This is a genomic window from Pelistega suis (assembly GCF_013133795.1).
Classification (GTDB): domain Bacteria; phylum Pseudomonadota; class Gammaproteobacteria; order Burkholderiales; family Burkholderiaceae_B; genus Taylorella; species Taylorella suis.
In genome coordinates, this window is record NZ_JABGBN010000005.1 from 1 (window position 1) to 57,671 (window position 57,671).

The 57,671-nt window shown below is 42.0% G+C and carries 61 protein-coding genes and 1 tRNA gene (1 of these 62 running past the window's edge); 35 read left to right on the forward strand and 27 right to left on the reverse strand.

Features of this window, described 5'->3' with window-relative positions; genetic code table 11:
- The first annotated feature begins 688 nt into the window (after positions 1-688).
- The 5 genes from HKX39_RS06885 (at position 689) to HKX39_RS06905 (ending at position 4,923) form a co-directional block, all read left to right on the forward strand.
- The gene (locus HKX39_RS06885) at positions 689-1,078 is read left to right on the forward strand and encodes a DUF4810 domain-containing protein (RefSeq protein WP_171680595.1); all 390 of its coding nucleotides are present in this window, start codon (positions 689-691) and stop codon (positions 1,076-1,078) included.
- A gap of 22 nt (positions 1,079-1,100) precedes the next feature.
- Positions 1,101-1,727, forward strand: coding sequence for a GNA1162 family protein (locus tag HKX39_RS06890; protein WP_171680596.1), 627 nt, complete (start codon positions 1,101-1,103; stop codon positions 1,725-1,727).
- A gap of 21 nt (positions 1,728-1,748) precedes the next feature.
- Entirely contained in the window at positions 1,749-2,411 is a 663-nt protein-coding gene (locus tag HKX39_RS06895; protein WP_171680597.1) for a CsgG/HfaB family protein, read from the forward strand.
- An 82-nt stretch (positions 2,412-2,493) separates the two neighbouring features.
- On the forward strand, positions 2,494-3,099 hold the full coding sequence (locus tag HKX39_RS06900) for a LysE/ArgO family amino acid transporter (protein WP_171680598.1): 606 nt from the start codon (positions 2,494-2,496) through the stop codon (positions 3,097-3,099).
- A gap of 42 nt (positions 3,100-3,141) precedes the next feature.
- Positions 3,142-4,923 carry a DUF4153 domain-containing protein gene (locus HKX39_RS06905; RefSeq protein ID WP_171680599.1) on the forward strand — a complete coding sequence of 594 codons (1,782 nt, stop codon included), beginning with the start codon at positions 3,142-3,144 and terminating at the stop codon, positions 4,921-4,923.
- Positions 4,924-5,055: 132 nt separating this feature from the next.
- On the opposite strand, the gene msrA is transcribed toward HKX39_RS06905, so the two are convergent.
- Positions 5,056-5,577 carry a peptide-methionine (S)-S-oxide reductase MsrA gene (msrA, locus tag HKX39_RS06910; RefSeq protein ID WP_171680600.1) on the reverse strand — a complete coding sequence of 174 codons (522 nt, stop codon included), beginning with the start codon at positions 5,575-5,577 and terminating at the stop codon, positions 5,056-5,058.
- A gap of 54 nt (positions 5,578-5,631) precedes the next feature.
- Here msrA and lgt point away from each other — a divergent pair, with 54 nt between their 5' ends.
- Positions 5,632-6,432: a prolipoprotein diacylglyceryl transferase gene (gene lgt, locus HKX39_RS06915; protein WP_171680601.1), complete on the forward strand. Its 801-nt coding sequence runs from the start codon at positions 5,632-5,634 to the stop codon at positions 6,430-6,432.
- Here lgt and HKX39_RS06920 read toward each other — a convergent pair.
- The 4 genes from HKX39_RS06920 to HKX39_RS06930 form a co-directional block, all read right to left on the reverse strand.
- Positions 6,389-7,114, reverse strand: coding sequence for an SIMPL domain-containing protein (locus tag HKX39_RS06920; RefSeq protein ID WP_171680602.1), 726 nt, complete (start codon positions 7,112-7,114; stop codon positions 6,389-6,391). The two genes, lgt and HKX39_RS06920, sit on opposite strands and share 44 nt — an antisense overlap.
- Positions 7,115-7,368: 254 nt before the next feature.
- On the reverse strand, positions 7,369-7,494 hold the full coding sequence (locus HKX39_RS10760; protein WP_281356455.1) for a hypothetical protein: 126 nt from the start codon (positions 7,492-7,494) through the stop codon (positions 7,369-7,371).
- 30 nt (positions 7,495-7,524) lie between these two features.
- Complete coding sequence (locus HKX39_RS06925; RefSeq protein WP_171680603.1) at positions 7,525-7,833, reverse strand: cell division protein ZapA; 309 nt, start codon at positions 7,831-7,833, stop codon at positions 7,525-7,527.
- 3 nt (positions 7,834-7,836) lie between these two features.
- Positions 7,837-8,229 carry a hypothetical protein gene (locus HKX39_RS06930; RefSeq protein WP_171680604.1) on the reverse strand — a complete coding sequence of 131 codons (393 nt, stop codon included), beginning with the start codon at positions 8,227-8,229 and terminating at the stop codon, positions 7,837-7,839.
- Positions 8,230-8,378: 149 nt separating this feature from the next.
- On the opposite strand from HKX39_RS06930, the gene HKX39_RS06935 reads away from it, so the two are divergent.
- Complete coding sequence (locus HKX39_RS06935) at positions 8,379-9,287, forward strand: NAD(P)-dependent oxidoreductase (RefSeq protein ID WP_171680605.1); 909 nt, start codon at positions 8,379-8,381, stop codon at positions 9,285-9,287.
- A gap of 119 nt (positions 9,288-9,406) precedes the next feature.
- On the opposite strand, the gene mnmE is transcribed toward HKX39_RS06935, so the two are convergent.
- Positions 9,407-10,807, reverse strand: coding sequence for a tRNA uridine-5-carboxymethylaminomethyl(34) synthesis GTPase MnmE (gene mnmE / locus HKX39_RS06940; RefSeq protein WP_343043434.1), 1,401 nt, complete (start codon positions 10,805-10,807; stop codon positions 9,407-9,409).
- Positions 10,808-11,419, reverse strand: a complete 612-nt coding sequence (locus HKX39_RS06945) for an RNA pyrophosphohydrolase (RefSeq protein ID WP_171680607.1) — start codon at positions 11,417-11,419, stop codon at positions 10,808-10,810.
- Positions 11,420-11,482: 63 nt separating this feature from the next.
- Between HKX39_RS06945 and HKX39_RS06950 the strand changes: the two genes are divergently transcribed.
- The 9 genes from HKX39_RS06950 to HKX39_RS06990 all read left to right on the forward strand — a co-directional run bounded on the left by HKX39_RS06950 (position 11,483) and on the right by HKX39_RS06990 (position 19,440).
- Positions 11,483-13,225: a proline--tRNA ligase gene (locus HKX39_RS06950; RefSeq protein WP_171680608.1), complete on the forward strand. Its 1,743-nt coding sequence runs from the start codon at positions 11,483-11,485 to the stop codon at positions 13,223-13,225.
- A 38-nt stretch (positions 13,226-13,263) separates the two neighbouring features.
- Positions 13,264-13,689, forward strand: a complete 426-nt coding sequence (gene ybgC / locus HKX39_RS06955; RefSeq protein WP_171680609.1) for a tol-pal system-associated acyl-CoA thioesterase — start codon at positions 13,264-13,266, stop codon at positions 13,687-13,689.
- A gap of 4 nt (positions 13,690-13,693) precedes the next feature.
- Positions 13,694-14,386: a protein TolQ gene (tolQ, locus tag HKX39_RS06960; protein WP_171680610.1), complete on the forward strand. Its 693-nt coding sequence runs from the start codon at positions 13,694-13,696 to the stop codon at positions 14,384-14,386.
- Between the two features lie 2 nt (positions 14,387-14,388).
- Entirely contained in the window at positions 14,389-14,835 is a 447-nt protein-coding gene (locus HKX39_RS06965) for an ExbD/TolR family protein (protein WP_171680611.1), read from the forward strand.
- Positions 14,836-14,871: 36 nt separating this feature from the next.
- The gene (gene tolA, locus HKX39_RS06970) at positions 14,872-16,014 is read left to right on the forward strand and encodes a cell envelope integrity protein TolA (protein ID WP_171680612.1); all 1,143 of its coding nucleotides are present in this window, start codon (positions 14,872-14,874) and stop codon (positions 16,012-16,014) included.
- A 27-nt stretch (positions 16,015-16,041) separates the two neighbouring features.
- Positions 16,042-17,298 (forward strand): Tol-Pal system beta propeller repeat protein TolB, encoded by a 1,257-nt coding sequence (gene tolB / locus HKX39_RS06975; RefSeq protein ID WP_171680613.1) that lies wholly within the window; start codon positions 16,042-16,044, stop codon positions 17,296-17,298.
- Positions 17,299-17,349: 51 nt separating this feature from the next.
- Positions 17,350-17,823 carry a peptidoglycan-associated lipoprotein Pal gene (gene pal / locus HKX39_RS06980; RefSeq protein WP_171680614.1) on the forward strand — a complete coding sequence of 158 codons (474 nt, stop codon included), beginning with the start codon at positions 17,350-17,352 and terminating at the stop codon, positions 17,821-17,823.
- An 84-nt stretch (positions 17,824-17,907) separates the two neighbouring features.
- Complete coding sequence (gene ybgF, locus HKX39_RS06985; protein ID WP_171680615.1) at positions 17,908-18,573, forward strand: tol-pal system protein YbgF; 666 nt, start codon at positions 17,908-17,910, stop codon at positions 18,571-18,573.
- A 69-nt stretch (positions 18,574-18,642) separates the two neighbouring features.
- Positions 18,643-19,440 carry an alpha/beta fold hydrolase gene (locus tag HKX39_RS06990; RefSeq protein WP_171680616.1) on the forward strand — a complete coding sequence of 266 codons (798 nt, stop codon included), beginning with the start codon at positions 18,643-18,645 and terminating at the stop codon, positions 19,438-19,440.
- On the opposite strand, the gene HKX39_RS06995 is transcribed toward HKX39_RS06990, so the two are convergent.
- Complete coding sequence (locus HKX39_RS06995; RefSeq protein ID WP_171680617.1) at positions 19,430-19,942, reverse strand: copper chaperone PCu(A)C; 513 nt, start codon at positions 19,940-19,942, stop codon at positions 19,430-19,432. The two genes, HKX39_RS06990 and HKX39_RS06995, sit on opposite strands and share 11 nt — an antisense overlap.
- Positions 19,943-20,130: 188 nt before the next feature.
- On the opposite strand from HKX39_RS06995, the gene HKX39_RS07000 reads away from it, so the two are divergent.
- The 11 genes from HKX39_RS07000 (at position 20,131) to pyrF (ending at position 31,641) form a co-directional block, all read left to right on the forward strand.
- Positions 20,131-20,814 (forward strand): response regulator, encoded by a 684-nt coding sequence (locus tag HKX39_RS07000; protein ID WP_171680618.1) that lies wholly within the window; start codon positions 20,131-20,133, stop codon positions 20,812-20,814.
- Positions 20,804-22,228 (forward strand): sensor histidine kinase, encoded by a 1,425-nt coding sequence (locus HKX39_RS07005; RefSeq protein ID WP_171680619.1) that lies wholly within the window; start codon positions 20,804-20,806, stop codon positions 22,226-22,228. The genes HKX39_RS07000 and HKX39_RS07005 overlap by 11 nt, the downstream gene beginning before the upstream one ends.
- Positions 22,229-22,344: 116 nt before the next feature.
- Entirely contained in the window at positions 22,345-23,340 is a 996-nt protein-coding gene (locus tag HKX39_RS07010; RefSeq protein WP_171680620.1) for a Bug family tripartite tricarboxylate transporter substrate binding protein, read from the forward strand.
- Between the two features lie 150 nt (positions 23,341-23,490).
- Positions 23,491-23,934 (forward strand): tripartite tricarboxylate transporter TctB family protein, encoded by a 444-nt coding sequence (locus tag HKX39_RS07015; protein WP_171680621.1) that lies wholly within the window; start codon positions 23,491-23,493, stop codon positions 23,932-23,934.
- Positions 23,931-25,454, forward strand: coding sequence for a tripartite tricarboxylate transporter permease (locus HKX39_RS07020; RefSeq protein WP_171680622.1), 1,524 nt, complete (start codon positions 23,931-23,933; stop codon positions 25,452-25,454). Before HKX39_RS07015 ends, HKX39_RS07020 begins: the two co-directional genes overlap by 4 nt.
- A 46-nt stretch (positions 25,455-25,500) precedes the next feature.
- Entirely contained in the window at positions 25,501-26,541 is a 1,041-nt protein-coding gene (locus HKX39_RS07025) for an AbrB family transcriptional regulator (RefSeq protein ID WP_171680623.1), read from the forward strand.
- 355 nt (positions 26,542-26,896) lie between these two features.
- The gene (locus HKX39_RS07030) at positions 26,897-27,913 is read left to right on the forward strand and encodes an amino acid ABC transporter substrate-binding protein (protein WP_171680624.1); all 1,017 of its coding nucleotides are present in this window, start codon (positions 26,897-26,899) and stop codon (positions 27,911-27,913) included.
- Between the two features lie 331 nt (positions 27,914-28,244).
- Positions 28,245-28,532 (forward strand): co-chaperone GroES, encoded by a 288-nt coding sequence (locus HKX39_RS07035; RefSeq protein ID WP_171680625.1) that lies wholly within the window; start codon positions 28,245-28,247, stop codon positions 28,530-28,532.
- Positions 28,533-28,587: 55 nt separating this feature from the next.
- A complete protein-coding gene (gene groL, locus HKX39_RS07040; RefSeq protein ID WP_171680626.1) occupies positions 28,588-30,231 on the forward strand; it encodes a chaperonin GroEL in 1,644 nt (547 codons plus the stop codon).
- A 163-nt stretch (positions 30,232-30,394) separates the two neighbouring features.
- Entirely contained in the window at positions 30,395-30,787 is a 393-nt protein-coding gene (locus HKX39_RS07045) for a diacylglycerol kinase (protein ID WP_171680627.1), read from the forward strand.
- Positions 30,788-30,792: 5 nt separating this feature from the next.
- Positions 30,793-31,641: an orotidine-5'-phosphate decarboxylase gene (gene pyrF, locus HKX39_RS07050; protein ID WP_171680628.1), complete on the forward strand. Its 849-nt coding sequence runs from the start codon at positions 30,793-30,795 to the stop codon at positions 31,639-31,641.
- Here the strand turns inward: pyrF and HKX39_RS07055 are convergent.
- From HKX39_RS07055 to ribBA, 6 genes are all read right to left on the reverse strand, one after another.
- Positions 31,638-32,165 carry a CinA family protein gene (locus HKX39_RS07055; protein ID WP_171680629.1) on the reverse strand — a complete coding sequence of 176 codons (528 nt, stop codon included), beginning with the start codon at positions 32,163-32,165 and terminating at the stop codon, positions 31,638-31,640. The genes pyrF and HKX39_RS07055 overlap by 4 nt on opposite strands.
- A 5-nt stretch (positions 32,166-32,170) precedes the next feature.
- Positions 32,171-32,671 carry a phosphatidylglycerophosphatase A family protein gene (locus tag HKX39_RS07060; RefSeq protein WP_171680630.1) on the reverse strand — a complete coding sequence of 167 codons (501 nt, stop codon included), beginning with the start codon at positions 32,669-32,671 and terminating at the stop codon, positions 32,171-32,173.
- A gap of 29 nt (positions 32,672-32,700) precedes the next feature.
- A complete protein-coding gene (thiL, locus tag HKX39_RS07065; protein WP_171680631.1) occupies positions 32,701-33,711 on the reverse strand; it encodes a thiamine-phosphate kinase in 1,011 nt (336 codons plus the stop codon).
- Positions 33,712-33,716: 5 nt separating this feature from the next.
- Positions 33,717-34,163, reverse strand: a complete 447-nt coding sequence (gene nusB, locus HKX39_RS07070) for a transcription antitermination factor NusB (RefSeq protein WP_171680632.1) — start codon at positions 34,161-34,163, stop codon at positions 33,717-33,719.
- Between the two features lie 11 nt (positions 34,164-34,174).
- A complete protein-coding gene (gene ribH / locus HKX39_RS07075) occupies positions 34,175-34,666 on the reverse strand; it encodes a 6,7-dimethyl-8-ribityllumazine synthase (protein WP_171680633.1) in 492 nt (163 codons plus the stop codon).
- 119 nt (positions 34,667-34,785) lie between these two features.
- Positions 34,786-35,922 (reverse strand): bifunctional 3,4-dihydroxy-2-butanone-4-phosphate synthase/GTP cyclohydrolase II, encoded by a 1,137-nt coding sequence (ribBA, locus tag HKX39_RS07080; protein ID WP_171680634.1) that lies wholly within the window; start codon positions 35,920-35,922, stop codon positions 34,786-34,788.
- A gap of 216 nt (positions 35,923-36,138) precedes the next feature.
- On the opposite strand from ribBA, the gene HKX39_RS07085 reads away from it, so the two are divergent.
- From HKX39_RS07085 to HKX39_RS07100, 4 genes are all read left to right on the forward strand, one after another.
- Positions 36,139-36,630: a MarR family winged helix-turn-helix transcriptional regulator gene (locus HKX39_RS07085; protein ID WP_171680635.1), complete on the forward strand. Its 492-nt coding sequence runs from the start codon at positions 36,139-36,141 to the stop codon at positions 36,628-36,630.
- 79 nt (positions 36,631-36,709) lie between these two features.
- Complete coding sequence (gene glpD / locus HKX39_RS07090; protein ID WP_171680636.1) at positions 36,710-38,215, forward strand: glycerol-3-phosphate dehydrogenase; 1,506 nt, start codon at positions 36,710-36,712, stop codon at positions 38,213-38,215.
- Between the two features lie 5 nt (positions 38,216-38,220).
- On the forward strand, positions 38,221-39,834 hold the full coding sequence (locus tag HKX39_RS07095; RefSeq protein ID WP_171680637.1) for a CYTH and CHAD domain-containing protein: 1,614 nt from the start codon (positions 38,221-38,223) through the stop codon (positions 39,832-39,834).
- Positions 39,835-39,945: 111 nt separating this feature from the next.
- The gene (locus tag HKX39_RS07100) at positions 39,946-40,677 is read left to right on the forward strand and encodes a DUF3108 domain-containing protein (protein ID WP_171680638.1); all 732 of its coding nucleotides are present in this window, start codon (positions 39,946-39,948) and stop codon (positions 40,675-40,677) included.
- Here HKX39_RS07100 and ftsY read toward each other — a convergent pair whose 3' ends face one another.
- Positions 40,678-42,192 (reverse strand): signal recognition particle-docking protein FtsY, encoded by a 1,515-nt coding sequence (gene ftsY / locus HKX39_RS07105; protein ID WP_171680639.1) that lies wholly within the window; start codon positions 42,190-42,192, stop codon positions 40,678-40,680.
- Positions 42,193-42,319: 127 nt separating this feature from the next.
- Here ftsY and rsmD point away from each other — a divergent pair, with 127 nt between their 5' ends.
- The 3 genes from rsmD to HKX39_RS07120 all read left to right on the forward strand — a co-directional run bounded on the left by rsmD (position 42,320) and on the right by HKX39_RS07120 (position 43,782).
- A complete protein-coding gene (gene rsmD / locus HKX39_RS07110) occupies positions 42,320-42,922 on the forward strand; it encodes a 16S rRNA (guanine(966)-N(2))-methyltransferase RsmD (protein WP_171680716.1) in 603 nt (200 codons plus the stop codon).
- Between the two features lie 96 nt (positions 42,923-43,018).
- Positions 43,019-43,525, forward strand: a complete 507-nt coding sequence (gene coaD, locus HKX39_RS07115) for a pantetheine-phosphate adenylyltransferase (protein ID WP_171680640.1) — start codon at positions 43,019-43,021, stop codon at positions 43,523-43,525.
- Positions 43,526-43,527: 2 nt separating this feature from the next.
- Positions 43,528-43,782, forward strand: coding sequence for a YfhL family 4Fe-4S dicluster ferredoxin (locus tag HKX39_RS07120; protein WP_171680641.1), 255 nt, complete (start codon positions 43,528-43,530; stop codon positions 43,780-43,782).
- Positions 43,783-43,853: 71 nt separating this feature from the next.
- On the opposite strand, the gene HKX39_RS07125 is transcribed toward HKX39_RS07120, so the two are convergent.
- The 12 genes from HKX39_RS07125 to HKX39_RS07180 form a co-directional block, all read right to left on the reverse strand.
- Positions 43,854-44,201, reverse strand: coding sequence for an MOSC N-terminal beta barrel domain-containing protein (locus HKX39_RS07125; RefSeq protein WP_171680642.1), 348 nt, complete (start codon positions 44,199-44,201; stop codon positions 43,854-43,856).
- Positions 44,202-44,210: 9 nt separating this feature from the next.
- The gene (locus tag HKX39_RS07130; RefSeq protein WP_171680643.1) at positions 44,211-46,688 is read right to left on the reverse strand and encodes an AsmA family protein; all 2,478 of its coding nucleotides are present in this window, start codon (positions 46,686-46,688) and stop codon (positions 44,211-44,213) included.
- A 62-nt stretch (positions 46,689-46,750) separates the two neighbouring features.
- Entirely contained in the window at positions 46,751-47,842 is a 1,092-nt protein-coding gene (gene ychF / locus HKX39_RS07135; RefSeq protein ID WP_171680644.1) for a redox-regulated ATPase YchF, read from the reverse strand.
- Between the two features lie 31 nt (positions 47,843-47,873).
- Entirely contained in the window at positions 47,874-48,623 is a 750-nt protein-coding gene (locus HKX39_RS07140) for a CPBP family glutamic-type intramembrane protease (protein WP_171680645.1), read from the reverse strand.
- Complete coding sequence (gene pth, locus HKX39_RS07145) at positions 48,620-49,225, reverse strand: aminoacyl-tRNA hydrolase (RefSeq protein WP_171680646.1); 606 nt, start codon at positions 49,223-49,225, stop codon at positions 48,620-48,622. Before pth ends, HKX39_RS07140 begins: the two co-directional genes overlap by 4 nt.
- Before the next feature lie 92 nt (positions 49,226-49,317).
- The gene (locus HKX39_RS07150; RefSeq protein ID WP_171680647.1) at positions 49,318-49,917 is read right to left on the reverse strand and encodes a 50S ribosomal protein L25/general stress protein Ctc; all 600 of its coding nucleotides are present in this window, start codon (positions 49,915-49,917) and stop codon (positions 49,318-49,320) included.
- A 126-nt stretch (positions 49,918-50,043) separates the two neighbouring features.
- Positions 50,044-50,994, reverse strand: coding sequence for a ribose-phosphate pyrophosphokinase (locus HKX39_RS07155; RefSeq protein WP_171680648.1), 951 nt, complete (start codon positions 50,992-50,994; stop codon positions 50,044-50,046).
- 84 nt (positions 50,995-51,078) lie between these two features.
- Positions 51,079-51,155 (reverse strand) — tRNA-Gln (locus tag HKX39_RS07160).
- A 768-nt stretch (positions 51,156-51,923) separates the two neighbouring features.
- Entirely contained in the window at positions 51,924-52,796 is an 873-nt protein-coding gene (ispE, locus tag HKX39_RS07165; protein ID WP_171680649.1) for a 4-(cytidine 5'-diphospho)-2-C-methyl-D-erythritol kinase, read from the reverse strand.
- 12 nt (positions 52,797-52,808) lie between these two features.
- Positions 52,809-53,390: an outer membrane lipoprotein LolB gene (locus tag HKX39_RS07170; RefSeq protein WP_171680650.1), complete on the reverse strand. Its 582-nt coding sequence runs from the start codon at positions 53,388-53,390 to the stop codon at positions 52,809-52,811.
- The gene (locus HKX39_RS10795; RefSeq protein ID WP_171680651.1) at positions 53,391-55,205 is read right to left on the reverse strand and encodes a tetratricopeptide repeat protein; all 1,815 of its coding nucleotides are present in this window, start codon (positions 55,203-55,205) and stop codon (positions 53,391-53,393) included.
- A gap of 16 nt (positions 55,206-55,221) precedes the next feature.
- Entirely contained in the window at positions 55,222-56,640 is a 1,419-nt protein-coding gene (locus HKX39_RS07180; protein WP_171680652.1) for an FAD-binding oxidoreductase, read from the reverse strand.
- 101 nt (positions 56,641-56,741) lie between these two features.
- Between HKX39_RS07180 and HKX39_RS07185 the strand changes: the two genes are divergently transcribed.
- Positions 56,742-57,671: the 5' portion of a phosphomannomutase/phosphoglucomutase gene (locus HKX39_RS07185; RefSeq protein WP_171680653.1), read on the forward strand. 444 nt of this gene lie beyond the right edge of the window; 930 of the gene's 1,374 nt are visible here — the first part of the coding sequence; its start codon is at positions 56,742-56,744; the stop codon falls past the right edge of the window.

A 57,671-nucleotide genomic window follows, 5' to 3' on the forward strand; every position in this document is an offset into this window, starting at 1 on the left:
CTTATTTCTGTATGTAGTGTAAGCACTTAAAATAATATTTTTAGCTCATCCCGTGATAGGATGACGCCTCTCATTCCAAGCGCCCACACTTATCGGCTGTTAGTTGTTAAAGAACAAAATCGAATTTGACATTTCAAATTCGTCTGACTGTTTTAACGAGAATTAATTGCTTAACTCAATCGTCGTTGCCGTCAGCAGCAAAGAATGTAATTATGAACCAACTTACTACATTCTGTCAAGCATTTTTTAAAAATATTTTTAATTTATTTTTAAAACCAACCAATCAATATCTTATTTACAACATTAACTAGCTTTGCTTGCCCCCCCTATCGCTTCGCTTTAAAAGCATTGCGTTAGCAGGAAAGATTTGAATTATAAACCAATCCCAAAACCTTGGCAAGCTTTTTTAACAAAAACTCAAAAAAACACCCTACCCAAAAAACAACAAACATCAAAAACCAAAACGCAATTCATTGATTTAAAAAGAATTATCTCTTTTACAATATATTTGTGTTAAAAATACAACATCAAAATAATCTTTTTCTTTACCTCCCTCATTTTTTAATTCTTCCTCCTTAGAAAGATTGCTTATCTTTACATTTGTATTTATAGTTATATTCACATTCTGCAATGAAAATTACATTTTATTTCATCTAATATAACTATCTAACAGCGGAGACCACAATATATGCAAATAAAAACGATAAAACTAGCCGTTTTTACGCTTCTTACGCTAACGCTTACAGCTTGCGCAAATAAACCCACTATATATTATTGGGGAAAATATCCATCCACAATACAACAAGCCTTGAGTGATCAAGCAACAGTATCTGTAGATGAGCAAATTTCGCTTATTGAAAAAGATATTCAGAATGCTAACCATACCAACAAACCTCTTCCCCCAAGTATGCATGCTCATTTAGCATTGCTACTAAGCGAAGTTAACAAACTTGATCTCGCAATAAAGCATTTATTAATAGAGAAACAGCTTTTCCCTGAATCAAGTTCTTTCGTTGATGCATTAATAACCAAACTAAAACAACGCTCACCCGCCTCACAAACTCAAACTAAAAACTAATATTGTATAAAGGAGGAATATTATGCGTAAATTTTATACATTCATTCTATTAGCACTTACGTCCTTAATAAGTGCATGCCAAACACCTGTTGATAAATCAGCTTTAATAAATAGCAACCCAAAATCTATTCTTATTTTGCCGATGGTGAACAACTCTACAGAAGTTAAATTCCCAGAAGCATTATTGGCCATTCAATCATCGCAGATTGTGTCTGAAGCAGGTTATTACACTTTCTCTCCTTATATTATTAAAAAATTCTTCGCGGACAATGGATACCATGAAGCACAAGAAATTCATGATATTCCCCTCGAACAACTCAGAAAAATATTTGGTGTTGATGCCGTTCTTTATCCTGTACTAGAAAACTTTGGAACCAAATACAAAGTACTACTATCTTCCTCTGGAGCAACCGTAAGCGGAAAACTTATGGATACGCATACAGGAGAAATTATTTGGAAAGACTCTGCCACAGCCGAAAAAGCCTCTGTCGGTCTTCTTGATGCACTCATCGCCCAAATAGCTGATAGCCTGACAGATACAGCATCCAATTTTTCTATTGTCGCTATCAACGACTTATTAACACCAACCCCTCAAAAAGGCTTAGCACCGGGACACCGTTCTCCAGAAAGAACGTCTACACCAAAGTAATACATTACAGGATTAATACTCATGAAAAAATACTCTCTTCTAGCAACAATCTTATCTACTTCTCTTCTCGCAGGTTGTGCTATCGAAAGTCATCGTACGGTAGAAACTCATAAAGTCGCTTCCTATCAAACAAGCTACCATGGTCCAAAATCGACTATTGCTATTGGTAAATTTACTAATCGCTCACAATATCAGCAAGGCGTATTTTCAAACGGTACTGACCGTTTAGGTAGCCAAGCCAACACTATTCTCCAAACTCATTTGCATCAAACAGGTCGCTTCTCTGTATTAGACAGAAGTAATTTGGACGAAACACAATTCGAAGCCAAGCTTAAAGGTCAACGCCAACAACTCAAAGGCGCCAAATACATCATTACGGGTGATGTTACAGAATTCGGGCGCAAAACAACTGGTGACAAACAACTATTTGGTATTTTAGGCAGTGGTAAAACACAAACGGCCTATGCCAAAGTTAACCTGAACGTTGTCGATACACAAACAGGTGAGGTAATCTACGCATCACAGGGTGCTGGCGAATACAGTCTATCTAGTCGAGAACTTATTGGTTTTGGTAGCACCTCTGGCTATGACTCAACATTGAATGGCAAAGTACTTGAATTAGCGATTCGTGATGCCGTCAATCATCTAGTTACAGGCATCGAGCAAGGTCACTGGCATCCGTAATCTATCTGCTTTTTTTTCTAAATATCCCCTTCATGCTTTTTTAAGATTACAATGAAGGGGTTTATTTTTACTTTTTTTACAAATGACTGCCGCTTTTATCGCTGGTTTTTTACTCTGCTTATCGCTCATTGTTGCCATCGGCTCTCAAAACGCTTTTGTTTTAAAACAAGGTCTAAAAGAAGAGCATATTTTCTGGATATGCTTACAATGCGCATTCTCTGATGCCTTAATCATTGCCATAGGTGTTTTTGGTTTTGGCTCGATTATCGAAAACTTTCCTTGGGCTTTAGTGGCTATTAAATATATCGGATCGGCTTTCCTGATTGTTTACGGTTTGATGCACCTACGTTCCGCCATTAAAGGAGGGCAATCACTTATCACCGAAGCGGATGCACAAAAATCTTCCTTAAAAAAGGTGCTACTGATTACCGCTGCACTCACCTTTCTTAATCCACACGTCTATATTGATACCGTATTTATTATTGGTTCTCTAGCGACCAAATATGCCGATACCAAAATATATTTCTATTTAGGCAATATTTTGGCTTCCTTTTTATTTTTCTTCTCTCTCGGCTACGGAGCTCGTTTATTACAGCCTATTTTCCGTAAGCCTCGTGCTTGGCAAATTCTAGACTTTATTATTTTTATTGTCATGGTCAGTATTGCCATTTCTTTATTGCTAGAATAATTCAATATTTTTATACATCTTTATATCCTTAGGGGATACAACATGCCGTTTTTCGCCAATTTCAGAGCCCTTTTTATACGCTACCCTCTGGAATGCTTTTTTATCCTAACTCTCTCAATACCAACCCTCTTTCTCTCTCTCGATACATTTGAACACTATTATCACCCCTGGTTAGTCGCACCGATTGCCTTTGTTACCCTCTATCGCTTACATACCCTCCACCGTATCGCCTATTATCTGAGTGCCCTCATTCTTCCTGTTATTATGGCGTGGATAACTATCCAGCAAATTAACTTATGGAATCACATCGCTTTTTATGCCAGCTATCTTATTGCATTATTGGTCTTCCTCTCGAAAGACTGGCGTAAAGAAAACCAGTACTATGTTCAACAGTTTCTCAATACCCTTATTAACCTCAGTTGGGCAGGTATTGCGGCGCTGATTCTCTATACAGCATGCATGATTATCATCTTTAGTGCTGACACACTCTTACTCAATGCAGAAAATTCCCTTGAGGAAATCAACCGTCGTATTGCGCTATTTTCTACTTTTGCCGTCTTTCCGCTCTTTTTTCTCTATTTCGAAGATAAAGGTGAGGCTACTCTCTCGCTCAACCGTTTTGCTGAAACTATTATTCGTTTTATTTTCAATCCTGCCATTCTGATTTATACAGCGATTATCTATATCTATATAGGTCGGATTCTCATCACGGGGGAAATGCCTTCTAATAGTGTGGTGCATTTAGTATGGCCCTATTTGCTCACCGGTTTGGTAATTCAAGCATTAAACTGCTTAACTCCTAATGCCTACCCTAAAGTTCTCTCGCTATTTCGCTACCTCGTCTTAGCCCCGATTGCGCTAGTCTGGGTAGCATTAAGTATTCGTCTTTATCACTATGGACTCACGCCTACACGCATCGTCTTATGCGCCACGATTGGTTTAACTACACTCTACTACGTACTCAATCTTTTTCAGGACAAAGTGCAGTATCGTCATTTTGCTAGCCTTGCCATTGCGATGTTGGTCTTTTTAGGCTTTATCTATCCTCCCTCAAAAATGGCGCAACAAAACCAACTCGCGCGTTTTGAAAAAAGTGTAAAAGCATTAAATCTCGTTGATGACAACAACCAACCCGTGACAAATTTTGCAGAGACACTCCAAAAAATCATCCATGGTAGTCCTGAAGCCACACAACTGGTTATGGCAAAACATGCACTAGACTATCTAGAATATGGCGATGCAGATAAGAAGAGTTTCACAAGCCTTGAGCAGCGTTTTGGAGAAGTTAGATTAGGATTGCTTAAAGACCATTACTTTGTTGTCACAGATAAGCATGCAGACCATGTAATAAAGCTAGAGGAATCTTCTATTGAGGATTATATCGACCCTTATCCCTCGTTTAGCAGTAACAGCCTCTATCTCAACTATGACTTACAAAATTTCAAACGTCTAATCAGTCTAAGCAATGTTGAATTTCGTGTCGCCACACCATCAGACAACCACGAAAATAACGCTTCATCGGACAATACATCAAATCAGATGGCGGAAAATACCATTGAGTTTACTTTTCCGAATAGCGATGAAAAACTACAACTCAGTGTCAATTACTCACAGCATGTCGCTGATGTGTTTACTAAACATGGTTTAGATATCCAAAAAGCCTACCCCAACAAGATTCTCAATACCCTCACTAAAGATATGCTTGAGATAGATACTCCTCGCTACTTACTCGTATTAAATAACCTTTCTTTGCAATATAGTGAAGAGAAAGGCTATGAACTATGGAGTAAACCATCAGAACTCTTTTTGTTAGAGAAGAAATAGGCAATTGACCTCTCTTCTAAACATTAGGCTTGTAAATGCACCGTTTTTATCTACTCTGCCCCCAAAGACTCCGTTCTTTAAGTCAGGGAGAGGGAGGACATCAAATAAAAGCGGTGCATTTATTTAAGCACTTTACTTTAATTTATCCGCATATTTCTGCATAAATTTCGCCACTTTTTGGGAAATCACCAAGGAACAATACCCTTGTTCTGGATTGCGGTCAAAGAAATCATGATGATATTCCTCTGCCGTCCAAAAAGTTGCGGCGGGGAGAATCTTGGTAACGATAGGCGCTACAAAGTTCACTTGCTGCTCTGCGATGGCTTGATGAGCCAATTGCGCTTGCTCTTCATCTTGATAAAAAATCACCGAGGCATACTGTGGTCCCTCATCATACCCCTGACGGTCTAAGGTGGTAGGGTCATGTGTATTAAAAAACACCTCTAATAAGGTGGCATAGCTGATTTCTTCGGGATTAAAGTCAATTTTAATTACTTCAATATGTCCAGTTGTTTTTTCCTTGACTTGGGTATAGCTCGGGTTATCAATATGCCCACCACAATACCCCGGTAACACTTGATTCACCCCGCGTAATCGTTTGAAAACAGCTTCTGTACACCAAAAACAACCGCCACCAAAGACTGCTACTGCCATTGTTTATCCTCTGTTAAAATTCCATCATTATTCATCATAGTATAAAACACAATTATGTTAAGTTTTCCTCAAATTGATCCTGTCGCTTTGGAACTCGGTCCTATTAAAGTCCATTGGTATGGACTAATGTATTTGCTCGCTTTCCTTTTTGCATGGTTATTAGGTCGTTATCGTGTCAAAAAGGGCGCATTAGATATTAGTCAAGAGCGCTTTGAAGACTTACTTTTTTACGGCATTATGGGCGTAATTCTGGGCGGTCGTCTAGGTTATGTGATTTTCTATAAACCTATGTACTACCTCTCTCATCCTCTCGAAATATTCTCAGTTTGGGACGGCGGTATGTCTTTCCATGGTGGGCTAATTGGTGTACTGATTGCCATGCTCTATTTTGCCCACAAAGAGAAAAAGACTTTTTTTCAAATTGCTGACTTTGTTGCACCACTCGTGCCTTTAGGTCTAGCAACAGGTCGTTTTGGTAACTTTATCAACGGGGAATTATGGGGCCGAGTCACCGATGTTTCTTGGGGTATAGTATTTCCAAATAGCGATGGTGCTGTACGCCATCCTTCACAACTTTATCAAATGGCACTCGAAGGGATTGCCCTATTTATTATTCTCTGGATTTTCTCAAGTAAAAAACGCCCAACGGGTCAAGTCAGTGCGGTATTCCTTATGGGTTACGGCATCTTCCGTTTCTTAGTGGAATATACACGAGAGCCAGATGACCATCTTGGTTTCTTAGCTCTCGGTTTCAGCATGGGTCAATGGCTGTCTTTACCCATGATTATTGCTGGTGTGATTCTATTTGTCGTTAGCGCAAAACAATCGAACCGTCAGCCGACACAGTCACATTAACCTTACCACTCGATAACTCTACGGTATCTGCTGAATAGGATTTGGCAGATGCCGCTACACCCGCTGCACGCAACATACGTGTATCTTGACCGGCATTCATATCCAAACGCACGCTTTCGATACGATAATCCTGATGACCAAATGCTTTTGTGGTTGCCTGTGCTTTTTCTCGGAAAGCTTCAGCTGCCTTAGTGATTAGACTACTCTCCACTTTCTTTTTAGCCTCATCCGATAAGAAAAAACGAATGCCGTCTAAGGTCATATGCTCTTTGGTCGCAGCAATAAACTCTCGGGCTTTTTCAAAGTTTTTAGTTGTTACTACCACTTCACCTCGCATTTCCCACAAGATATTTTTACCTTTTTCACCTGCGCTCCAAAAACCATAATCACCATTAGCGACAACTAAATCCTTATCCGCTTTACCTTTTTCAATCACCGCATTAATGGCTTTATTTAACTCTTCTGTGAGTGCTTGTTGATTCTCACCTGATAACTGCTTAGACAAAGTAAAACGAACCATATCCGCATCCACTTCTTCTTGTACTGAAGCTACTAGATAAATCGTGGTATCTTTTTTAACGGTGGCTGTTGTGTTGTCTGTGGTTACTTGAGCGATAGCTGGTGCTTGCCATAAAGCAAAAGACATAGCACTTAACGCAAATAAACGTTGGATAGTAGACATAGCATACTCCCTGAAAATAAATAAGATAACCGGATATTACCCCGATTTATTTCACAGCGTAAGCCCTCCTCGTTAAAGCTTTGTAAACTTGTCCATTAGAAAAATTTCAATAGACTTCTGCATTCATGTTTACAAAAAACAGACAACCGCACTTTTTATACATAGCACAATAAAAGCACATAAAAAAAGCGAGCCTATTGGCTCGCTTTGAAGAGGATGCCCCGCCTGTAGCGTCAAGGTCGGCACCTCGAACCCTAAAGTTCAAAGTCGGTGGACTGGAATAAAGCTTCGGGTTCATCGCTAAACGACAATCGCTCCCACTTTACTGATTTACCACCTTGTGCCATACGCATAGGTAAGAGATGAATGACCAAGGTCACGACTACCGCAGGGCAAAACAGGTAAAAATATTAGATAGCTTTCAAATCATCTATGCTACTATCCAACATCGCATTAATTTCGTTTATTTTACTCTGGAAATCACCAAATTGTACACCCTTAAATGGTCCATCTCCAGACTCCATACTCATAATATCTGAAGCTAATTTAATACTAGCCATAATCGCAATTCGCTCAAGACTAAGATTAGGAGCAGACTCTTTAATGGATTGCATTAATTGGTCAGCATGTTGAACAGCCGCGAGTAATTTAGCTTTTTCGGCACTACTAACGCTTAAAGTGAGATTACGATCCAGAATATTAACTTCTACGCGTTCCATCTCTTACTCCCCTTTCTCAATACTATTGGTTGGCAAATTCTCCAATACATGGGCTACACGATTACGCACAGACTGTGTATGATGGCGCCAGTTTTCGATATCTGCTTTCGCTTTAGCCAAAGCATCTTCCAAGATATTCACTTGGGTTGTTAAGGATTGCACCTGCTCGCGTAATGTCGCATTCTCAGACTGCACCGTCTCTGTTTGTGATACCAAATCAGAACTTAATGCAGCAACTTTTGTCTCTTGCTCTGATAGCTGTTCACGCAAAGCACTCTCTGATGCCTCGACGGTTTCTAAACGAGCTAATAAACTGGTTCGCTCCGCTAATAAACGACGACTCATTTCGACGACTTGCGCTACACGGACAGCAACTTGGTCTAGTTCTTGCAACATAAGCTTTTAATAGATAAAGTGAATGAAAAAAGTTTATCGACAGGGTAAACTTAGCTAAAGGTTCATTTTACCTTGCTTTTATAAAAATAAACCTTTTTCTAGAATTATTTCAAGATTTATTTCACCGCATTACACAAGGAAAATCTGCTATGCCAGCCATTCAAGCGAAAGAATACCCCAAAAATCTTCCTTTATCCGTGAGCTTTTTAGGTCTTGGTGCCATGGGTCTACCAATGGCAGGACATCTTGCTGCTGCAGGATATTCCGTCACCGTTTACAACCGCAACCCCGCTAAGGCAGAACAATGGGCAAACGAGTTTAAAGGTAAGGTGGCCACTACGCCTGCTGAAGCGGCCAAAGAAGCCGATATTATTTTCTGCTGTGTAGGTAATGATGATGCATTGCGTGAAATGACTACCGGTTCTCAGGGTGCTTATCAAAGTATGAAAGCTGGTGCTATTTTTGTCGACCATACCACCACTTCAGCAGAGGTGGCAAAAGAAGTTTATCAAATCGCTCGTGAAAAAGGCATTCACTTTATTGATGCCCCTGTTTCAGGAGGGCAGGCAGGTGCTATTAATGGTGTTCTCACGGTCATGTGTGGTGGTGATGAAGAAGCTTTCAACAAAGCAAAACCGGTCATGGATGTATTCTCTCGTTCTGTTATATATTTAGGCAAAAGCGGTTCTGGTCAGTTAGCTAAAATGGTTAATCAAATTTGTATTGCAGGTCTTGTGCAAGGTTTATCAGAAGCACTTGCTTTTGGTGAACGTACGGGTCTTGATATGGAAAAAGTCCTCGCTGTCATCAGCAAAGGTGCTGCACAAAGCTGGCAAATGGAAAATCGTGGCAAAACGATGCTAGAAAATAAATTTGATTTTGGTTTTGCGGTGGATTGGATGCGTAAAGACTTAGGATTAGTCTTTGATGAAGCTGCACGCAATGGTGCAGAACTACCTGTTACTCGCCTCGTCGATAGTTTCTATGCAGAGGTTCAAGCCAATGGTGGTAACCGCTGGGATACGTCAAGCTTGATTACACGATTAAAGAAAGGCTAATCATTATGATATAAGCACTCGTCAATCGGTGCCTGTACATATCCTTTCCGTAAGGATATGGTTTAAAAAACGAACTACTAAGAATGTCTTAGTAGTTCGACTTCGCTCAATAGCAATCACTACTTCCCAATACAGAATCGACTAAAAATCACACCTAGCAAATCATCAGCACTAAATTCGCCGGTGATTTCATTAAGAGACTCTTGGGCAAGCCGCAAATGTTCTGCCAATAATTCAATATTGTCATAACCATTAACAGCGGCATTTTCCAATTCATCACGTGCAACATTTAATGCATTAATATGTCGTGTCCGTGCTAGGAACAAGCCCTCACTTTCACCTTGCCAGCCAATGATATTCAGTAACTCTTGTTTCAGTAGATCTAGACCCTCACCACGCATCGCTGATAAGCGAATCAATGTATTAGCATTGGTATAGGCATCAATGTTTTCAGCATGAAAAGTACTGTTTGTCGTCTCTCGTACAAAACGCCCTACGCTCTGCCCTGTCAGATCAGCTTTATTATGCACTTCAATTTTTTTCAATCCGCTCGGCATACTCGCCAAAATAGCTTGCGTTTTCTCATTAATGCCTTCGCGAGGGTCGATTAAAATCAAGGCAACATCTGCATTTTGTAGTGCTTTATGGCTACGCTCAATACCGATTTTTTCTACTACATCATCCGTCTCTCGAAGACCTGCAGTATCGACGATGTGTACAGGCACGCCATCTAAAGTGATTTGCTCTCGTACCGTATCTCGCGTTGTCCCTGCAATATCCGTCACAATAGCAATATCATCACCTGCTAAAGCATTTAATAGCGACGACTTACCAACATTAGGTGCACCGACAAGGACGACATTCATCCCCTCTCGTAGAATCGCTCCTTGGGTAGCTTGAGCTAATACCTTGTCGAGCTCCTCTCGTAAGCGTGCCAACTTACCTCGTGCATCTGCCGCCTCCAGAAAATCAATTTCTTCCTCAGGAAAATCTAAGGTTGCCTCTACCAACATTCGCAGATTAATCAAGTTATCAACGAGTTGATGAATATGATTAGAAAAGTTACCCTTTAAACTACGCAATGCCATACGAGCAGCAGACTGACTGGAAGCATCAATAAGATCTGCCACACTTTCCGCTTGAGCCAAATCGAGTTTATTATTTAAAAAAGCTCGCTTAGTAAACTCACCGGGTTCTGCTAAACGCGCGCCTAAAGCAAGGCAACGAGATAACAACATATTCATCACCACAAGGCCACCATGACCTTGTAGTTCAATAACGTCTTCACCCGTAAAACTGGCTGGAGCAGCAAAATACAATAGCAATCCATTATCAATGGCACGCCCTTCTTCGTCCAAGAAGTCGGTGTATAAGGCCATGCGAGGTTTTGGTGTTTTCCCTCCACTCAGCGCTAAAGCCAAGGGTAAGAGATTTTTACCCGATAGACGAATCACGCCGACACCACCACGGCCTGGAGCCGTAGCGATAGCAGCAATAGTTGATGCGGAATATGTCATGATTTAACCAATATCTTGCACTTCAACGATGAGTTGCGTTTCTATAATACGCACCTGTCCATCGCCATGATTAATTACCTTACGCTGTCGTTGTTTATAACGCCTTTTTCGCAAAAATCTCGTTTCAGCTTTTTCGAGTTTAGGCGCAAACAATAAAGAGGACAATTCTTTTAGTGCTTCCGTATAAACACCTCGCTTAAATTCAATCACTTGATCAAGCTGAACCCAATAGTTACTCCAGCGCCATGCATCAAATTCAGGATGATGAGTAGCTCGTAAACTAATATCTTTATCTTTGCCAACTAAGCGCAATAAAAACCAAATCTGCTTTTGTCCTTTATAATGACCTCGCGACTCACGTCGCACAAAATTTTCTGGTACGTTATAACGTAACCAGTTTCGCGTTCGCCCTAATATTTGTACATGTTCGGGTTTAAGGCCGAGTTCTTCGTACAGCTCTCTATACATGGCTTGTGTGGGATTTTCACCATACTTTATGCCACCTTGAGGGAATTGCCACGATTTTTCTCGAATTCTTTTACCCCAAAATACCTCATTCTTGTGATTTACAAGGATAATACCAACATTAGGACGGTAACCTTCGCGATCAAGCATGCACCGCCCCTTAAATTCAAATACAATTAGGTTTGATTATACGTTTCTATTGAGAAAGTAACCATGTTAGCATCACATTTTCACTTAAATACTTCAAAAGAAGCCCCTGCAGACGCCGAAGTCATTAGTCATCAACTGATGATGCGTTCGGGCATGATTCGTAAACATGCTGGCGGTATCTATACTTATATGCCACTTGCACTTAAGGTTTTACGCAAAATCGAAAATATTATTCGTACCGAAATGAATAATTCTGGAGCTATCGAAGTTCTTATGCCTGTTGTCCAACCTGCAGAACTTTGGATGCAAACAGGTCGTTGGGACGCTTATGGTGCAGAATTACTCCGTATCAAAGATCGTCACGGTCGCGATTTTGTACTACAACCCACGTCTGAAGAGGTCGTTACTGACATCGTCGCTAATGAGGTACAAAGCTGGCGACAACTTCCGCTTAACCTCTATCATATCCAAACAAAATTCCGTGATGAGCGTCGTCCTCGTTTTGGCTTAATGCGTGGTCGTGAATTCACGATGAAAGACGCCTACTCTTTTGACCGTGATGAAGCTGGTGCACTAAAAAGCTATGACAATATGTTTAATGCTTATAAACGCATTTTCACTGCTTTAGGTTTAAAATTCCGTGCAGTAAATGCAGATACTGGCTCTATCGGCGGATCTCGCAGTCATGAGTTCCAAGTGATTGCAGATACCGGTGAAGACCTTATCGTCTACAATCCAGATTCAGAATATGCGGCCAATATTGAATTAGCTGAAGCACCATGCTTAATTGCAGAACGCGCAGCACCGACACAAGCTATTGAACGTGTACCCACACCGGGTTCTAACAAATGCGAACTTGTTGCTACGCAACTCGGCCTACCACTTGAACGCACCGTCAAGTCTGTGGTGTATAGCGTTAGCGATGAGGAAGGCAAAAAATCAATCTACTTACTTTTAGTACGTGGGGATCACGAAGTTAATGAAATCAAAGTGGGCAAACTCGCTGGTTTTGAGCATGGTTTTGAATTGGCTAGTGAAGCGGAAATCCTTGAGCACTTTGGCTCTCAACCGGGCTATTTAGGCCCTGTTCAACCCCTTAAGCCTATTACCATTATTGCGGATACCACAGTGGCCAATATGAGTGACTTTGTCTGTGGTGGCAATAAAGAAGATACTCACTGGATTGGCGTAAACTGGGGACGCGATTTAGCTGAGCCTATTGTTGCTGATATTCGTAATGTCGTAGCAGGTGACCCTGCAGTTGGCGAACCTGGCACTTTAGCGATTGAGCATGGCATCGAAGTTGGTCACGTCTTCTTCCTTGGTGATAAATACTCTGAAAAACTTAAAGCAACTTACCTTAATGAGCAAGGTAAACCTGAAATTATTCAAATGGGTTGCTATGGCATTGGCGTGAGTCGCATCATGGCAGCGGCTATTGAACAAAATAACGATGAAAAGGGAATTATTTGGCCAATGCCAATGACCCCTTTTGAAGTCGTCATTTGTCCAATTGGTTGGGGCAAAAGCGAAGAGGTTCGCCAACAAGCCACCGCTATTTATGAGCACTTAAAAGCCCAAGGCATTGATGTGATTCTGGATGACCGTGATGCTCGTCCTGGCGTGATGTTCTCTGAATGGGAGCTCATTGGTGTGCCTATCCGTGTAACCGTTGGTGAACGCGGATTAAAAGATGGCATTATCGAAGTACAAGCCCGTCGTGATGCAGAATCTGTCAAACTGTCACCATCTGAAGTAAATACTTACGTTTTAGAGCTATATAACAACCTTAAAAATACGCTATAATTTTTTGATTTAATAGCATTTTTATCGTTTTATAGCTAATGAATTCAGAAAATTCCGTAGAATTCACCTTCCCTGTCCGTGTCTATTATGAGGATACGGATGCGGGAGGTGTGGTTTTTTATGCCAACTATTTAAAATTCTTTGAACGTGCTCGTACAGAATGGTTACGTCATTTAGGTGTTAATCAAACTGCGCTTGCCGAACAGTTCAATATTATCTTTGTTGTCGTAGGTACCCAAGTACAATACAAAAGTCCTGCTCGCTTAGATGATTTATTAACGATTAGAACGCGTGTTAAAAAACTTGGGAATGCATCAATCGACTTTGAACAAATCTGTGAACGAGACGGTCAAACGTTGGTTCATAGTAATATTCAAATTTGTTGTGTAAACCTTACTTCTTTTAAAGCAACCCCTATTCCGGACGTTGTCCGCTCTCTTTTACTTTCTGTTCAGGATATTTAGTATTATGAATCCCGTCACTCCAGCACCCGTAGCCGAAGAAATGTCTATCCTCGGATTAATTGCTGACGCCAGTATTCCCGTTCAACTGATTATGCTTATCTTAGTAGCGATTTCTGTTGTTTCTTGGGCATTTATTATTAGTAAATACCTTACGATTACTCGCACTATGAAACAAACACGTGAATTTGAACAAAACTTCTGGCGAGGTGGTGATTTAAGCTCACTTCACCAAACCATCGCTCGCAATCCTGATGATGCGGGTCCTTTAGCTCGTATTTTTGATGCAGGGATGAGCGAATTTTTAAAATCACGTAGCAAAGAAGCCTCTCCTGAAGCACAAATTGAAGGCGCTGAACGTGCGATGCGTGCTACTTACCAACGCGAAGTAGACTCACTAGATGCTAAACTAAGTTTCCTTGCCTCTGCAGGCTCTGTCAGCCCTTATATTGGTTTATTAGGGACGGTATGGGGGATTATGCACTCTTTCCTAGGATTGACAACCAATGCAACCGCTACCCTAGCGGCAGTTGCTCCTGGTATTGCAGAAGCACTCATTGCGACAGCGATTGGTCTTTTTGCAGCCATTCCTGCAGTACTTGCTTATAACTACTTCTCTAACTCTATCGATAAGGCATCTAGTCGTTTTGATAGCTTTATGGATGAATTCTTAAATATCTTACAACGTCAGGCTAAGTAGTTATGGCTGGAATGAGAAAAGGACGTGGTCGCTCACGTCGCATGAAAAATGAAATGAACGTAGTACCTTACATTGATGTAATGTTGGTACTATTGGTCATCTTTATGGTAACGGCCCCAATGATTACACCGGGATTAGTTAACCTTCCTTCAGTAGGACAAGCAGCAGAAGTCCCTGCAACACCTGTTGAAGTACAGATTGAAGAAAATGGGGATGTATCCGTACGTCTTCGTCAAGCAGGCGCAGATTTTGAGAAAATCCCCAAAGAGGAAGTTCTTGCTCGTATCCAATCCATGATTCAAGCTGCTGATACACCTGTTGTCATTTCCGCAGACGGTAAAGTGCCTTATGAAGATGTCATGACCATTATGGATACATTACGTTCTAATGGATTAACTCGTTTAGGCTTAATGGTTAACCAAACAAAAGCCACTCCCGCTAAAAAATAGCTGGAAATAGCCGATAGTGTTAAAAGTAGTGAACCCATGAGTAAATTTGAAAACCCCAACGATTTCTACGAGCAAAAGGACGACAAAAAAGGTGTTGCCTCTTCTGTTGTCCTCCACCTTTTGCTGGTTGCTGGTATTATTGTGGGTGCATTAGACAAAAGTGACTCTGCTGCAGGACCTCTACAGCTAGAGCTATGGACGGAAGGAACGGAGCAAATTGTTGCTCCTCCTGCAGAGACACAAACACCAGATCCCGCAGAAGAGGATACGCGCACAGAAGAAGAGGCTCAGGCAGAACCTGAACCTGAACCTGAACCTGCTCCTGAACCAGAGGCTACCCCTGCACAAGAGGTAGTTCCTGCACCTCCGCCTCCTCCCAAGGCTGAGCCTAAAGTCACGCCTAAAGCTGAACCTAAAACCCCTCCAAAAGCAGAACCAAAAGCTGCTAGCAATGAGGAAAATCCTGAGATTGCTTTAGAGAAAAAACGTCAACAAGAGCGTGCTGCTGCTAAAGCTTTAGCAGAAAAACAGGCAAAAGAAAAAGCAGCTAAAGAAAAAGCCGAGAAAGAAGCCAAGGAAAAAGCGGAAGCCGCCGCAGAAGCCAAAGCTAAAGCTGAGGCAAAAGCTAAAGCTGAGGCAGAAGCTAAGGCAGAAGCCAAAGCTAAGGCTGAAGCTAAAGCTAAGGCAGAAGCTAAAGCTAAGGCGAAAGCGGAAGCCGAAGCCAAAGCTAAGGCTGAGGCAGAAGCTAAAGCAAAAGCTACCGCTAAAGCCAGAGCTGATGCACGTCTAGCCGCAGAGGCAAAAACCAAGGCCAACTCCGCTGGCGATGCTCGTCTTGCCGCATTACGAGGTGATATTAATAGCCGCGCAGGTATCAAAGGTGGTCAAAATGATCGCAACCAAGTCGGTGGCGGCGGTGGAAATGATGCTTATGCACGCAAAGTTAAAGCTTGTGTGGAACCTCGTTTACGCTTTAGTGGTAACCAACGTTTTGCTGTACGCTACAAAGTAGAATTTGATGGTGCTTATAAAGTAACGAATGCTCGCATTACTCGTACATCGGGCAATAAAGCATTTGATACTGCAGCACTGAATGCACTCAAATTATGTAATCCTTTCCCCAAACCCCCTACTGGTAATAACTATGTAGAAGGTAATTACGAGTTCCGTCCTCGTTAAAGAATTTATTTTTAGGAGAATAAAGCAATGTCATTATTCCGCTCTCGTCCACTCCAACGTGGACTCGCCTTTTTAGGTACTCTTGTCATGGGAGCTACACTTTCGTTTACTCCCGTTCATGCTCAAGTCAACGTTAATCTTTCTGGCTCTGGTGCAGCTAGCAATAAGTTCCCTATCGTGGTGGCTGATTTTGCTGGTGTTAACGGTGTAGAAATTGCCAATATTATTGCCGCTGACTTAAACCGCTCAGGTCAATTTGAAGTCACACGTATTGGCGTCATGAGTACTGATGCGAATGGCTCACCTAATTGGGCAGCTTTAGCCGAAGCAGGCGGTGGTCAAAATGTTGTCTACGGTAGTGTCAATGGCAATACTGTTAACTACAATTTGGGCGATACTGCACAACAGACCAATCTACAATCATTAGCGATTTCTGATGCAAATATGCGTCGCAAAGCACATAAAATTGCTGATGCGGTTTATGAACAATCTACTGGTGTTCGTGGTGTTTTTGCAACAAAAATCGCATATGTAACAGGAAGTACACTTTTTGTTGCAGATGCTGACGGTGAAAATGCACAAGCCGTTGCCTCTGGTGCTTCTATTATTTCACCTGCATGGTCACCTGACGGTACTCGTTTAGCCTATGTGAGTTTTGAAACAGGCAAACCTGTTGTATATGTACAAAATTTAAGCTCAGGTGGTCGTCAAACTGTTGCTAATTTTAAAGGCAACAATAGTGCCCCAGCATGGTCACCAAACGGCTCACAGCTCGCTGTGGCCTTGAGTATGGACGCTTTGTCTAATATCTATATCATCGGTAGTGGTGGCGGTGGTAGCCCACGTAAAGTGACGAATTCTCCAGAAATCGATACCGAACCTTACTTCTTCCCAAATGGTAGTGGATTGATTTTTACCTCTGACCGTGGAGGCAGTCCACAGATTTACCGTACAGGTATCAATGGGGGTGAGGCAAGTCGAATTACCTTTAGCGGTTCACAAAATGTTTCAGGTAAGATTTCACCTGATGGCTCTAAATTAGTATATACTAGTATGAGAGGTGGTGGTTACTCTATCGCCATCAATGGTTTAGGTTCGGGGTCAGATCAATTACTGACATCTGGCCCTAATGACCAGTCTCCAAGTTTCTCTCCTAACGGGATGCAGGTGCTGTATGCAGCGAGTGGGCGTTTAGGCATTGTAAATGCTGATGGCTCTTTCTCGACAACAATACCAAGTAATGGCTCTGTTACTGCAGCTGCTTGGGGACCGTTTACAGAGTAAACATAGAGTAATTTTGTTTTGTTTGTTTGTTTTATTATTAAAGGAAATGCTATGTCTCGCTTAGCAAAAATCTTATCTGCAGTTGCAGTAGCTGCTACTTTAGCTGCGTGTTCTTCTACATCAACAGACACAGGTGCTGGTACAGGTGCTAACGCAGGTGTTATGGATCCATTCAATCCAAACAGCCCATTAGCGCAAAACCGCTCAGTATACTTCGCATTTGACAGCTATGTTGTTGAATCTCAATTCCAACCTTTAGTTCAAATGCACGCTCAATACTTAGCAGCTAACCAAGGTCAACGTATCCGTATCGAAGGTAACACTGACGTACGTGGTAGCTCAGAGTACAACTTAGCGTTAGGTCAACGTCGTTCAGTAGCTGTTGCTCGCCAATTAACTCAACAAGGCGTTAACGCTGCTCAAATCGAAGCAGTAAGCTTTGGTAAAGAGCGTCCAGTTGCAGCAGGTTCTTCTGAAGAAGCTCACGCTCAAAACCGTCGTGCAGACATTAACTACTTACGTTAATCCTTCGCGGTTTTAACTCGACATTCATTGTCCACGCCGCAATGGTTATCTACTGTTGCGGCGTTTATTTTTAAGAGATAACAGATGACGCTCCATAAAAAATCTATTGCTTTATTGCTTTCTGGTGCTTTTTTAAGCTTAGCTCAACCAGCTTTCGCCCAAGAAGATGAACAAGCTCGCCGCGCTATTCTAGAACTTCGTTCACAATTAAAACAAAGCGATATGGTTCGCAATGACTTAGCTAGCCAAGTTCAACAACTTCAAAATGAACTACGTCAGCTACGTGGTCAATTAGAATCCTTAGGTAATGTCGGTCAGACCCAAGTACTTGAAGCACGTGCTAATGATGATATCGGTCCATCAGCACAAGTTGGCGACCCTGCGGAACAACGTGCCTACGATGCAGCGCTAGATTTATTCCGTGCAGGAGATTATGCGGCCTCATCAAAAGCGTTAGCTAATTTTACCGCCAGCTATCCTGCCAGCCCACTTGCTCCAAGCGCCCTTTTTTACGAAGGAAGCAGTCGTTATGCGAATCGTGATTTCCAAGGTTCTATCAAAACCTTAAATGAAATGTTGGCAAGTTACCCTAAAGATCCCAAAGCAGGGGATGCTTTACTCGTTATTGCGGGTAGTCAATTAGAATTAAACAATGTTGCTGGCTCTAAAGCTACACTAGAGCGCACTATTAAAGAGTACCCAGGCACACCCGCAGCGGATACCGCCAAAGAGCGTTTAGCCCTTTACTAATCGTTTTGCTCTTTTCTTAATCATAAATGCCAACCACCCGTTGGCATTTTTTTCTAAATTTTTTATACGATGCCATTAAAAGAAATCCTCTTAGGTCAAACTCCCTATGCTTATCTTGATGAAGGAAGTGGCCCTGTTTTGCTTCTCATTCACGGTTCTCTATGTGACTATCGCTATTGGAAATGGCAGATTCCCGAGCTAATGCAACACTATCGTGTAATTGCACCTAGCCTACGTCACTACGCCCCTATTCCTCTAGATAACAAAGAAGGATTTTCTTTTACTCAGCACGCTCAAGACATCGCTGACCTACTGAGTATCCTTAATATTGAATCAGCCCATATCTTAGGGCACTCTCGAGGCGCTGCTGTTGCTCTCGATTTAGCCTTGCGTTTTCCTCAATCTGTTTCTTCTCTTATTCTCGCTGACCCAGGTGTTCGCAATCCCAATCAACTACAAGAAAGTGTTGAGTTTAAAAAAGAGGCTTTACGCCTTATTGACAGCGGAGAAATAGATGCGGGACTCACCTTATTTATTGATACTGTTAGTGGCGAAGGGACATTTAAGCGTATGGTACGCTGGTTTAAAGAGATGGTGAGAGAAAACGCTCATACCCTTTATCTACAGCGCTACGAGCCCCCTTTTCTTATCAACGAGCAACTGCTACAACTTGCTAAACTACCTATCTCATTAATCGGTGGCTCGGCTAGTCCTCACCCTTTTCCCGAAATTAATACCGCCTTAGCACAACTATGGCCTCATGCACAATGTCATACGCTCGCCCCTGCTTCTCACGGCATGAACCTCGCACTACCGCACGAGTTTAACCATATTGTGCATGAACATATTCAACAAGTTAATCGCTAAACGAACGAGAAGCAATCGATTTCATTAAACATTCCGTGGTGACTTCATGACCATTACTCAAGATAAAAGTCACCGCAACCTTATCACCTTCTTTAATGGATTGAGGTTTAAATAACATCACATGATGAGCACCTGGCTTTAAAGATAGGGATTGTCCTGCAGGAATTTCAATTTCGCCAACATGGCGCATCCCTTTCATCCCATCTTTTTCATAGGTTTCATGCAACATTGCCTCTGCAAAAACCGCTGATTTTACCCCAGTTATATAAGCCGACTGTTGCTTATCTTTATTGTGCACTTCTACATAAACCGCTGATGGTCCCTCTGCACGAAAACGCCCCCAACATTGTTGCAACTCAAGTTCACTCGCACTTGCTTTAACAACCGCCGCGTGATGATTATCATGTGAATGATGATGCATAGTATGTCCCGATGTCTGTGCATATGTTATACCGCTCAACACCATACTGCCCATAACAATCAAAGATGATAATTTCACCATAATCCTCTCCTATAAGATATCTTCAAAAAACACTTAGCGCCTAATTTACTCGTAGGTAAAATCACTCTACTCCAAGAGTCTGATTATACGCTTAATGCTCCTCTAGGGATAACCCTAGCATCTTTTCTATATTAAAAGTTAAAATACCCCACTAAAATAGTAACGTTTCTCTTTTGTTTAACCCCACTATGGCACTACGCATTTTACTTGTCGAAGATGAACCTGATTTAGCGCATTGGCTAAGTAAAAGCCTCTCTCAAACAGCAGGCTTTAATGTGGAATGGGCAAATGACGGCTTACTCGCTTACAAACGTCTTTCCGTTGAGGAGTTTGATGCCGTCATTTTAGATTTAGGTTTACCGAGTATGGATGGGCATACACTACTCAGCAAACTAAGGGCAGAAGGTAATCTCACCCCTATCCTTGTACTCACAGCGAGGGATTCGCTATCCTCTCGTGTACAGACACTGGATATTGGTGCAGACGATTTTATTCCTAAGCCCTTTATGGTCGAGGAACTCATTGCCCGTATCAGCGCGCTAATACGGCGCAGCCGTGGTCGTGACAAGCCACATATGAGCTGTGCTAGCTTAACTTACGACTCACAGACTAAATGCTTTTCTTTACTCCAAAAAACACTTTCTTTAACACCTAGAGAAAGTGAAGTTCTTCGCATATTACTACAAAAAAGTGGCGAACCTGTCGGTAAGGTTTTTATTCTAGATCGTTTAAGTGACACCGATGATGAACTCACCGCTGACGCTATTGAGGTCATGGTACATCGTCTACGCAAAAAACTTCAAGGTAGTGATGTTCAAATCACCACTTTACGAGGGATTGGCTACTGCTTGGAACCTATTAATGAAACATAAACAACGCAGTCTAAAATCAACGCTATTGTGGTTACTATTACCGATTATTGTACTGATTATGCTGACCTCTTTAGTGTTATCGTTACAAACACTAAAAACTCAAGTCAATCAAGCTTTTGACCGTACCTTAGCAGGTGCATTACGTTCTATTGAAGTAAATATCCGCACAGACCATGGCGGTCTCTCGATGGAACAACCCTTTTATCTTTTTGAATTTCTCGAATTAGCGACTCAAAGCCCCGTCTATTTTCGCGTATTTTCCGAAGACGGATTGACGGAAATAGGCTTTAGTCTACCCTCTCCGACGCACCTACGTGAACTCACACCTAATCCCAGCTTCTATGATAGCAATTATTTTGGCGAAAAAATTCGTGTCGCAGCAATGGCTATCTATCCCAAACAAGGCTTAAGTTATGCTCCCAGTACACGTCTTATTATTCTGGTTGCTGAAGGTTTAAATGCTCGCGACAAACTCTTTAATCAAATGATTTGGCAAACACTCACACGAGACCTCATCACTTTAGTTATCTTTGCCGTTATCATCTCTATTGGCATTATCTTTGCCCTACGCCCACTACAACAACTCAGCAATAAAATTGCCAATCGCAATGAAAATGATCTACGTCCCATTATTGAACAAGAGCTCCCTTCGGAAATTACTCCGCTCGTAGATGCTATCAATACGCATATGGAACGTTATGAGCGCAAAAGTCGTCTGCAAAGACAATTCTTAGATGATGCCTCACATCAACTTCGCACACCACTTGCCGTACTGAATACACAATTGGGTTATGCTAAAAGTCTTGCCGATAAAAATAGCGAAATGGAGGAGGTGCTGATTGCTATTCAACATCGATTATCCAAAACTATTGATATTACCAATCAATTGCTTACCCTTGCAAAGGTACAAGATGCCGCAGACAAACTGCATCAACATCTACAATTTGACATTGTCAACCTATCAGAGCTAACGCAACAAACCGTTAATGAGCTACTCCCTATTGCTCGTCGAAAAAAACTGGACTATGGGCTAGATATTCCTGAGCATACCATCTGGGTACAAGGTGTGGCATGGCTGATTAGAGAGGCATTAAGCAATCTCATTACCAATGCTATTAAATATTCACCAAAACATTCTCAAATCACCATCCTCCTTCGCGAAACCCATACGCATATTCTGCTTTCTGTGGAAGATAATGGCCCAGGTATGTCTGCTGAGGATATTGCTTTGGCAGGTAAGCGTTTTCGTAGAGGAGAAGCTGGACGTGAGCAACAAGGCTCTGGTTTAGGACTGGCCATTGTGCAAACAATTGCAGAAATTAATCATGCCGAATTAGAACTTACCTCCCCACCCTCAGGTGGATTACTCGCTACCTTAAAATTCACTCCCCCCATTTTGCAAAAAACACACTAAAAACCTAGGGACTTTCCCTTAATCTTGCTAAAAACCTTCTCTTTTGAAAGCTAATCGAAAGGTTTGATTCGTTATCGTTACCATAATGAATAATCAGACAACCCTTTTTAAAGGAAATGACGATGACTTTTGTAAAAAAATCTTCAGCACTGATTGCTGCTGGTCTTTTAAGCCTTTCTTTCTTTGGTTCTGCGGCTGCTGAGCCAACAAAACCAGAATGTATCGCACCTGCTCAACCGGGTGGTGGTTTTGACTTAACCTGCCGCGTAGCATTAAACGGTTTCCAACAAACAGGTCTTTTAAAAGAACCGATGCGCACTATCTATATGCCTGGTGGTGTAGGTGCAGTAGCATACAACAATATTGTTGCTCAACGTCCTAATGATCCCAATGCTATCGTCGCTTTCTCTGGTGGTTCTTTACTTAACTTAGCACAAGGTAAATTCGGCAAATACAATGAGAACGATGTACGTTGGTTAGCCTCTATCGGTAGTGATTACGGTGTAGCGATTGTCCGTGACGACTCTCCATACAAAGACCTAAAATCATTAATGGAGGCTTTTAAAGAAGACCCGACCAAAATCATTCTTGGTGCTGGTGGCTCTGTAGGTAGTCAAGACTGGATGAAAGCAGCACTCACAGCTAAAGCCGCTGGTGTTGATTACAAAAAAATGCGCTTTGTTGCCTTTGAAGGTGGTGGTGAAGCGGTAACGGCTTTGCGTGGTGGTCATATCCAAGCTTATATGGGTGATGCTGCTGAGGCACGTACTCTTCTTGACGGTGGCACACCCATCCGTGTATTAGCCGTATTCAATAATGAGCGTTTACCAGGTGTATTAGCCAATGTTCCTACAGCTGCTGAACAAGGTTTTGATATTAACTGGCCAATTATCCGTGGTTTCTATGTTGGTCCAAAAGTGAGTGACGCTGACTATCAGTTCTGGGCAAAAGCCTTTGAAGATTTAATGAAAACACCTGAGTTTGCTAAATTACAAGAGCAACAAGGTTTATTCCCATTTAATAAAACAGGTGCTGAGTTAGATACTTTTGTCAAAGAACGTGTCTCTCACTACAAACAATTAGCCGACTCTTTTGGCCTAATTAAGAAATAATACAAAGTATTATCGACTAGCGGGAAACGATTAACTCGTTTTTATCACTAGTCCCACCAAACAACAGACCTTTCCGTTTGTTGTTTGGTCTTTTCTTCTAAAAATGCTTTTTAACCGCATTTTTTCTTCAAGAATTTTTCTAGGTGTTCTATGACCTTAAATGATCGTGTCCTCGGTTTTGCGGCATTAGTCATTGCCGTATTCTTAACCGTATTCGGCTATAACTTAGAGTCTGAGTTCTCTTATGAGCCTGTTGGACCTAAAGCCTTTCCTCTCATTATTGCGCTGATTATTGGACTTTGTGGTTTACGTTTAATCATTACTGGTGGTAATGAGGTTGAACCTAATCCCAAAGGGGCTAATGCACGTATTTTTACTATGCTACTTTATGTCGTTGCCTACGCCTTTTTATTCCAATGGCTAGGATTTATTCTTTCTACCGCATTAATGACTATTTTCGTGGCTCGCCTTTTTGGTGGCACATGGGTCAAAGCCGTCATTGGTGGTGTTTGTATGGGCATTTTATTTTTCCTACTCTTCGATAAAGGCCTAGACGTTGTTCTTCCTACGGGTATTTTAGGAGATATTCTATGAGTGCATTTTTCGAACACCTTGGACTAGGTTTTGGTGTTGCTTTTTCAGCACTTAACTTACTAGTTGCCGCTATCGGTTCATTTATCGGTACGATTGTTGGGGTACTACCTGGCCTAGGTCCGATTAATGGGGTAGCCATGTTAGTGCCAATCGCCTTTGCGATGAAACTCCCACCAGAAACTGCCTTAATTCTATTAGCTGCCGTATACGTAGGAGCAGAGTACGGTGGTCGTATTACCTCTATTCTGTTAAATGTTCCTGGTGAAGCGGCATCAGTCATGACGACACTTGACGGTTATCCTCTTGCACGTCAAGGCTTAGCGAGCGTTGCACTCTCTTTATCTGCATGGGCATCTTTTGTGGGCTCAACTATCGCTACACTAGGTATCTTAGCCTTAGCACCTATCCTAGCAAAATGGGCTATTGCCTTTGGCCCTGCGGAATACTTTGTACTCATGGTGTTTGCTTTTGCCGCCTTGACAAGTTTACTTGGTGAACAACCTGTTAAAGGTATTCTTGCCGCTATGCTTGGTTTAGCTATTTCTACCGTTGGTGTAGATGCAAACTCTGGTGTCTATCGCTATACCTTTGATTTACCAAGTCTCGCTGACGGTATTGATTTTGTCGTGGTTGTCATTGGTCTTTTTGCCATTGCAGAAATGCTACAAATGCTTGAAAACCTCTTATCAGGCAACTCTATCGAAGTACCTAAAAGCACTCGCAAGCTCTTTAACTTTAGCGAAGTATGCAAAACATGGTGGGGAACCTTACGCTCAGGCACACTAGGTTTCTTTGTGGGTATTTTACCGGGGGCAGGCGCTAGTGTTGCTTCTGCGGTTGCCTATGCTAACGAGAAGAAACTGGTTGAAGGTAAAGATCCTGATGCCAAATTTGGTAAAGGAGATATCCGCGGTTTAGTGGCGCCTGAGGCTGCCAATAATGCTGCTGCTACAGGCTCTTTTATCCCTATGCTTACTTTAGGTGTACCTGGTTCTGGTACAACAGCGGTGATGATGGGTGCATTAACACTTTACAATATCACACCCGGTCCTGTGCTTTTTGACACCCAACCACAAATTGTGTGGGGTCTTATCGCCTCATTATTTATTGCTAACGTTATGTTATTTTTCATGAACGTGCCGATGGTGCGTGTGTTCGCTGCTATGCTACGCATTCCACCATGGTTATTAGTTCCTGGGATCCTATCTATTAGCTTTATTGGGGTTTATGCAATTAACGGCACAACCTTTGACCTCGTATTAATGGTTTTAATCGGTATCTTAGGTTACTTCTTACGTAAATTTAATGTGCCAATGGCTCCTCTTGTTTTAGGTGTTGTGTTAGGCAATATGATGGAGCAAAACCTACGTCGTGCTTTATCAATGACAAACGGTGATATTGGTATTCTCTTTGAGAGCAAACTTTCAATTGGTTTATGGATTGCCGCCGCCTTTGTGGCGATTGTTCCGCCTCTTCTACGTAGAACGCGTAAAAAGGTAGCAACCGCACCTGCAAATTAAGGTAAGATACTCCTTTTTAAAATTGTTATTATATTTTCGCCACCTTATGCAAAAGCATTTTTCTCCTTATATTCTTGGATTTTTCATTGCATTAGGTGGCGCTTTATTGGCTCGTTGGCTTAATTCTCCTCTACCATGGCTCATTGGACCACTCCTCGCCACCGCCATTACCTCGATGCTAAGTGCCCCCACCAAATCTCATGACTATTTTCGTCGAGCTGGGCAATGGGTCATTGGCACATCTTTAGGTCTTTACTTCACGCCACACACCGTTCAAGCCGTCATTAGCTACTGGCCTTATATTGTACTCAGCCTTGCCTTCACTCTTTTATTAAGTGGTTTTAATACGGCTGCTCTCTATCGCTGGGGACAAGTCGATTTTAAAACAGCATGGTTTGCTGGCGCTGTCGGTGGTGCGAGTGAAATGGCTAACCTTGCGGCACGTTACAATGCACGCATCGATAGTGTTGCCTCTTCTCATAGTGTCCGTGTATTGATTGTGGTGATGATTATTCCTTTTGCCTATAAATTCTTGGATATTCATGGCAACACTCAAAGCCCCATTACCTTAGCCTATCAATTTAGCTATAGCGGTTTAGCCCTACTTATTGTGCTCACCTTACTGGCTATTTATATTTTCCAAAAACTCAATATCCCCAATGCATGGGTACAAGCACCTTTACTCGTAACATTACTACTAACGAGTAATGAGATACACTTAACGCATTTATCACCAACCATTCAAAGCTTGGGGCAACTCTTTATTGGTTGGTCACTTGGCAGCAAATATGGTCCAGATTTCTTTAGGCGTGCCCCTCGTTACCTCACCGTCAGTGCCTTAGTCAGCGTGGCTGCACTTGTTCTCAGCGCAGGCTTTGCTTATCTGCTATTTTTAATGTCAGATATTCCTTTAAGTACTCTTATTCTTAGCATTAGTCCTGGTGGTATTGCTGAGATGACTATTACCGCTAAAGTGCTCATGTTAGGCGTACCTATCGTTACCGCATTCCATGTCGCTCGCATGGTATTTGTTATTATCGTTGCACAGCCCTGTTACAAGCTATTGTCACCTTATTTTGAAAAATAAAAGCCTTAATCCTCAGTAGAATTCCTGATGGATAAACACTTGTTTGTCCTATTCTTTAAAAACACTATTTCTCATAAGCTATCCATAATGTTGTATGCAATACACAATTTTTTTCGCTATTGCTTTACACGAATTTTTGATTTAAGAGAGGTTTCTTTCTATGAACGACAAACTACCCAACCCTGAACTCGTTGATGATGAAAATCCCGAATGGACTATGTGCTACAACGCTAATAACTTATAACTAAAACATATTAAGATATAGAAGTCAAATAACTATTTTTTTGATATAGTGAGTAATATATTCATTCGTATATTTTGACATCTTTACAAGATGTAGCACAGGAGAGTTCTTATGAAAAAACTGAATCTAATTTTGGCTAGCATCGCTTTTGCTTCTAGTAGTGTTGTTGCCCAAGCGGCAACACTGGATACTGTCAAACAACGTGGTCATGTGGTGTGCGGTACAACAACTGGCTTTGCTGGTTTTTCTGCACCTGATGATAAAGGCGAATGGAAAGGTCTTGATGTAGATGTATGTAAATCTATCGCTGCAGCGGTCTTTGGTGATGCGACAAAATTTAAAACTGTTCCTTTGAACTCTCAACAACGTTTTACCGCTCTTCAATCTGGTGAAATTGATGTACTCACTCGTAACACGACCGTTACTCAACAACGCGATACCGCTTTAGGCATTCAATCACCAGGTGTGAATTTCTACGACGGTCAAGGTTTCTTGGTGGCTAAGTCTCTCGGCGTAAAAAGTGCCAAGGAATTAAACGGTGCCACAATATGTATGCAAACTGGGACATCTAACGAAAACACTATGGCAGACTGGGCGCGTGCTAACAACATCAAATACACTCCGGTTGTATTCGATCAATTTAACGAAGTCGTGAGTGCTTTTGCGGCAGGTCGTTGTGATGTCTACTCAACCGATGCCTCTGGCTTAGCTTCTATCCGCATCTCTCGTCTTTCTAATCCAGACGACTATATCGTTTTACCTGAGTTAATTTCAAAAGAGCCTTTAGGTCCTTTCGTACGTCAAGGTGATGATCAATGGTTTAACATCGTCAAATGGACTTTACAAGCACAACTAAATGCGGAAGAACTAGGTTTAACGAGTGCGAATGTTGATGAGCAATTAAAAAGCGCAAATCCTAATGTTCAACGCTTACTCGGTGTGACAGAAGGCTCTGGTAAAAATTTAGGTCTAGATGAAAAATGGGCTTACAATATCATCAAGCAAGTGGGTAATTACGGTGAAAGTTTCGACCGCAATGTAGGTAAGGATAGCGCCCTACAAATTCCTCGTGGTTTAAATAACCTCTGGAATAATGGTGGCTTACATTATGGACTACCTGTGCGTTAATTTGAGAGGCTAATTTAGCTTACTCATTAACAACCATACAACTGAGAAAAAAGCAAGATTTGTTCTCGCTAAGGATTTCCTCCGGAAATATACGCTCGCCCAAACTTGCTTTTCTCAGTAACTTTATGCTCGAGTAAACTTATTCTTTCTCAAGTTTCAACTATATACCCTCGCCCAAACTTATTTTCTCCCCAATAAAATGTAACAAAGCTAAAAATATCTCTTGAAATATGAAATTTCATCCCTATAATTAGCACTCAAGGGGCGAGAGTGCTAAACTCCCCACGCTGATTTTTTTACTTATTTATTCATTGACAAGCAGGAGCATTCCATGTCATTACGTCCATTACAAGACCGCGTTATTATCAAACGCGTTGATAACAAAAAAACTACTGAATCTGGCATTATCCTAGCAGGTAGTGCAGAAGAGAAACAAGACCTAGGCGAAGTTGTTGCTGTAGGTCCAGGTAAAAAAGCTGAAAACGGCACAATTATCCCTGTTGACCTAAAAGTAGGCGACAAAGTGCTTTTCGGTAAATATGCTGGTCAAACCGTCAAAGTTGACGGCGAAGAGTTATTGGTCATTCGTGAAGAAGAAATCTTAGCGGTTTTCGCTTAATTTCTCCCCCATTTATAACAAGTGTTTTACCACTTAGTCTACAAGGAATTTTAAAATGGCTGCAAAGCAAGTATTATTCGGTGATGATGCACGTACGCGTATTGTACGTGGTGTAAATATCCTAGCAAACGCTGTAAAAACAACTCTTGGCCCTAAAGGTCGTAACGTTGTTCTAGAACGCTCTTTCGGCGCGCCTACCGTGACTAAAGACGGCGTATCTGTTGCGAAAGAAATCGAACTAAAAGACAAATTTGAAAATATTGGCGCACAATTAGTCAAAGAAGTGGCTGCCAAAACATCTGATAACGCAGGTGACGGTACAACAACAGCAACAGTATTAGCACAAGCGGTTGTAGAAGAAGGTTTAAAATACGTTGCGGCGGGTATCAACCCAATGGACTTAAAACGCGGTATCGACAAAGCCGTTGCTGCTGCTGTGGCAGAATTACAAAAACTTTCTCGCCCAAGCTCAACATCAAAAGAAATCGCTCAAGTAGCCTCTATTTCTGCTAATAGCGACACTTCTATCGGTGAAATCATTGCCAATGCAATGGACAAAGTTGGTAAAGAAGGTGTTATCACTGTTGAAGATGGTAAATCTTTAGAAAACGAATTAGACGTTGTTGAAGGTATGCAATTTGACCGTGGTTACTTATCACCATACTTCATCAATAACCAAGACAAACAAATCGCTGCCCTTGACGATCCATTCGTTCTAATTTTCGACAAGAAAATCAGCAACATCCGTGACTTATTACCACTATTAGAGCAAGTGGCAAAAACAAGCCGTCCTTTATTAATCATCGCTGAAGACGTTGAAGGCGAAGCTTTAGCGACTTTAGTGGTTAACAACATCCGTGGCATCCTAAAAACAACAGCTGTTAAAGCACCTGGTTTTGGTGATCGCCGTAAAGCAATGTTAGAAGACATCGCTGTTTTAACAAACGGTACTGTTATCTCTGAAGAAACAGGTCTTTCTTTAGAAACAGCGACTTTAGACCAATTAGGTCAAGCTAAACGCATCGAAGTAGGTAAAGAAAACACTATCATCATCGATGGTTATGGTGCTGTTGATGCGATTGAAGCGCGTGTGAAATTAATTCGCAAACAAATCGAAGAGGCAACTTCTGACTACGATCGTGAGAAATTACAAGAGCGTGTGGCTAAGTTAGCTGGCGGTGTGGCTGTTATCCGTGTTGGTGCAGCAACTGAAGTTGAAATGAAAGAGAAAAAAGCTCGCGTAGAAGACGCTTTACACGCTACTCGTGCGGCTGTTGAAGAGGGTATCGTTCCTGGTGGTGGCGTTGCCTTACTTCGCACAAAAGAAGCGATTGCTGCTGTTAAAGGCTCTAATGCAGACCAAGACGCAGGTATCAAATTAATTCTACGTGCTATCGAAGCACCTTTACGCACTATCGTTGCCAACGCTGGCGAAGAGCCAAGTGTCGTTGTTAACAACGTTATCAACGGTAAAGGCAACTTCGGCTATAACGCTGCAACTGGCGAATACGGTGACTTAGTAGAGCAAGGTGTTCTTGACCCAACTAAAGTGACTCGTACAGCGTTACAAAATGCGGCCTCTGTCGCAAGCTTACTCTTAACAACAGAAGCGGCTGTGACAGAAATCGTTGAAGATAAACCAGCTGCTGCTATGCCTGATATGGGCGGCATGGGTGGTATGGGCGGCATGGGCTTCTAATCCCTCCTCTCATCTCCTTACACAAAAAACCCGCTCTATGGAGCGGGTTTTTTATCACTCACCAATATCGCATACTCTTTTTATTTAGAGATGTTGCCTCCCTCATAATGTGCATAATTGAATAATGCTAAAATGAGCTCATATCTTCACTATCACCTAGAATATGAGCACCTCCCAAGAAAACCCTTTCAAAAGTAAACCTGGCTTTAAGCGTATCTTAAAAGCAGGACAATATTCATTACAAGGGATTCAAGCCGCCCTAAAATACGAGGCAGCTTTTCGTCAAGAACTCTTACTTTGTATCGTGCTTGTTCCTTTAGCTTTCATACTAGGTGAGACAGGTTTCGAGAGGCTTTTTCTTCTTTCTACGCTTTTTCTTGTACTTATTGTTGAGCTCATTAACTCGGCTATTGAAGCATTAGCCGATCGCATTACGAATGACTTTGATGAGTACATCGGCAGAGCAAAAGATATGGCAAGTGCGGCTATCTTCTTCTGCTTAACCTTAGTGACTATCACTTGGGTATACTTTGTTATTAAAAGATTTTTTATGTAATTGGTATGAAATTCACCGAAAAACTTAGTGCAGCTTGGCGCAATAATAACTCTTTATTAATGGTTGGTTTGGATCCGGATATCAACCGTTTCCCCGAAGAATGTCGTCAAAGCAAAACAGCTATCTACGACTTCTGTACAGGCATTGTTGACGCTACCGCACCTTATGCTTGTGGCTTTAAACCACAAATTGCCTATTTTGCGTCACAACGAGCAGAAGAGCAATTAGCGGCTATTTGTGAATATATTAAAAAGAACTATCCACATTTACCTATTGTTTTGGACTCTAAACGAGGCGATATCGGTACTACAGCAGAACACTATGCGAAAGAAGCTTTTGAGCGCTATCGTGCCGATGCCGTAACCGTCAATCCTTATATGGGTGCTGACTCTATTGAGCCCTACCTTGCATGGGAAGATAAAGGTGTTATTATTCTTTGTCGCACCTCTAACCATGGTGGCTCTGACTTACAATTTGCCACGCTTGAAGACGGCACACCACTTTATCTCCATGTCGCACGCCTTGTTGCCGAAAAATGGAATCGTACGGGTCAATGTGGTCTTGTCGTAGGTGCCACGTTTCCCGAAGAAATTGCCAAAGTTCGCCAAGTCATTGGTCCTGATATGCCATTACTCATTCCCGGCATTGGCGCACAAGGCGGTGATGTACAAAATACGGTTGTCGCTGGATGCAATGCACTAGGCGAAGGTGTCTTAATTAACTCTTCTCGTGCTATTTTATATGCAAGCGCTGGCACAGATTGGCGTGAAGCAGCGGCACAAATGGCCATCAATACACGTGACGAAATCAATGAGGCAAGACATAGCCTATTGCTTGCGCCTAATAACGCTTAACCCACCATCAAGCGTGTTAAAACCATCGTTAATACATGGGCGACAGCTTGCTGTCTGATGGCAGTACGGTCGCCTTTAAAATGGACAGTTTCTGTTTGACAATGGAAAAGCTCTCCATCCCGTAAACAGGCCAAACCAAAACAAACCATCCCTACAGGTTTGGTCTCAGAACCACCCGTAGGTCCCGCAACTCCTGTCGTACTCACCGACCAATACACTTTATCTTGGATATAGTGTGGCACTCGTTTTAACTGATTTAAAACACCTTCCGCCATCTCCGCTGCTGTTTGCTCGCTGACGGCTCCATACTGCATTAACGTGTCTCGCAACACACCTAACTCATCCATTTTGGCTTGATTGCTATAGGTTACATAACCTCGCTCAAACCATTGGCTAGAACCCGGCACATCAATAACCGTGCTAGCCACTAAGCCACCTGTACAAGACTCAGCGGTCGATAATATAATCTGCTTATCCAATAATAGCTGACCTACTCTTTGCGAAAGCAATGCCAAGTCTTGCATAGGTTTTATACTCCTACCACTCGTACTGCCACAGCAATCACAAACAAGGTATAAACGGCAGCAACAATATCATCCCACATCACCCCAAAACCGTTTTTATATTTCTCATCAAAATAACTAATTGGCCAAGGCTTAACAATATCAAAGAAACGAAAGACCACAAAAGCGATCAATTGCCAGACAACTGATAAAGGTGACATGACAAATAACACTAACCAAAAGGCAACGATTTCATCCCAGACAATGCCACCATGGTCTTGTACACCCATTTCATTAGCCATCCGTTGACAGACATGAATTCCCAACGCAAAACAGAGAAAAATCAATATAGCTTGTACTAGGTCGTTTGGTACAATGGCGCTAATTAATACCCACAAAATCCACGCCAATAATGTCCCCCATGTTCCTGGTGCCTTTTTAATCAGACCCGAGCCAAAGCCAAAGCCGATAATCCGCCATAGAGACCCTTTCATCCAGCCAAATGTTGCATTAAATTCTTGTGTCATATTAACTTTGATAATAAAAATAATGAGGGCTACTCCGTAGCAAAATGATCAAAACCGCCGCGAGGGAATACAACAGATTTCCCATCAGCGTCGATAACGTCCACCTCAAATTGTGAGGCTTGGGGCGCTACAATATGCCCCACAGCGGTTAAAGGAATGCCTAGTTGTTGAGAAAGAGCTAATACCTCAGCACTACGTTGTGCTGGAGCAGTAAAACATAACTCATAAACATCTCCTCCTGTCAATACAGCGGTACGCTTTGATGCCCATGATAAGCTTTCTAATGCTGCATGTACAGGCAATCGATATTCCTCTATGATAGCACTCACCTGACTTTGTTTGACGATATGACCAAAATCTTGTAAGAACCCATCAGAAATATCTAAAGCCGCATGTGCAATGCCCACTAAGGACTGCCCTAATGCTAATCTGGGTTCAGGATACTCTAAAGCAGCTCGTGTTTGTTCAAGTAAGATTCCTTGCTCTGCTGACAACGTCACTCCTTGTTTTTCTAAGAAAAGCAACTCTAACGCCGTATGAGCGGCACCTAATACACCACTTACCCAAACAATATCACCAATCTGAGCTTGATTACGCATTAAATAAGGGGGCTGCACTTCACCAAATACCGTGACACTTAGCGTAATCCCATGCTCACTACGTGTGGTATCCCCCCCAATTAACGGACAATGATACTTATCTGCCAAAGCATAAAACCCTGATGAAAAAGCACTCAACCATTTTTCATCTACGCTGGGTAATGCCAGCCCCAACAAACAAGCGATGGGTTTTGCTCCCATCGCTGCTAAATCCGACAAATTCACGGCTAAGGCCTTATGACCCAAGGCATAAGGATCCACATCGGAGAAAAAATGTCGCCCTTCAATAAGCAAATCTTTACTTGTGGCAATTTGCTTGCCTGCGGTGGTTTGAAAGATGGCACAATCGTCCGCCACCCCCAATTTTACATATGGGTTATTTGATAACTGCCCTTTCGTTTGCGAAAAATATCGCTGGATCACATCAAACTCACCGCTCATAAGACTTATGCTTTTTTTACTTCTGCCGCACGTAAAGTTAAGGCTAGTTTGTCCAGTACACCATTCACAAATTTGAATCCATCGGTACCACCAAACTCTTTTGTTAACTCCACCGCTTCATTGATAACGACTTTATAAGGAACCTCTTTCAGCTCTGACAATTCAAACGTCGCTAATAGCAATACCCCATGTTCAACAGGGGATAATTCATCCACTGGCCGATCAACAAAAGGCGAAAATTTCTCTCTTAAACCATCAGCACCATCAAAGACGCCATAAAGAATCTTTTGGTACCATGCTTCATCGGCTAGGGCAAACTCTTCCTGTCCACGTAAGTGTGCATCAATGGCTCCTCGTTCTTGATGAACACAACCACTGATAATCCAAGCATAAATCCCTTGTAACGCCAGCTCACGCGCTCTACGACGAGCACTTCGACTATTGATACTCATAATTTTCCTAGTTATTCTTCGTCTTCAAAATCTTCATCAGACTCAGGAATTAAAGCCTCAACCAAATTCGCCATTTCAACAGCACACACAGCACAATCGCGGCCTTTAGTTTCTGCACGCTCAAGTGCTTGCTCGTCTGTTTCGCATGTCAAGATACCGTTAGCGATTGGAATGTTCATATCTAAACCAACGCGTGTAATTGCTGCTGCACTCTCATTGCTAACCACTTCGAAGTGATAAGTTTCACCACGAATTACTGCACCTAAAGCAATCAATGCATCAAACTCATAGCTAAGCGCCATTTGCTGTAACGCTAAACCCATTTCAAGCGCACCCGGTACTGTCACCACCATGATTTGACTTTCATCAACACCCAACTCACCAAGTTCTTCTAAGCATGCATTTAACTCAGCATAGCCAATCTCTTCGTTAAAGCGACCGCATACGATACCGATGTGTAAACCTTCGCCATTACGATCTGGTTCTAAAGTGTATGGTTTCATTTTTATTCCTTCAAAGAAATGGTCCTATGACCTTTAAAGCTATCAATTATGAAAAATTAACGGCATATCACCGTGATATGCCGTTATTATACTCGTATTAGCATGCTAACAATCTATATTTAGAGTTCGTTTGATTCATATCCCGTCACAGTCAATGAATAGCCTGCCATACTAGGCATTTTACGAGGCACCGCTAATAAACGCATTTTACCCACATTTAAATCGCGTAGAATCTGAGCACCAATACCATATGTTCTTAAATCATAACGCTCTGGTACTTTTAGGCTCTCATCATCTTCTTTTTGTTCCCATGCCGCTAGACGAGAAAATAAGCGATCTATTGACCCTTGTGCGTTTAGCAACACCACAACACCACTCGATGCTTTTTTAATCTTAGTTAAGGCTTTATCAATTGTCCAACTATGTGCGGCACTCTGAATATCCAAGAAGTCCAACGCAGTAACCGGCTCATGTACACGCACTAAAGTCTCTTGTTCTGCCGAAATATCACCATGCACTAAAGCGATATGAGGAGCACCTGACGCTTTGTCCTTATAAGCCACCGCTTTAAATTCACCCCATGGCGTTTGTAGCGTTTTTTCTGAAATACGCTGAATCATAGACTCATGCTCAATACGATATTGAATCAAATCAGCAATCGTACCAATTTTTAATTGATGCTCTTTAGCAAATTCCATCAAGTCCGGCAAGCGTGCCATTGTGCCATCAGGTTTTAAAATCTCACAAATCACCGCAGCTGGGGTCAATCCAGCCATGCGTGTTAAATCACAGCCTGCTTCAGTATGCCCTGCACGAATAAGCACACCACCAGGAACAGCACGAACAGGGAAGATATGCCCCGGATGAACAATATCGCTCGGCTTAGCGTCAGCCGCCACCGCCACTTTAATCGTATGAGCACGATCTGCAGCAGAAATCCCTGTCGTCACACCCTCTGCCGCCTCAATCGATAAGGTAAAGTTTGTACCAAAACCAGAGCCGTTACGGGTTGTCATCATCTCTAGGTTAAGCTGATCACAGCGTTCTTTTGTTAGCGTGACACAGACCAGACCTCGCGCATGAGTCACCATAAAATTAATAGCTTCTGGTGTTACAAAATCAGCAGCCATCACAAGGTCACCCTCATTTTCGCGGTCTTCCTCATCAACCAAGATAACCATCTTGCCTTGACGTAAATCCTCAACAATTTCACTCACACTCGCAATCGAGTATTCCGTTGTCGCTACTTGACTCATGAATGACTTCCTCACAGAAAATTAAGCTACCTATTTTACTGCTTTCTTCGCTTTTATCCTAGTTTTTTAAATTAACGTATCCTATTTTTTACATTTAAAACAGTTCTCTTTCTCTCTAAGGATTATGACTAATTCTTATAAGTGCTATACTTAAGATATGAAGAATTTACAAATATAAATCAAAGACTTCTTCGCGTTCTATTAGGAGAGAGAATAATGACTTTTGATGTTGAGACTCGCATTAGTACTGAATCAAGCAATGAACTCAAACTATGGTTGCGTTTACATACTTGCAATAACCTCATTCTGAATTATGTTCGCGAAAAAATGCGTCAGCAATTCCAAACTACTCTACCGCGTTTTGACTTAATGGCTCAACTGGCTGGACATAAGAATGGTTTAAAAATGGGCGAACTATCTGAGCGTCTTATGGTGAGCAATGGCAATATCACTACCATCACTCTACAACTTGAGAAAGAAGAGCTTATTGAGCGTCTTGTTAATTACGAAGACCGTCGTAGCACCTTTGTTCGATTAACTAGCAAAGGAAATCGACTCTATAAAAAACTGGCCGCAGCCTACGAACAATGGCTTAAGGAAGCGTTTATTCAACTATCAGAGACACAGCATAAGAAAATCTATAAATCACTCTCTGATTTAAAAGAGCTAACAGCACCTTGTACTAGGGAAAACACGACTATAAAGTGATAAAATCTTTTACTAAACAGGTCAGGAGGCATTGTGCCTTTTGACTAAAGATTTTAACCTCTTTTATAGCTGTATTTATATGTCTTCTCAGTCTTCTCAGCACCAATACGATATTTGTATTATTGGTGGCGGTATTAACGGCGTAGGTATCGCTCGTGATGCGGCTGGCCGCGGTCTAAAAGTCCTCGTTTGTGAGCAAAATGACCTAGCAAGTGCTACTTCCTCTGCCAGCAGTAAGCTTATTCATGGTGGATTACGTTATCTTGAACACTATGAATTTAGACTAGTCCGCGAAGCTTTATCTGAACGAGAAGTACTGCTTGATATTGCCCCTCATTTAGTACAGCCCTTACGTTTTGTTTTACCTCATGAGCCACATTTACGTCCAGCATGGATGATTCGTTGTGGTCTCTTTCTCTATGACCATTTAGCAAAACGCTCCGCACGCCTGCCAGGCTCTGAGAGCATTGCACTTAATCGTGACAATCATTACGGGCAAGCATTAAAAGACCACTATACAAAAGGATTCATCTATTCAGACTGCCAAGTCGATGACTCCCGTTTAGTTATTCTTAATGCCAAAAGTGCGCGCAAGCATGGAGCCACTATCCTAACGCGTAGCAAGGCTTCTCAAATCAGCCATGATAATCGACAATGGACAGTCATCATTGACCAAGCTAATGGGGAACGTTTAGAAGTTAAAGCGAATATCCTTATTAATGCGGCAGGACCTTGGGTGGCTCAACTTGATAAACTTATTCGTCCAGAGCAAACTGCAAATAAGCTGCGCCTAGTTAAAGGTAGTCATATCGTCGTCCCTAAATTTTATCCTGGTGACCACGCCTATATTCTGCAAAACAAAGATAATCGCATTGTCTTTGCAACACCTTATCGAGAGCATTTTGCCATGATTGGTACTACGGACGTGGACTATCAAGGCAACCCTGCCGATGTCGCCATTAGTGAAGATGAAATCAGTTATTTACTTCAACTGATTAATGAGTATTTTGCTAAACCTTTAACCCGCAAAGATGTACTCTCTGCGTGGTCTGGCGTGCGCCCACTTTATAATGACAGCACAGGGTCAGCCTCTGCTGTCACTCGTGATTATGTATTCGATTTAAGTGGTGGTAATAATCAAAGCCAACCTCCGCTATTATCCATTTATGGCGGCAAAATCACCACCTATCGTCGTCTCGCTGAGCATGCCCTCGAAAAACTCGCTCCGTTTACGGGCAAACCCAAAGCATGGACAGCCACAGAGAAACTTCCCGGCGGCGATATCGTTTCTGCTGAGCATTTTGCCAATCAATTACAACAACAATACACGTGGCTAACACCTGCTTTAGCCATGCGTTATGCCAAAGCCTACGGCAATCTTGCTCATTCATTCCTATCAGGAAACCTATCCGAAATGGGCATAGATTTTGGACATCATCTATATGCCTCTGAGGTAAATTGGCTCGTCGAACAAGAGTGGGCATGTACGGCAGAAGATATCCTCTGGCGCCGTACTCGTCTAGGTTTACTCTTTAATACAGAACAAACTGCCGCACTCGACAACTATCTGAAACAAAAGGTCTAAGTCTTATGTCTGAACAAGAGCTCAAACTACACGTACCACGTAAAAGTCGCCAAAAGATTAGCTCTGCTTTAGCCAATGCTGAAAGCATCACTTTACGTGCCATGTATTTTGATACGGCTGACCGCCAACTCGCTAAAGCCAAAGCGGCTATCCGTTTACGCCAAGAGGGTGAAGATTGGATTCAAACTTTAAAAATGGCGGGAGCAAATAGTTTAAGTCGTCTTGAGCTCAATCATCATCGTCCAGGACCTATTCTTGATTTAAGTTTATATGCAGGTACCGCTGCGGAACCTTTGCTAACAAAACTCAGTAAACCCCTTGAGCTACGTTATGAAACAGACATCGTCCGTTTATTGAAGAAACAGCGTACTCGCAAAGGTACGGTCGAGATTGCTTATGATACGGGTGTGGTTCGTGCTGGGCATTTAGAACTACCTATTCATGAAGTCGAATTCGAACTGGTCTCAGGCAATGTAGAGGCTATTTTTGACTTAGGCATGCGTTGGCTCAATGACTACCAACTTATCCTTGATGTGCGCTCAAAAGCACATCGAGGAGATGCCTTAGCCAATATCATTACCAAAATTAACTCGGCTGATGAAGCTCATAAAGAAGCCGTTGAGCTACAAGAAATCACTCGCTTATGGAACGAACGTAAAGCACAGGCCTACTCACTAGATAAAAATCTTTCAGCGACACAAGCGCTCTGTCGCCTCACCGAAGAATGTATCGAACAAATTTCTTTAAACGCTGCTTATCTAGCTGAAGTAGATACCGATGGTATCTCAACCATTGCCAAAGCAGAACATGTTCATCAGTTACGTGTAGGTATGCGCAGACTGGTATCCAACTGGAAATTATTCGCTAAAAATGCCCATTTACCAGAGGATACACTACAAGCAAAACTCAAACAATTCTTAGCCGAATTTGGGGCAACTCGCGATACCGATGTGATGTTGGCGACTATCTTGCCACATTTACAAAAAGCGGGTATGCCAGTCATTACTGTCGATCATTACCAAGGAAAAAGTGCGACAGAAATCGCTCGTTTACCAGAGTTCCAAGCGTTCCTTGTACAACTTCTCGCATGGACAACCACGGCACCAAGCCAAGACCCCATCGATGCAAAAGATGAAGATGACACAGCAATAAATGATGATGCTATTGACATCACAGCATCCACCACCTTAGTAGATGAGTTAAATATTATTCCTCTTATTCCAAGTGTAGCACCTCACAACTTACGCAAAACACTAGAAAAGCGCTTAAACAACTGGAATAAAAGTATCGTGAGGCATTGGAGATACAATGATAAAAACGATATCGAAGCCTACCATGATGTCCGTAAGAAAATTAAACGTATGCGTTACGGTCTGAATGTCTATGAAGCACTAGAGCCTCAAGCGAACCTCAATAACTACATCAAACGTCTGGCTAAAGCCCAAGAAACCTTTGGTGAATTAAATGATTATGCTTCTGCACTTGAGTATTTTAGCAAGCTCACCCCTACACACCCAGAAGCATGGTTTGCTGTCGGCTGGCTATCAGCTCAATTAAAACGTCTTAAACAAGATGCAGATACCACATTAAAAGCCTTACCTCATAAAATTGACTTTTAAAAAACATAATTAACAAATCCTTGCATTAGTGAAACACACTGAAGAATTCTACACAATCTCAAGTGTTATGATGATCTCAGCTGTTTTTAATATTTAAGACAAGGATTGTTGATGTTGAACTTTTCTTTAAAAAATTCCTATCACCCTTTGCTGACAAGTTTGTTCGGTTTTACCGCCTTATTGCCGACGACATATGCCCAAAACATTGACTTTATTGATGCCACCTTTGCTATTGGCTACAACGGCGATATGGGCAATAGTCAAGGTAAGCTCAATGTCACCCGACATCAAAATACTTATGACGCTACCTTTTCTGCTGAACACGCCCTTTTAGATATTACACAAAAAGCACATTTCTCAATGAAACAATGTGCTGTGACACCTAATTCCTATTCAAACGATGCTAGACCTGCGATTAAGTCTAATGTTAAAGAAAATATTCGCTTTAACTGGGCTCAAAAACAGGCTAACTATACAAAAAATGGGACTGAAAACAAACAGTTTACATTAGCCAAAACCACTCTCTATGATCCATTAAGCTTTTTCTTTGAAGCACGATGCGATTTGATGGCGGGCAAAAAGCGCTTTACCTATCCCTTAATTTATAAAGGTAATGAGCGACAGCATACCTATGCTGTCGTTGGTCAAGCAACAGTCAAAACAGGTCTCGGTGATGTTGAAGCTTTAATTGTAGAACGCGTACGTGACAATAAATCTCGTCAAACACGTTTTTATGTCGCACCAAGCCTTGATTATATGCTGGTTAAAATTGAACACCGTGAGAGTGCTTTAGCCAAAGCCACAGCGACGTTAACGGCGATGAATTACAAGGTTAGTCCCTGATTATTTTTCGTCATCGCCTAGTAAAGCTGCCGCAAACTCACTTGCCACAAACGGCTGTAGGTCGTGCAGGGACTCTCCGACGCCAATCCAATAGACTGGAATGGGGCGCACCCCTTGACTACCTGCAGCCACGGCCGCTAGTGTCCCCCCTTTAGCTGTGCCATCTAGCTTGGTCACTACCAAACCCGTTAGCCCTAACACCGCATCAAAAGCTCGAATTTGTGCCAAGGCATTTTGACCCGTATTCCCGTCAATCACCAGCAATACCTCATGTGGTGCGCTATTATCCGCTTTAGCAATAACTCGACGAATTTTTTTCAACTCTTCCATAAGGTGGGTTTGTGTCGGCAAACGACCCGCCGTATCTACCATCACTACATTGGTTTTACGCGCACGCCCTGCATTGACTGCATCAAAAGCTACCGCGGCAGGATCGCCACCGTCTTGAGAAATAACTTGTACATTATTACGAGCACCCCATGCCATTAATTGCTCACGTGCTGCTGCACGGAAAGTATCCCCAGCAGCCAACAATACGCTTGCCCCACTTTCTTGAAAATGATAAGCCAATTTACCAATAGACGTGGTTTTACCCGCACCATTCACACCCGCAATCATCACTACATTCGTCTTGTCTTGATCTAATACAAAACGTTTCTCTAGCACTTGCAAATGCTCTGTTAATAATTGATGTAACGCTTTTTTCACCTCTGAAGCATCTTCAATGCGCTCTTTTTTAACCCTTGCACGTAGCTTTGTTAATAAGGATTGCGTGGCTTCGACGCCAGAGTCTGCCATAATCAAAGCCGTTTCTAACTCTTCAAATAGATCCTCATCGACTTTAACCCCCACAAATAGAGAGCTAATACTTGAGCCCGTGCGTGCTAACCCTGATTTCAGACGACTAAACCAAGAGGCCTTTTCTGGTGCTGGCGTTGCACTATGAACAATCTCCTGTCCCTCTTCTACCTCTAGCACCTGTGCAACTGTTGTCGCAGGAATATCGTCCATGGATTTTTCTTCAGCCGTTTGCGCTGTATTCTCCTCCCATGCACAGTCCGTTTTACAATCAAGAATATCCTCTTGCTGATCAAGATGATCATCCTCAAAGGTCTCTTCTGGCAAAGCCTCCTCATCAACTGGCTGATAGCGCAAAGGACTATCTTCAGGAATTTCTGCCAAAGCCGCTGCTTCTAACTCCTCATCAGAAATGGCAGGTGCCACATCATTTAAGGTCACTTTGATACGGATTTTTCCATCAACATCAGGCTCCGGTAACTCCGCTAAATTCGTCGTTGTTGCAACCACTGGTTCGGGAATTAACGTTGGCGCAGGAATTTCAACGGGTTCGGGAACAACCTCCAATACCGCCTCTGCGGCGACAACGTCTTCTTGCTTATCTGCAACAGTCTCTTGTCCCTCTGTAGCTTCTACCGCTGAATTCTCAGACAGTTGTTCTGTTGATTGTTCTTTATCCTTATTGCCCGAACGCCAACGCTTAAAAAAACTAAACATAATCTTCTTCTATCGTCTATCCATAAGTTTTGATATAGTTCGCACCATACCTTAAGAGTGCCTATATTGTACCCATATTTATATGGTTTTCTAGCCTTTTTAGATGGAGACAACGTATAATTTAGCCATGAAGAAAACAACACCCTCCTTATCTCCCAAAAAAGCCACCTCTCCTCAAAAAATCCGGATTATTGGTGGCAACTTAAAGCGTATGCAAATTCCCGTTGCCGATGTGCCGGGTTTACGCCCTACCCCTGACCGTGTACGCGAAACACTTTTTAACTGGGTTCATCATCTATGGCAAGGCAATTACCAAGACAAATCCGTACTGGATTTGTTTGCTGGGTCAGGTGCATTAGGTTTTGAGGCAGCTTCTCGTGGGGTTCAGCATGTACAGATGGTAGAGTCTCATCCCAAAGCACTCCAAAACTTACGCGAGACAAGAGATAAACTTAATCTACCACAAGTCCGTATTCACAGTCATGATGCGATAAAGGTATTAAGCCGAATGGATGCCTCTCGTTTTGATTTGATTATGTTAGACCCTCCGTTTAATACTGACTTGCTCACACAAGTCAAACCCTTTTTAGGGGCTATCGTTAAACCCGGTGGGCTCGTTTATATTGAATCAGAACAAACGCAAACTTTAGATTCACCGTTTGAATTAATCCGAGAATCCAAAGCAGGAATGGTTTTTTTTCATCTATTTGAGCATATAAGTGATGTTTGACTCTTCCTATTCTGGACGAAAGCATTATAATATTTCTTTAATTATGTTATTGTCGGTGATTTTAAAAGCACTGACCCACTTTAAAAGAGAGCATTGATGTTAACCGCTGTTTATCCTGGTACATTCGATCCAATTACCCGTGGTCACGAAGACTTAGTTCGTCGCGCTTCTGGCATTTTTGATCAAGTCGTAGTAGGTGTGGCTGCTAGCCGTGGTAAAAACCCATTCTTCACCCTACAAGAGCGTTTAGACATTGCCAATGAAGTACTTGGGCACTATCCAAACGTTGTTATTAAAACTTTTGACGGATTGCTCAAAGATTTTGTGCGCCAAGAAAATGCTCGCGTTATTATTCGTGGGCTACGTGCGGTTTCAGACTTTGAATATGAGTTCCAAATGGCGGGGATGAATCGTTATCAACTCCCTGATGTTGAAACGCTCTTTATGACACCCTCTGATCAATATCAATTTATCTCAGGTACTTTTGTCCGTGAAATTGCCTTACTTGGGGGCGATGTGAGCAAGTTTGTGTTCCCTTCGGTTGAACGTTGGTTAATCGAAAAAGTCGCTGCTCGTAAACAACAAGAAAGCAATAAGGCATAACTATGGCACTTACCATTAATGAGGAATGCATCAATTGCGATGTATGTGAACCGCAATGCCCTAACGATGCGATTTATATGGGACCCGAGATTTATATTATCGACCCAGAAAAATGTACGGAATGTGTAGGACATCACGACGAGCCACAATGTATGGTCGTCTGCCCGGTCGATTGCATAGATCCTCATCCGGAGTGGAAAGAAACGCCTGATCAACTCATGGCAAAATTCCGCGAATTGCAAAGCAAAAAAGCGTAATGTAAGACTGAGGTTAATACGCTTAATACAACGTTTTTAGCCTCAGCTATACGCATAAGCAAGCTTCACATTTAAACTTTTTTCATCAAACGAATCTCTTGCCCAAGATAAACGCTAAACCATTGTGCAGCTAAATCACCCTCACTCACGGCACGGCACTCTTGACCCTCACACATCACCTGCTCAAAGGCACCTTCATCATCTTCAATCACATCCATCGCAATATCCAAGCGAAGCATTTCTGGTGCACGGATAGCTAAATACCCAAATTTAATCTCCACTTGTATATCCGATAATTTAGGTGTATCCGACGGTATACTTTGTTTATTCGTATCGATAAGAAACCAGCGATTTTGATAATTATTATCCTGCTCTCGATTCGCAACGGCACCACAGTGCATAATAGGGGTGTAGCTCATTTTCTTCCCTTATTTTGACTCTAATAATGGTTCTAACTGTAACTTAGCATCGAGTGTTGCTTGATTGCCTTGAATCAAAATAGGCAATTCAACACTTTTTACCTGAACGGTGATGCCAGCTCTTTTTACTGTCAACCCTTTTTTAGCTTTCAATATCGCTGGTAAATAGAGATATTTTGTACCAAAATGATAGTCTGCTTGTTTTGGTTTGGCTGTAATACTCAACGTCGGCGTAACAAACGCTAGCTGTTCAAAACTTACTTGCTCATTCGCTAAGGTCGCTTCTGCTTTAAGTTGCGTAAAAGCCGTATACGCATCACCACCCGTATCTAGTCTGGCACTCATATCCCAAGGATTAGCATATTCTTCTGGATGACGTAAAATACTCTCTAAATCTAAGCCTTTTATCTGACCTTGTTTGGCAGAAAGCTGAATATCGGCCTGTAATGCTTTTACTAAGGCTTGTTCAGTCTCACCTTGAGAAGAAAATACAATCTTGGCATCAGCACTACCACTCATCACTTCAGGTCTACCTAGGCTTGTCAGTAAGCTATCTAACTGAATATTATTTAGACTAATATCCCCTTTTAGCTCATGCTGATTTAACGCATAGGATCCGTTAGCGTATAACTCTCCACCGTAAGCTTGGGCGCGCACAGAGCGAACTTGTACATCACTATGATCAAATAATAAGGTCGCACCCAAATTGTCCAATACTAAGCCATCATAAAACACTTGATTAAAGTTAAACGTCCCCGTACCACTCAATCGAGATAGCAGCTCTTGCTTTAACGTCAATGTTTGTTGGGGTTCTTTAGGCTTTGCTGATTTACCCTCTTCGCCAGCCTGTGCTTTTTCTGCTTTAACCGCTACTGTCTCCACTTTGCTTGTATCGCCCGCTACTTGAGATACTGGCTGCGCTACCTTATTCTCCTCTGGGGAAGCTTTTCTTAGACCACTGAGCGGCACTTTAAGATCATTTAAAAATGCTCTTAAGTCCAATCGATCTCCTTTAACATCAAAATTGACTTTAGGATGGAAGATATTTTGTACTTGCCCCTTAATATCAATATCCCCAAGTGGTAAATTCGCTGTTAAGAAAAAGTCTGTACTTTGTTCATCCATTAGAGATACAGCATAACCATTTAATGGAATTTTCTGTTCATATTGTTCTTTCTCATTTAAAACGAGTTCACCCACCAACTTCGGAAACTCCATGCTTTGCTGGAAAATACGAATTTCACTCGGAGAATTCAAAGTGAGGGTTAAGGCTTTATCATTAGCAATCTGATAATGCCCTAGTAAACCGACATCAGCCACTTTTAAGGCGCTGGCTGTCCCAGAAATTTTATCTAAAGAAAAACCTACTTGTACTTGTTGTGTCGCTGTTTTTAAGGATAACTCACCCTTGACAGGCTCTCCTCCTGCTTGATTAGGCGAAATATCTAATGCTGGTGCCTCGAACGTCACGTTAAGTGTTTGCTTATCTTTACGATTGAGCGTTGACTCGAAGCTCAGGTTATCCATACTCAGACGCAAATCACCCACACTATAACTCACATTGGGTGCTGTAAGACTTGCTTGAAGGTCACGGATACTCGATTGCTCATCGCCTGCCCCCTTGACACTGACCTCTAATTGACTTGCGGTTAAAGCATTTAATACGGTATTAATAGATAATTCCCCCGTAATATTCGCTTCTTCTAATACAAGCTGATTCCACTTACCTGTTAAAGCGGCATTTAAACGATTAAAAGAGTACGTATTTTCTAAAGGTTTTAAGAGCATCAAACCATTGACATTAAGCTGAGCATCAAGCTTTTCATTTGCATCACCTAGCTTGCCCGATAAGCTTAAATCAAAGGGCTGTCCTTCGGTGATACGACCCGTCCGTACCGTCATATCCTTAAGATAAGCAAACGATGACTTTTCTGTATCGTGATATCCCAATAAGCCTTTGTTCAAGGTGAGACCAGCAATATCCACTTTAAAATCCGTCTTTTCTAGACGTTGCTGTAACGACTCTGCCGCTATTTGTGTGTTTGTATTCTCTAGTGTGTCTTTAGACACCGTATTTTTAGGTAATGAATGACGAATTAAATCCTCAAAGTTATATCGCCCCCCTGCACCACGAATAATATGTGCCACAAACCCGTCAATGGCCAAGTGATCCACTAAAAAACGATTAGACATCAACGGCCATAAGGCTACTGCCATTCTAACGGTATCAACCTTGGCAAAAATCTCTTTGCTGCCTGGCTCAGATAAAGAAATATTATTGACCGTCAGACCTATTCGAGGAAATAGGGAAAGCTCAATATCACCATCAACAACTAACTCACGATCATACTGAGCCTTAACCATGGCCGCCAGTCGATTCTTATAGGCTGAAGGATCAATATTTAAAATAAAAACCGCTACACCGATAAATGCCGCAATCAACAAAACAACGGCACTAATGACGAATCGCTTAAACCATTTTTTCATCTTTTGAGTTCGCCTAAAAATAGGGGTACGAAAAGTACACCTAAAGCAACGATATGCGCTTCTTACACATTAAATAAGAAGTTTAAAACATCGCCATCTTTAACGATATATTCCTTACCTTCGGCGCGCATTTTACCTGCTTCTTTAGCTCCCTGCTCACCCTTGTACTGAATAAAATCGTCAAAAGCAATTGTCTGTGCACGAATAAACCCTCGCTCAAAATCCGAGTGAATCACCCCTGCCGCCTTTGGTGCTGTATCGCCAATACGAATTGTCCACGCACGCACCTCTTTGACACCTGCAGTGAAATACGTCTGTAGACCTAGTAACTTAAATCCTGCACGAATCACACGATTTAAGCCCGGCTCCTCCATACCCATATCCGCAAGGAACATTTCTTTGTCCGCATCCTCTAAATCAGCGATTTCTGCCTCAATAGCCGCACAAACGGCAACCACAGGTGCATTTTCAGAAGCGGCATATTTTTGTACTGCGTCCAAATGAGGGTTATTTTCAAAACCATCTTCTTTTACATTAGCAACATACATGGCAGGTTTCGCCGTAATAAAACCATAAGGTTTTAACACGGCTAATTCTTCCTCATCTAATGCTAAAGAACGAATGGCTTTCGCCTCATTTAAGACGGGAATAATTTTTTCTAGCGCTGCTGTTAGTTTCTGTGCGTCTTTATCACCTGCACGTGCCACTTTTTGTGATTTTAATAAAGCTTTTTCTGCTGTCGCTAAGTCGGCTAAAGCTAACTCCGTATTAATCACTTCAATATCATTTATTGGATCAACTTTGCCTGCCACGTGCACTACGTTTGAGTCTTCAAAACAACGCACCACATGTACGACTGCATCAGTCTCACGAATATTAGCTAGGAATTGATTACCCAAGCCTTCGCCTTTTGAAGCGCCTGCGACCAAACCCGCAATATCCACAAATTCTACCGTTGCAGGGAGGATACGCTCTGGTTTCACAATGGCCGCTAATTGATTTAAACGTAAATCCGGTACCTCAACAATCCCTACATTAGGCTCAATCGTACAGAACGGATAATTTTCTGCCGCAATTCCAGCCTTTGTTAACGCATTAAAAAGAGTAGATTTACCTACGTTCGGCAAACCCACGATACCACATTGTAAAGCCATAATAATCCTTCAGTACTAAAATAAATGCATGCTACTTAGCCAAATCACTCAATAAAGCCAATAGCACAACAGGTAATCCATTAAATAACGCGTGCATCACTACTGCACAAGCAAAACCATCTCGTACTCGCATCCATGCGATGACTAGACCTGTCAACCATTGCGGTAAAATCAGCAATGGTAACAATAAAGAAGCCGCCCCTCCCGGAAACTCATAATTCATTAAATGCATACTGGCAAAAACCAATACAGAACCATGAAATATCACAGGAAAAAAACGGCAATATAAACGGCGCCATTTAAACGGCAACGCATATCGGTCAGTCGTCAGACGATATAAATCCAAGATGACAAATAAGGCTAATAATAACACAACCACAATGATATTAAACAGCCCTGCCTTTGTATAAAGCACATAGGTCAGAATCGGCACATAAAGTAGGGCTAATCTAGGGCGACGCAAGGCAAATCTAAACAATAACTCTTCAACCAATGGCGCCCAAACGGCCGCCAACAACACCAAGCGAGAAATATCAATATCATGTAAGCGATTTGTCGCCCCCAATAAGTCTGACACCCCAAGGACAATCGGTGCCAAAATAAAAATACTCATCCCCCACAGGAAAAAGAGCCACTTGAATATTAAGCCCCAAGGCGTATGAATCTTAAAATCACTCCACCAACCATCACCACGTCTTCCTGGAAAACGACTACCTAGCGTTGGCGATTGAATAAATATCCAAAAATTTTTTAAATCCTGCTTAAATATCAATGTATTCACTTATCACCATCCTTAGGCTCGGCCAACGCACGAGACGCAAGATTTTTATCCCCTTTCAATAAGGCAGCAACACTCACACGGCATCTACTTAAGCCACTCTCTATCAAAGGCATATCTTCTTTTCGGGGCATATGTAATACATAATCTGCCACTTGCTGATTAAGCCCTAAAGTACGAGGATGTCCCACCCCTATTCGCAAACGCCAAAAATCGGGGCTCCCCATTTGTGCCTGAATATCTCGAAGGCCATTATGACCAGCATGCCCACCACCTTTCTTTAATTTCATTTGACCGGGGGGCAAGTCTAATTCATCATGTAATACAAGAATCTCTTCGACAGCAATTTTATAAAACTGCGCTAATGCACGGACAGCCTGCCCAGAACGATTCATATAAGTAGAGGGTTTAAGAAGATATACATTACCATCTATCGTTTTAAACTTGGCGACCAAACCAAAAAAACTAGGTTCGACGGTGAACGAGGTTTTATAATCACCCGCCAATTGATCCGCCAACCAAAAGCCGACATTATGGCGCGTAGCCTCATACTGCGCCCCAGGATTTCCCAACCCCACTATTAAACGAATGTTGGTATCAGACATTTATAAATTCCTATATGAACAAAACCCCCGACACCAATTGGGACGGGGGTTAAGTGGCAAAAATGCACTGAATATACTAATTCTATAAAGAATTACTCAGCGGCTGCTTCACCCTCAGCTGCAGTTGTTGCTGCACCTTTTGGAGAAATACCAGAAGCGATAACAGGATCTTCACCGTGAACGATGAATTCAACACCCTTAGGCGCTTTAATATTGCTTAAGTGAACAACACCACCGTCTTCTAGTTTAGATAAATCTACTTCGATAAACTGTGGTAAGTCTTTAGGCAAGCAAGATACTTCAACCTCTGTCGCTACGTGAGCCACATTGTTGCTGTGTAATTTAACCGCTGGAGACTCTTCTGCACCGACAAAGTGTAAAGGCACTTTAGTGTGTAATTTCTGTTTAGCATCAACGCGTTGGAAGTCGATGTGTAATACTTGTGGCTTATATGCATGCCATTGAACAGCACGTAATAATACTGTTTCAACTTTACCGTCTAAATTCATTTCTAGCACAGACGCGTGGAATTCTTCTTTAAGAACGGCGTGATAGATTTCATTGTGGTCTAGTTCGATGCTTAATGGCTCGCCTTTACCACCGTAAACGATACCTGGTAAACGACCAGCACGGCGCAGGCGGCGGCTCGCACTCGATCCCTGTACGCTACGTGAAGTTGCTGTAAATTTCATGGATGACTCCGATTTAATAAAAAACGTACGACGTACGCTATTGAAAAACGCCTCAAATAAAATCATTCAAGGCAATGGAAAAGGTTGTCACCGCGACCAGTAACAACCTCAAAAAAACATTATACCTTATTCTGCAAACATTGAGCTAACAGATTCTGCAGTGGAGATACGAAGAATCGTCTCACCTAATAAAGCTGCGGTTGATAATTGACGAATCTTACCACACGCTTTACCTGCTTCACTTAATGGAATGGTGTCAGTTACCACTAACTCATCAATTGCTGATTCGCTGATACGCTCAATCGCAGGACCTGATAAAACAGGGTGTGTACAATAGGCGTAAACTGCTTTTGCACCACGCTCTTTGAGTGCTGCAGCTGCTTTAGCCAAGGTACCTGCAGTATCGACCATATCGTCCATAATTAAGCAGGTGCGTCCCTCAATTTCACCAATAATATTCATCACCTCAGATACATTGGCACGTGGACGACGTTTGTCGATAATCGCCAAGTCTGTTTCTAGTTGCTTAGCTAAAGCACGTGCACGAACTACGCCACCGATATCAGGAGAAACAACCACTAAATCCTCAAACTGACGACGTGCAATATCTGCTAATAGCACAGGACTTGCATAAATATTATCTACAGGAATATCAAAGAAACCTTGAATTTGGTCTGCATGTAAGTCCATGGTAAGCACACGATCCACACCAGCGGACTGCAGCATATTTGCCACTACTTTTGCTGTAATCGCTACACGCGCTGAGCGCGGACGACGGTCTTGACGAGCATAGCCAAAATAAGGAATCGCTGCCGTAATCGTACCTGCTGAAGCACGACGCAATGCATCAACCATTACCATAATTTCCATGAGGTTGTCGTTAGTAGGTGCGCAAGTTGGCTGCAATACAAATACGTCACGACCACGGACATTTTCAAGAATTTCTACCATCACCTCTCCATCGGAGAAGCGTCCAACGGTCATTTTACCTAATGACATATCTAAGTGATTTGCTACGTCTACGGCCAGTCTAGGATTTGCTGTGCCTGTGAAAATCATGAAATTTTTGTCGGACATGATAGTAGAGGGAGGTGAGGTTTAAATAAAAAAACCGCTTATTCAACAACCAAAACTGGGTGTAGCATAAACGGCCTATAGTGTTGGCTGGGGCGGAAGGATTCGAACCTTCGCATGCCGGAATCAAAATCCGGTGCCTTAACCAGCTTGGCGACGCCCCAACACTTTATTTTTATCAAGACTGCTTAAATTGCTTGCCTGACAAGAACTAAATTATGCATGTTTTTTTAAAACTTGTGAAGTACAAGAAGAGCATTTTCTGTTTTTTATATTACAAGTGTTGTTTTTATGCAAATTTCTCTTGCGTTATATTCGTCCTTACTACAGAGCCTTGTTGTTATCAGTATGTGCTGTCCGCCCACACTGCAGACAATTCACTCTTGCTCCGAAAAGTGCTTCGCCGTTTCCAATGTCGCGGCGAGTGAATGTCTCTCCGTGTGGTCTTGTGCTCATTAGCATTGCAATGTTTACTACAAGCACTTAAGGTTTGCGGAGACGTTTCGATGCACAAAGCGAGTTAGGCGAACGAAGTGAGGCTCTGTCCGAGCGACTGCGCGGAACGTGTAGCGAACCTTTTGTTTTGATAACTGACCACACTGCAGACAATTCACTCTTACTCCGGAAAGTGCTTTGCCGTTTCCAATGTCGCGGCGAGTGAATGTCTCTCCGTGTGGCTTGTGGTGCTAACTAGCACTATCAACCAAGCCAGTCTGCCGGAGAGGTTTTTGATCACAAAGCGAGTTTGACGAACAAAGTGAGGCACTGTTTGAGCGACTGACAAAAACCTGTAGGTAGATTGGCGTATGCACACAATGCTAGTTAGCATTTAAGAGCGAATACACAAGTTCTGTAATAGGTGATGGTGATGGAGTAACACTAACAACTGCGCGGAACTTGTAGCGAACCTTTTGTTTTGATGACTGTAATCTCTACAATCCTTTTGCCACAAATAACTGTTCTACAGACAATGATGGTTTATGTTCTATTAACCATTGTTCTACTGCCTGCTTTGTCGCCTCCACCCCTTCTAACGATAAAAAAGGCATAAAGAAGCACGACCCCGAACCTGTCATCCGAAACACAAAACCCGCTTCCTTCAAATCATTTATTAAGTTGGCTAATGCCGGAAACAAACGCAAAGCGACTGGTTCAAGATCATTTCTCGCAAAAAACTTGGCTTGCTCCCACTGAGCATACCCCTCTCGTAACACCATATCATCCAACACAGGACTGTTACGCACCAATCCCTCGTCTTTAAAGATAAGTGGTGTTGGAATGGCTAAATTCGGGCGCAAAATTAAATAATAAACAGGCCTCAATGGAAATGCTTTTAACTGCTCTCCAATACCCGTGGCAATCGCCGTCTGTCCAAAAATAAAAAAAGGAACATCCGCACCTAACTGCACCCCCAACTTAATGAGTTCTTGCTGAGAAAGCCCTATACCCCACAATGTATTCAGGCTCATCAAAGTAGTCGCAGCATCACTAGAGCCGCCTCCTAGACCACCTCCGCTTGGAATCACTTTTTCTACGGAGATATCCACCCCTAATGAAGTTCCGGTAGATTGTTGTAGCAATTTGGCTGCTCGAACAACTAAATCATCTTGCGCTGGTAGACCTACAATTTCATTAGTTCGTCGAATAAGCCCATCATCTCGCACCGTAAAGTGCAACGTATCCGTCAAATCAATAAGCGTAAACAAGGACTGCAACTCGTGATAGCCATTCACTCGTCGTCCAGTAACATGCAAAAAAAGATTTAGCTTAGCAGGTGCTTTAACACTTAATGTCGCCTTACCCATCAACCTATCCGCCTAATTCATGACGATACGAATCGTAATACGTTCCATTGTTTGATTATTTAATAAATGAAATCGTTTAGGCCCCATTCCATCATAATCCTGTGCTGTCACTACCCAGCCAGCTTGGACAAATTTGACTAACCGTTGTTGTGCATCATATTCTGGAGTTTCTAACGCCACACCTGGCATCGCCTGACCACGAATCCAATATTGCAAACCACTAACAGGAAACTGTCTACCAATAACCTCTCGCACAAGGGCATCAGGACTAGATGCTTCCAATACTTCCCCATTAGAACGTATTAACTGAGATAGACCAGGCTGCACATTAACACGCGCCAACACCTGCCCTAAGGGACTACTTAAATCGAGAACAACTCTCTCTCCCGCAGAGAGCCATTCAAAATTACCTTGAACAGAATCAATATTTTTATCCTGTGTCTTATCATATACAAGCACAGCAAAACGACCAGTTCGCTGCAACTCTATAGCAGAGCTCTGCGATACCTGATCGTCATTTATACGCTCCAAAGAGGTACATGCACCTAGCATACTGACCAATGTTAATACACTAATTCGCCAAAATTTTTTCATTTATTTCTCAATAATATTTAATCGTTTAATTGTTTCTACTAAAACACGGTCACTCGCATTTAAGCGTTTACCTATTTGTAGCATATCCCTTGCTCTATCACGCTCACCTAGAGCCATATAAACATCAGCCAAATGGGCCGCAATTTCCGCCTCTTCTTTCATATCAAAGGCTTTTTCCAAGTATTCTAAAGCTAATGCATAATTTTTTAATCTAAACTGCAACCAACCCATACTATCTAGAATATAAGGATTAGCAGGCTCTAAACGTACGGCTTCATTTAATAAACTCTGCGCTTCGGTTAAATTGTAGTCACGATCGGCAAAAATATATCCTAGTGCATTATACGCATCAGCTAACTCTGGCTCTTCTTTCATGACTTCTCTCAAGAGCATTTCTGCCGGCCAAACCTCACCTCTTTTTTCATATAACATGGCGAGCGCATATTTAATATCCACATTTTTCGGTTGAATTTTTAGTGCATCGTTATAATAGATAATCGCCTGATCTGTACGCCCTAACTCATTTAAAAGATTACCGCCTAACCATAAAAAATTTCCTTGATAATTAGGAAAATGCTCCCCTCCATTTTTCAAGACGGTTAATGCCGCAGAAATAGTTCCCATCTGCGCAAGTATTTGAGCTTTTTCCATTAATAAATCAGGATCCATCTGCTCCGGAGATGCATTATCTGGCATAATTTTATTTAATTCAGCTAATGCTAAGCGATATTTTTTCTCTACTTTATAAATCGCGATTAATAATTTACGTGCATCCGTCAAAAGGCTATCTACTGAATTGTTATCTTTTGCCAATGACTTCTGCCGTTGCACCTGAATATCAATATATTGCGTTAAAACTTTGCGTGCCGTTGCCCATTGCTCTGCATCATAATGAATAAGCGCTTGGTAATACAACAAATCAAAGTCTTCTGGTGATTTTGACTGCATTTTTTTAATGGCTTTTATCGCACCATCAAAATCCTCATCTTTGCTCAACTCATTAATATAGCTAAGATAAAGCATGCGAGATTGCGGATACTTATCTAAAAAACCTTTAACAAATTTCAATCCCTGAGCCCGCTTTGGACCTTGAGATAACTCCAAAATACGCATGGCAGCATCTTCAGACTCTGCATCAACATCCAATGCTTTAAAAGCCTCATTCCACGCCACTTCCGTTTGATCTGCACGCAAAGCAAAATCAGAATATAGAACATGATAATCAGCTGTTTGCAAAGAAAAAGGCTTAACCATTTCTTCAAAAATATGCAATGCCTTTTGCTTATCTTTTAAATCCTCTAGGATAGAGACATTTTCAAGCAGCTTATTAGAAAAATCATTCTCTGGCACATCTTGTAAATTCTTTTGTAAAATTTCAATTAAGGCTGTCTCTCTACCCGTATGTCCCAATAAGGTGCTATACCAAACTTTGGCAACCACATTATCAGGTTGTGCTTGATACCAGTACTTAGCCGCCTCAAATGCCTGTTCATACTCTTGTTCGGTGTAATAATAATTCACCGCAAGTTCTGCGATTTTATCGTCAACCTGATGGTACTTGATAAAATTCAGCGCCTCTCTGGCTGCATAAGCATAATTCTGATCCATCATAGCCGCTTCAATGGACAAAACGCTATAAATCTCTTCTGGATCTAAACCCTCTTTAATATCAATAGGGAGGATATCTTGCGGTTTCTTAAATTCTAAAAAGGGTCTTAAGTGCTTTAAACCTGAAAAGTTAATCCCTTGTGCCAATGACAAATTCATAGGCACCATCGCAAAAGCACATATGAGTAAAAATTTTAATTGCTTCACAACCGCTACTACTTTATTAATAACGCTCTACACTACTAATAACCTTACCTGGATTAAGTAAAGCATGGGGATCCAGCGCGCGCTTAATTTTACGCATTAATGCCAACTCCACCTCATCCTTATAATCTAATAACAAATCTTTTTTCAGCTGCCCAATCCCATGCTCAGCAGAAATAGATCCACCAAAAGCAGATACACTATCAAACACAACTTTATAAACTGCTTTTTGATTATCCAAAAAACCTTCCTCTTGCCCATCCGGAGCACCCACATTATAGTGCAAATTACCATCACCAAGATGGCCAAACACAGCATGCTTTACACCAGGCAATAAGGTTTGTAATTGCGCATTAGTCACCGCAACAAACTCCGCCATTTTGGAAATAGGCACAGAAATGTCATGCTTAATTTCTTGTCCCAATCTAGCCGACACCAAAGGAATGCTCTCTCTAATATGCCATAACGATTGACTTTGTTGTTGAGACTCCGCTATTACCGCATCTGCTAATTCTCCTGCCTCAAAAGATTGCTCAATGACCTTTTCAAACAATTGACGTGCATGCTCAGCACTTTCTGCATCAGAGATTTCAATCAAAGCATACCATGGTGCTTTCTCGGGTTCAAAAGGCATTTTTATCTCAGGCATACCTCGACGTACGTTTTCCATACAGTAAGAAGAAATCAACTCAAACCCTGTCAAGGAGGCACCAAAACCATATTTTGCACGATTAAGAATAGTAATCCCCGTGGCAATATCTTCAAATGCCAATAAAGCCGTCACTTGCGCAACAGGGAGTGGATATAACTTTAATGTCGCTGCCGTAATAATGCCAAGCGTACCTTCACTACCAATAAAAAGATTTCTTAAATCATAGCCAGTATTATCTTTACGCAAGCCACGCAAACCATTCCAAACCTCGCCTTCAGCCGTCACTACCTGCAAACCAAGGGTCAAATCTCGTGCATTGCCATAACGCAAGACTTGCGTTCCTCCTGCATTAGTCGCTAGATTGCCACCTATCGTACAACTTCCCTCTGAGGCCAGACTCAACGGAAAGAGTCGCCCAGCTTGCTCTGCCGCCTCTTGTACTGTTTGTAAAAGACACCCTGCTTCTACCGTCATCGTATCGTTTTCAGTATCAATATTCAGTATTTTATTCAAACGAGTCATTAGAATAACAACCGCATCACCTTTATTGCTCGGCGTAGCTCCTCCACACAACCCCGTATTCCCTCCTTGAGTAACCATAGGGGTATCATATTGTTGGCATAGTTTAACAATCGCAACCACTTCATCTACTGAGGATGGACGCACAACAGCTAAGGCTTTGCCCATATATCGACCTCGCCAATCCTTTAGATAAGGCGCAGCATCTTCGCCTGTTAATACATGTTCTGAATCCAAAATATTCTGTAAGTCTGCTAACAATGACATAGTTTATTTTTTTAAGTAGATAAAGATAAGTCATTCTACCGAAAAACACCTGATAATATAGCGCTATTACTTTAACTTACAGAAAAGAAACGAGTTTGATTATGAATCCTAGCGTTTTTAAAGCTTATGATATCCGTGGTATCGTACCTTCTCAAATCAATCCTGAGTTTGCCTTTTTATTAGGTCGCGCATTAGGGCAACGTGCCAAGAGTTTAGGACATACACAGTTTGTTATTGGTTTTGATGGTCGTCATAGCAGCCCTTCGCTTGCCGAAAAACTCTCTGCAGGGATACGAGACCAAGGTATCGAAGTCATTAATATTGGTATGGTACCTACACCTCTTGTCTACTTCCATACTTATGCAAACAATATCGGGGCTTGTGTGGCTATTACAGGTAGCCACAATCCACCTGACTATAATGGTTTCAAAATGATGCTGGATGGTAAGGCAATTTATGGTGAGAGTGTTGCTTCTTTATACACAGAAATGCAGGCACTCGAAAAGCAAGCACTATTAGCACAAAATGCCAAAGAAACAACGATTAATATTATTCCTGACTATATTTCTCGTATCGTTTCAGATGTTAAATTAAAACGCCCTATGCGTATTGCTATTGATGCAGGCAATGGCGTAGGCGGTAAAGTTGCTCCTGAATTATTTCGCGCATTAGGCTGTGAGGTCGATACGCTTTTTTGTGAGGTTGATGCAGACTTTCCTAACCACCACCCAGACCCAGCTGATCCGCATAATCTAGAAGACTTAATCCATCACGTTAAAACGACCGATTGCGAGCTTGGTCTAGCTTTTGATGGTGACGCAGACCGTTTAGGCGTAGTGACTAAATCAGGGGAAATTATTTGGCCTGATCGCCAACTTATTCTCTATAGTCAAGACGTACTTAAGCGTGTTCCAGGTGCTACCATTGTTTTTGATGTCAAATGTAGCCGCCATGTTGGCGAGCAAATTGAGGCAGCAGGTGGCAAAGCGCTAATGTGGCAGACAGGTCATTCTTTAATCAAACAAAAAATG

Excerpts from the sequence above, each read along its gene's own strand:
- HKX39_RS06885 (WP_171680595.1), top strand. The coding sequence starts at position 689 with ATGCAAATAAAAACGATAAAACTAGCCGTTTTTACGCTTCTTACGCTA.
- HKX39_RS06890 (WP_171680596.1), top strand. The coding sequence starts at position 1,101 with ATGCGTAAATTTTATACATTCATTCTATTAGCACTTACGTCCTTAATA.
- HKX39_RS06895 (WP_171680597.1), top strand. The coding sequence starts at position 1,749 with ATGAAAAAATACTCTCTTCTAGCAACAATCTTATCTACTTCTCTTCTC.
- HKX39_RS06900 (WP_171680598.1), top strand. The coding sequence starts at position 2,494 with ATGACTGCCGCTTTTATCGCTGGTTTTTTACTCTGCTTATCGCTCATT.
- HKX39_RS06905 (WP_171680599.1), top strand. The coding sequence starts at position 3,142 with ATGCCGTTTTTCGCCAATTTCAGAGCCCTTTTTATACGCTACCCTCTG.
- msrA (WP_171680600.1), bottom strand. The coding sequence starts at position 5,577 with ATGGCAGTAGCAGTCTTTGGTGGCGGTTGTTTTTGGTGTACAGAAGCT.
- lgt (WP_171680601.1), top strand. The coding sequence starts at position 5,632 with ATGTTAAGTTTTCCTCAAATTGATCCTGTCGCTTTGGAACTCGGTCCT.
- HKX39_RS06920 (WP_171680602.1), bottom strand. The coding sequence starts at position 7,114 with ATGTCTACTATCCAACGTTTATTTGCGTTAAGTGCTATGTCTTTTGCT.
- HKX39_RS06925 (WP_171680603.1), bottom strand. The coding sequence starts at position 7,833 with ATGGAACGCGTAGAAGTTAATATTCTGGATCGTAATCTCACTTTAAGC.
- HKX39_RS06930 (WP_171680604.1), bottom strand. The coding sequence starts at position 8,229 with ATGTTGCAAGAACTAGACCAAGTTGCTGTCCGTGTAGCGCAAGTCGTC.
- HKX39_RS06935 (WP_171680605.1), top strand. The coding sequence starts at position 8,379 with ATGCCAGCCATTCAAGCGAAAGAATACCCCAAAAATCTTCCTTTATCC.
- HKX39_RS06945 (WP_171680607.1), bottom strand. The coding sequence starts at position 11,419 with ATGCTTGATCGCGAAGGTTACCGTCCTAATGTTGGTATTATCCTTGTA.
- HKX39_RS06950 (WP_171680608.1), top strand. The coding sequence starts at position 11,483 with ATGTTAGCATCACATTTTCACTTAAATACTTCAAAAGAAGCCCCTGCA.
- ybgC (WP_171680609.1), top strand. The coding sequence starts at position 13,264 with ATGAATTCAGAAAATTCCGTAGAATTCACCTTCCCTGTCCGTGTCTAT.
- tolQ (WP_171680610.1), top strand. The coding sequence starts at position 13,694 with ATGAATCCCGTCACTCCAGCACCCGTAGCCGAAGAAATGTCTATCCTC.
- HKX39_RS06965 (WP_171680611.1), top strand. The coding sequence starts at position 14,389 with ATGGCTGGAATGAGAAAAGGACGTGGTCGCTCACGTCGCATGAAAAAT.
- tolA (WP_171680612.1), top strand. The coding sequence starts at position 14,872 with ATGAGTAAATTTGAAAACCCCAACGATTTCTACGAGCAAAAGGACGAC.
- tolB (WP_171680613.1), top strand. The coding sequence starts at position 16,042 with ATGTCATTATTCCGCTCTCGTCCACTCCAACGTGGACTCGCCTTTTTA.
- pal (WP_171680614.1), top strand. The coding sequence starts at position 17,350 with ATGTCTCGCTTAGCAAAAATCTTATCTGCAGTTGCAGTAGCTGCTACT.
- ybgF (WP_171680615.1), top strand. The coding sequence starts at position 17,908 with ATGACGCTCCATAAAAAATCTATTGCTTTATTGCTTTCTGGTGCTTTT.
- HKX39_RS06990 (WP_171680616.1), top strand. The coding sequence starts at position 18,643 with ATGCCATTAAAAGAAATCCTCTTAGGTCAAACTCCCTATGCTTATCTT.
- HKX39_RS06995 (WP_171680617.1), bottom strand. The coding sequence starts at position 19,942 with ATGGTGAAATTATCATCTTTGATTGTTATGGGCAGTATGGTGTTGAGC.
- HKX39_RS07000 (WP_171680618.1), top strand. The coding sequence starts at position 20,131 with ATGGCACTACGCATTTTACTTGTCGAAGATGAACCTGATTTAGCGCAT.
- HKX39_RS07005 (WP_171680619.1), top strand. The coding sequence starts at position 20,804 with ATGAAACATAAACAACGCAGTCTAAAATCAACGCTATTGTGGTTACTA.
- HKX39_RS07010 (WP_171680620.1), top strand. The coding sequence starts at position 22,345 with ATGACGATGACTTTTGTAAAAAAATCTTCAGCACTGATTGCTGCTGGT.
- HKX39_RS07015 (WP_171680621.1), top strand. The coding sequence starts at position 23,491 with ATGACCTTAAATGATCGTGTCCTCGGTTTTGCGGCATTAGTCATTGCC.
- HKX39_RS07020 (WP_171680622.1), top strand. The coding sequence starts at position 23,931 with ATGAGTGCATTTTTCGAACACCTTGGACTAGGTTTTGGTGTTGCTTTT.
- HKX39_RS07025 (WP_171680623.1), top strand. The coding sequence starts at position 25,501 with ATGCAAAAGCATTTTTCTCCTTATATTCTTGGATTTTTCATTGCATTA.
- HKX39_RS07030 (WP_171680624.1), top strand. The coding sequence starts at position 26,897 with ATGAAAAAACTGAATCTAATTTTGGCTAGCATCGCTTTTGCTTCTAGT.
- HKX39_RS07035 (WP_171680625.1), top strand. The coding sequence starts at position 28,245 with ATGTCATTACGTCCATTACAAGACCGCGTTATTATCAAACGCGTTGAT.
- groL (WP_171680626.1), top strand. The coding sequence starts at position 28,588 with ATGGCTGCAAAGCAAGTATTATTCGGTGATGATGCACGTACGCGTATT.
- HKX39_RS07045 (WP_171680627.1), top strand. The coding sequence starts at position 30,395 with ATGAGCACCTCCCAAGAAAACCCTTTCAAAAGTAAACCTGGCTTTAAG.
- pyrF (WP_171680628.1), top strand. The coding sequence starts at position 30,793 with ATGAAATTCACCGAAAAACTTAGTGCAGCTTGGCGCAATAATAACTCT.
- HKX39_RS07055 (WP_171680629.1), bottom strand. The coding sequence starts at position 32,165 with ATGCAAGACTTGGCATTGCTTTCGCAAAGAGTAGGTCAGCTATTATTG.
- HKX39_RS07060 (WP_171680630.1), bottom strand. The coding sequence starts at position 32,671 with ATGACACAAGAATTTAATGCAACATTTGGCTGGATGAAAGGGTCTCTA.
- thiL (WP_171680631.1), bottom strand. The coding sequence starts at position 33,711 with ATGAGCGGTGAGTTTGATGTGATCCAGCGATATTTTTCGCAAACGAAA.
- nusB (WP_171680632.1), bottom strand. The coding sequence starts at position 34,163 with ATGAGTATCAATAGTCGAAGTGCTCGTCGTAGAGCGCGTGAGCTGGCG.
- ribH (WP_171680633.1), bottom strand. The coding sequence starts at position 34,666 with ATGAAACCATACACTTTAGAACCAGATCGTAATGGCGAAGGTTTACAC.
- ribBA (WP_171680634.1), bottom strand. The coding sequence starts at position 35,922 with ATGAGTCAAGTAGCGACAACGGAATACTCGATTGCGAGTGTGAGTGAA.
- HKX39_RS07085 (WP_171680635.1), top strand. The coding sequence starts at position 36,139 with ATGACTTTTGATGTTGAGACTCGCATTAGTACTGAATCAAGCAATGAA.
- glpD (WP_171680636.1), top strand. The coding sequence starts at position 36,710 with ATGTCTTCTCAGTCTTCTCAGCACCAATACGATATTTGTATTATTGGT.
- HKX39_RS07095 (WP_171680637.1), top strand. The coding sequence starts at position 38,221 with ATGTCTGAACAAGAGCTCAAACTACACGTACCACGTAAAAGTCGCCAA.
- HKX39_RS07100 (WP_171680638.1), top strand. The coding sequence starts at position 39,946 with ATGTTGAACTTTTCTTTAAAAAATTCCTATCACCCTTTGCTGACAAGT.
- ftsY (WP_171680639.1), bottom strand. The coding sequence starts at position 42,192 with ATGTTTAGTTTTTTTAAGCGTTGGCGTTCGGGCAATAAGGATAAAGAA.
- rsmD (WP_171680716.1), top strand. The coding sequence starts at position 42,320 with ATGAAGAAAACAACACCCTCCTTATCTCCCAAAAAAGCCACCTCTCCT.
- coaD (WP_171680640.1), top strand. The coding sequence starts at position 43,019 with ATGTTAACCGCTGTTTATCCTGGTACATTCGATCCAATTACCCGTGGT.
- HKX39_RS07120 (WP_171680641.1), top strand. The coding sequence starts at position 43,528 with ATGGCACTTACCATTAATGAGGAATGCATCAATTGCGATGTATGTGAA.
- HKX39_RS07125 (WP_171680642.1), bottom strand. The coding sequence starts at position 44,201 with ATGAGCTACACCCCTATTATGCACTGTGGTGCCGTTGCGAATCGAGAG.
- HKX39_RS07130 (WP_171680643.1), bottom strand. The coding sequence starts at position 46,688 with ATGAAAAAATGGTTTAAGCGATTCGTCATTAGTGCCGTTGTTTTGTTG.
- ychF (WP_171680644.1), bottom strand. The coding sequence starts at position 47,842 with ATGGCTTTACAATGTGGTATCGTGGGTTTGCCGAACGTAGGTAAATCT.
- pth (WP_171680646.1), bottom strand. The coding sequence starts at position 49,225 with ATGTCTGATACCAACATTCGTTTAATAGTGGGGTTGGGAAATCCTGGG.
- HKX39_RS07150 (WP_171680647.1), bottom strand. The coding sequence starts at position 49,917 with ATGAAATTTACAGCAACTTCACGTAGCGTACAGGGATCGAGTGCGAGC.
- HKX39_RS07155 (WP_171680648.1), bottom strand. The coding sequence starts at position 50,994 with ATGTCCGACAAAAATTTCATGATTTTCACAGGCACAGCAAATCCTAGA.
- ispE (WP_171680649.1), bottom strand. The coding sequence starts at position 52,796 with ATGGGTAAGGCGACATTAAGTGTTAAAGCACCTGCTAAGCTAAATCTT.
- HKX39_RS07170 (WP_171680650.1), bottom strand. The coding sequence starts at position 53,390 with ATGAAAAAATTTTGGCGAATTAGTGTATTAACATTGGTCAGTATGCTA.
- HKX39_RS07180 (WP_171680652.1), bottom strand. The coding sequence starts at position 56,640 with ATGTCATTGTTAGCAGACTTACAGAATATTTTGGATTCAGAACATGTA.